Annotated in this window: 47 protein-coding genes and 1 tRNA gene (1 of these 48 running past the window's edge); 23 read left to right on the top strand and 25 right to left on the bottom strand. The window is 59.8% G+C overall.

All coding sequences use genetic code 11. The features are described from left to right. The 4 genes from ACILSL_RS13185 to ACILSL_RS13170 all read right to left on the bottom strand — a co-directional run. On the bottom strand, positions 1-497 hold the start of the coding sequence (locus tag ACILSL_RS13185) for a hypothetical protein (protein WP_395732504.1). Its footprint begins 616 nt before the window's first position; the window shows 497 of its 1,113 coding nt (coding positions 1-497); the start codon lies at positions 495-497; its stop codon lies off the left edge, out of view. A 223-nt stretch (positions 498-720) separates the two neighbouring features. Continuing rightward, positions 721-2,178: an APC family permease gene (locus ACILSL_RS13180; protein ID WP_395732503.1), complete on the bottom strand. Its 1,458-nt coding sequence runs from the start codon at positions 2,176-2,178 to the stop codon at positions 721-723. 146 nt (positions 2,179-2,324) lie between these two features. Beyond that, complete coding sequence (locus ACILSL_RS13175) at positions 2,325-3,659, bottom strand: MFS transporter (RefSeq protein WP_395732502.1); 1,335 nt, start codon at positions 3,657-3,659, stop codon at positions 2,325-2,327. A gap of 169 nt (positions 3,660-3,828) precedes the next feature. Then, a complete protein-coding gene (locus tag ACILSL_RS13170) occupies positions 3,829-4,053 on the bottom strand; it encodes a hypothetical protein (RefSeq protein WP_395732501.1) in 225 nt (74 codons plus the stop codon). A gap of 116 nt (positions 4,054-4,169) precedes the next feature. Here ACILSL_RS13170 and ACILSL_RS13165 point away from each other — a divergent pair, with 116 nt between their 5' ends. The 3 genes from ACILSL_RS13165 (at position 4,170) to ACILSL_RS13155 (ending at position 6,513) form a co-directional block, all read left to right on the top strand. Beyond that, positions 4,170-4,697 carry a hypothetical protein gene (locus ACILSL_RS13165; protein WP_395732500.1) on the top strand — a complete coding sequence of 176 codons (528 nt, stop codon included), beginning with the start codon at positions 4,170-4,172 and terminating at the stop codon, positions 4,695-4,697. Between the two features lie 2 nt (positions 4,698-4,699). Further along, the gene (panB, locus tag ACILSL_RS13160; RefSeq protein WP_395732499.1) at positions 4,700-5,458 is read left to right on the top strand and encodes a 3-methyl-2-oxobutanoate hydroxymethyltransferase; all 759 of its coding nucleotides are present in this window, start codon (positions 4,700-4,702) and stop codon (positions 5,456-5,458) included. Between the two features lie 65 nt (positions 5,459-5,523). Next, positions 5,524-6,513, top strand: a complete 990-nt coding sequence (locus ACILSL_RS13155) for a DUF3500 domain-containing protein (RefSeq protein WP_395732498.1) — start codon at positions 5,524-5,526, stop codon at positions 6,511-6,513. 321 nt (positions 6,514-6,834) lie between these two features. Here ACILSL_RS13155 and ACILSL_RS13150 read toward each other — a convergent pair whose 3' ends face one another. From ACILSL_RS13150 to ACILSL_RS13110, 9 genes are all read right to left on the bottom strand, one after another. Next, positions 6,835-7,623 carry a hypothetical protein gene (locus tag ACILSL_RS13150; protein ID WP_395732497.1) on the bottom strand — a complete coding sequence of 263 codons (789 nt, stop codon included), beginning with the start codon at positions 7,621-7,623 and terminating at the stop codon, positions 6,835-6,837. After that, entirely contained in the window at positions 7,620-11,030 is a 3,411-nt protein-coding gene (locus ACILSL_RS13145) for a hypothetical protein (protein ID WP_395732496.1), read from the bottom strand. Before ACILSL_RS13145 ends, ACILSL_RS13150 begins: the two co-directional genes overlap by 4 nt. Positions 11,031-11,087: 57 nt before the next feature. Then, entirely contained in the window at positions 11,088-13,751 is a 2,664-nt protein-coding gene (locus tag ACILSL_RS13140; protein ID WP_395732495.1) for a hypothetical protein, read from the bottom strand. A 365-nt stretch (positions 13,752-14,116) separates the two neighbouring features. Next, positions 14,117-14,671, bottom strand: coding sequence for a GNAT family N-acyltransferase (locus ACILSL_RS13135; protein WP_395732494.1), 555 nt, complete (start codon positions 14,669-14,671; stop codon positions 14,117-14,119). A 103-nt stretch (positions 14,672-14,774) separates the two neighbouring features. Then, positions 14,775-15,947, bottom strand: coding sequence for a hypothetical protein (locus ACILSL_RS13130; protein WP_395732493.1), 1,173 nt, complete (start codon positions 15,945-15,947; stop codon positions 14,775-14,777). Next, positions 15,944-17,182: a hypothetical protein gene (locus ACILSL_RS13125; protein WP_395732492.1), complete on the bottom strand. Its 1,239-nt coding sequence runs from the start codon at positions 17,180-17,182 to the stop codon at positions 15,944-15,946. Before ACILSL_RS13125 ends, ACILSL_RS13130 begins: the two co-directional genes overlap by 4 nt. A gap of 13 nt (positions 17,183-17,195) precedes the next feature. Continuing rightward, complete coding sequence (locus ACILSL_RS13120; protein ID WP_395732491.1) at positions 17,196-18,239, bottom strand: zinc-binding dehydrogenase; 1,044 nt, start codon at positions 18,237-18,239, stop codon at positions 17,196-17,198. A gap of 70 nt (positions 18,240-18,309) precedes the next feature. Beyond that, complete coding sequence (locus ACILSL_RS13115) at positions 18,310-19,713, bottom strand: hypothetical protein (protein ID WP_395732490.1); 1,404 nt, start codon at positions 19,711-19,713, stop codon at positions 18,310-18,312. Positions 19,714-19,876: 163 nt separating this feature from the next. Then, positions 19,877-20,755, bottom strand: coding sequence for a hypothetical protein (locus ACILSL_RS13110; RefSeq protein WP_395732489.1), 879 nt, complete (start codon positions 20,753-20,755; stop codon positions 19,877-19,879). Positions 20,756-20,945: 190 nt separating this feature from the next. Here ACILSL_RS13110 and ACILSL_RS13105 point away from each other — a divergent pair, with 190 nt between their 5' ends. The 3 genes from ACILSL_RS13105 to ACILSL_RS13095 all read left to right on the top strand — a co-directional run bounded on the left by ACILSL_RS13105 (position 20,946) and on the right by ACILSL_RS13095 (position 22,914). After that, positions 20,946-21,845, top strand: coding sequence for a sterol desaturase family protein (locus ACILSL_RS13105; RefSeq protein WP_395732488.1), 900 nt, complete (start codon positions 20,946-20,948; stop codon positions 21,843-21,845). A gap of 76 nt (positions 21,846-21,921) precedes the next feature. Then, positions 21,922-21,996: transfer RNA gene (locus tag ACILSL_RS13100), tRNA-Arg, on the top strand. 117 nt (positions 21,997-22,113) lie between these two features. After that, positions 22,114-22,914, top strand: a complete 801-nt coding sequence (locus ACILSL_RS13095; RefSeq protein WP_395732487.1) for an SOS response-associated peptidase — start codon at positions 22,114-22,116, stop codon at positions 22,912-22,914. 53 nt (positions 22,915-22,967) lie between these two features. On the opposite strand, the gene ACILSL_RS13090 is transcribed toward ACILSL_RS13095, so the two are convergent. After that, the gene (locus ACILSL_RS13090; protein WP_395732486.1) at positions 22,968-23,483 is read right to left on the bottom strand and encodes a hypothetical protein; all 516 of its coding nucleotides are present in this window, start codon (positions 23,481-23,483) and stop codon (positions 22,968-22,970) included. 134 nt (positions 23,484-23,617) lie between these two features. Between ACILSL_RS13090 and ACILSL_RS13085 the strand changes: the two genes are divergently transcribed. The 3 genes from ACILSL_RS13085 to ACILSL_RS13075 all read left to right on the top strand — a co-directional run bounded on the left by ACILSL_RS13085 (position 23,618) and on the right by ACILSL_RS13075 (position 29,121). Continuing rightward, positions 23,618-26,731: a PVC-type heme-binding CxxCH protein gene (locus ACILSL_RS13085; RefSeq protein WP_395732485.1), complete on the top strand. Its 3,114-nt coding sequence runs from the start codon at positions 23,618-23,620 to the stop codon at positions 26,729-26,731. Positions 26,732-26,850: 119 nt separating this feature from the next. Next, a complete protein-coding gene (locus tag ACILSL_RS13080) occupies positions 26,851-28,323 on the top strand; it encodes a hypothetical protein (RefSeq protein ID WP_395732484.1) in 1,473 nt (490 codons plus the stop codon). Positions 28,324-28,497: 174 nt separating this feature from the next. Continuing rightward, positions 28,498-29,121 carry an LON peptidase substrate-binding domain-containing protein gene (locus ACILSL_RS13075; protein WP_395732483.1) on the top strand — a complete coding sequence of 208 codons (624 nt, stop codon included), beginning with the start codon at positions 28,498-28,500 and terminating at the stop codon, positions 29,119-29,121. 187 nt (positions 29,122-29,308) lie between these two features. Here the strand turns inward: ACILSL_RS13075 and ACILSL_RS13070 are convergent, their stop codons facing one another. Both ACILSL_RS13070 and hisA read right to left on the bottom strand, forming a co-directional pair. Continuing rightward, entirely contained in the window at positions 29,309-30,112 is an 804-nt protein-coding gene (locus ACILSL_RS13070; protein WP_395732482.1) for a fumarylacetoacetate hydrolase family protein, read from the bottom strand. 157 nt (positions 30,113-30,269) lie between these two features. Then, a complete protein-coding gene (hisA, locus tag ACILSL_RS13065) occupies positions 30,270-31,040 on the bottom strand; it encodes a phosphoribosylformimino-5-aminoimidazole carboxamide ribotide isomerase (protein ID WP_395732481.1) in 771 nt (256 codons plus the stop codon). A 322-nt stretch (positions 31,041-31,362) separates the two neighbouring features. Between hisA and leuA the strand changes: the two genes are divergently transcribed. Further along, a complete protein-coding gene (gene leuA, locus ACILSL_RS13060) occupies positions 31,363-33,027 on the top strand; it encodes a 2-isopropylmalate synthase (RefSeq protein ID WP_395732480.1) in 1,665 nt (554 codons plus the stop codon). A 125-nt stretch (positions 33,028-33,152) separates the two neighbouring features. Beyond that, a complete protein-coding gene (locus ACILSL_RS13055; RefSeq protein ID WP_395732479.1) occupies positions 33,153-33,746 on the top strand; it encodes an HAD family hydrolase in 594 nt (197 codons plus the stop codon). 59 nt (positions 33,747-33,805) lie between these two features. Here the strand turns inward: ACILSL_RS13055 and rsmA are convergent, their stop codons facing one another. Beyond that, positions 33,806-35,152 carry a 16S rRNA (adenine(1518)-N(6)/adenine(1519)-N(6))-dimethyltransferase RsmA gene (gene rsmA / locus ACILSL_RS13050; RefSeq protein ID WP_395732478.1) on the bottom strand — a complete coding sequence of 449 codons (1,347 nt, stop codon included), beginning with the start codon at positions 35,150-35,152 and terminating at the stop codon, positions 33,806-33,808. 71 nt (positions 35,153-35,223) lie between these two features. Between rsmA and ACILSL_RS13045 the strand changes: the two genes are divergently transcribed. The 5 genes from ACILSL_RS13045 to ACILSL_RS13025 all read left to right on the top strand — a co-directional run bounded on the left by ACILSL_RS13045 (position 35,224) and on the right by ACILSL_RS13025 (position 41,659). Then, complete coding sequence (locus ACILSL_RS13045) at positions 35,224-35,595, top strand: aspartate 1-decarboxylase (protein WP_395732477.1); 372 nt, start codon at positions 35,224-35,226, stop codon at positions 35,593-35,595. 89 nt (positions 35,596-35,684) lie between these two features. Next, positions 35,685-38,738, top strand: a complete 3,054-nt coding sequence (locus ACILSL_RS13040; protein WP_395732476.1) for a PVC-type heme-binding CxxCH protein — start codon at positions 35,685-35,687, stop codon at positions 38,736-38,738. A 67-nt stretch (positions 38,739-38,805) separates the two neighbouring features. Continuing rightward, positions 38,806-39,720, top strand: a complete 915-nt coding sequence (locus ACILSL_RS13035) for a dihydrodipicolinate synthase family protein (protein ID WP_395732475.1) — start codon at positions 38,806-38,808, stop codon at positions 39,718-39,720. 135 nt (positions 39,721-39,855) lie between these two features. After that, the gene (locus tag ACILSL_RS13030) at positions 39,856-40,752 is read left to right on the top strand and encodes a sugar phosphate isomerase/epimerase family protein (RefSeq protein ID WP_395732474.1); all 897 of its coding nucleotides are present in this window, start codon (positions 39,856-39,858) and stop codon (positions 40,750-40,752) included. Positions 40,753-40,861: 109 nt separating this feature from the next. Continuing rightward, complete coding sequence (locus tag ACILSL_RS13025; RefSeq protein WP_395732473.1) at positions 40,862-41,659, top strand: PIG-L deacetylase family protein; 798 nt, start codon at positions 40,862-40,864, stop codon at positions 41,657-41,659. 175 nt (positions 41,660-41,834) lie between these two features. Here the strand turns inward: ACILSL_RS13025 and ACILSL_RS13020 are convergent, their stop codons facing one another. Continuing rightward, positions 41,835-42,587, bottom strand: coding sequence for an SDR family NAD(P)-dependent oxidoreductase (locus tag ACILSL_RS13020; RefSeq protein ID WP_395732472.1), 753 nt, complete (start codon positions 42,585-42,587; stop codon positions 41,835-41,837). Positions 42,588-42,604: 17 nt separating this feature from the next. Continuing rightward, positions 42,605-43,009, bottom strand: coding sequence for an FKBP-type peptidyl-prolyl cis-trans isomerase (locus ACILSL_RS13015; protein ID WP_395732471.1), 405 nt, complete (start codon positions 43,007-43,009; stop codon positions 42,605-42,607). A 133-nt stretch (positions 43,010-43,142) separates the two neighbouring features. Here ACILSL_RS13015 and ACILSL_RS13010 point away from each other — a divergent pair, with 133 nt between their 5' ends. The 6 genes from ACILSL_RS13010 to ACILSL_RS12985 all read left to right on the top strand — a co-directional run bounded on the left by ACILSL_RS13010 (position 43,143) and on the right by ACILSL_RS12985 (position 50,169). Further along, positions 43,143-45,845, top strand: a complete 2,703-nt coding sequence (locus tag ACILSL_RS13010; RefSeq protein ID WP_395732470.1) for a DUF1592 domain-containing protein — start codon at positions 43,143-43,145, stop codon at positions 45,843-45,845. A gap of 58 nt (positions 45,846-45,903) precedes the next feature. Then, on the top strand, positions 45,904-46,554 hold the full coding sequence (locus ACILSL_RS13005) for a hypothetical protein (RefSeq protein ID WP_395732469.1): 651 nt from the start codon (positions 45,904-45,906) through the stop codon (positions 46,552-46,554). Positions 46,555-46,632: 78 nt separating this feature from the next. Beyond that, positions 46,633-47,622: a Gfo/Idh/MocA family protein gene (locus ACILSL_RS13000; protein ID WP_395732468.1), complete on the top strand. Its 990-nt coding sequence runs from the start codon at positions 46,633-46,635 to the stop codon at positions 47,620-47,622. After that, complete coding sequence (locus tag ACILSL_RS12995; RefSeq protein WP_395732467.1) at positions 47,619-48,581, top strand: Gfo/Idh/MocA family protein; 963 nt, start codon at positions 47,619-47,621, stop codon at positions 48,579-48,581. Before ACILSL_RS13000 ends, ACILSL_RS12995 begins: the two co-directional genes overlap by 4 nt. Continuing rightward, entirely contained in the window at positions 48,578-49,387 is an 810-nt protein-coding gene (locus ACILSL_RS12990) for an HpcH/HpaI aldolase/citrate lyase family protein (RefSeq protein ID WP_395732466.1), read from the top strand. Before ACILSL_RS12995 ends, ACILSL_RS12990 begins: the two co-directional genes overlap by 4 nt. A gap of 5 nt (positions 49,388-49,392) precedes the next feature. After that, positions 49,393-50,169 carry an SDR family oxidoreductase gene (locus tag ACILSL_RS12985; protein ID WP_395732465.1) on the top strand — a complete coding sequence of 259 codons (777 nt, stop codon included), beginning with the start codon at positions 49,393-49,395 and terminating at the stop codon, positions 50,167-50,169. Here ACILSL_RS12985 and ACILSL_RS12980 read toward each other — a convergent pair whose 3' ends face one another. The 3 genes from ACILSL_RS12980 to ACILSL_RS12970 are packed head-to-tail and all read right to left on the bottom strand — an operon-like array spanning position 50,170 to position 52,197. Beyond that, complete coding sequence (locus ACILSL_RS12980; protein ID WP_395732464.1) at positions 50,170-51,150, bottom strand: Kelch repeat-containing protein; 981 nt, start codon at positions 51,148-51,150, stop codon at positions 50,170-50,172. Then, on the bottom strand, positions 51,110-51,661 hold the full coding sequence (locus ACILSL_RS12975) for a hypothetical protein (RefSeq protein ID WP_395732463.1): 552 nt from the start codon (positions 51,659-51,661) through the stop codon (positions 51,110-51,112). Before ACILSL_RS12975 ends, ACILSL_RS12980 begins: the two co-directional genes overlap by 41 nt. Next, positions 51,658-52,197, bottom strand: a complete 540-nt coding sequence (locus ACILSL_RS12970; protein ID WP_395732462.1) for a hypothetical protein — start codon at positions 52,195-52,197, stop codon at positions 51,658-51,660. Before ACILSL_RS12970 ends, ACILSL_RS12975 begins: the two co-directional genes overlap by 4 nt. Before the next feature lie 102 nt (positions 52,198-52,299). Here ACILSL_RS12970 and ACILSL_RS12965 point away from each other — a divergent pair, with 102 nt between their 5' ends. Beyond that, on the top strand, positions 52,300-53,796 hold the full coding sequence (locus ACILSL_RS12965; RefSeq protein WP_395732461.1) for a sodium:solute symporter family transporter: 1,497 nt from the start codon (positions 52,300-52,302) through the stop codon (positions 53,794-53,796). On the opposite strand, the gene ACILSL_RS12960 is transcribed toward ACILSL_RS12965, so the two are convergent. From ACILSL_RS12960 to ACILSL_RS12950, 3 genes are read right to left on the bottom strand one after another with little or no spacing between them, the layout of a single operon-like run. Next, complete coding sequence (locus tag ACILSL_RS12960) at positions 53,753-54,511, bottom strand: SDR family NAD(P)-dependent oxidoreductase (RefSeq protein WP_395732541.1); 759 nt, start codon at positions 54,509-54,511, stop codon at positions 53,753-53,755. The genes ACILSL_RS12965 and ACILSL_RS12960 overlap by 44 nt on opposite strands. Next, the gene (locus ACILSL_RS12955; protein ID WP_395732460.1) at positions 54,492-55,466 is read right to left on the bottom strand and encodes an amidohydrolase family protein; all 975 of its coding nucleotides are present in this window, start codon (positions 55,464-55,466) and stop codon (positions 54,492-54,494) included. The genes ACILSL_RS12960 and ACILSL_RS12955 overlap by 20 nt, the downstream gene beginning before the upstream one ends. Positions 55,467-55,512: 46 nt before the next feature. Continuing rightward, a complete protein-coding gene (locus ACILSL_RS12950; protein WP_395732459.1) occupies positions 55,513-57,399 on the bottom strand; it encodes a hypothetical protein in 1,887 nt (628 codons plus the stop codon). Positions 57,400-57,671: the final 272 nt, after the last annotated feature.

Here is a 57,671-nt window from a genome sequence, read left to right as displayed (position 1 = left end):
AGTCCCACTCCGGAACCAATACCTCCGGCTGCACCCGCCAGGCCAAAGCCTCCACTGACCGCCCCACCGCCACCCATGGGTTTGGACGTCAGCGAAAAATCAAGCATGTCCGGAAGGTCTGTCAGCACCATCACATTCTTGAGGCTGTTGGCCACCGCCAGTTTGCGATTGGGCATCGCCTGTTTCAGCCATGGGTTTTTCTTCTGCTGAATCTTGTGTTGCAGCGCATCTTCCGCCTGTCCCCCCTGAACGGAACCGCCTCCAGGAATGAAATCCAACTGCCTGTCGGTGACATGCCGCACCACGATCAGTGCTCCAGCGCTCAGGATCAGCACATGAACAACGATGCTTAAAGCCAGCGAGCGCCCACCCCACTTGTCCCATCGCACCCGCCAGGTGTCTGCTGGTGGAGCATGCACATCCGGCAGGACACTGCGCTGAATTTTCGGCAGTGCCTTCACAGGAGGCAGTGAAGGAGCCTTGGCCCTCTCCGGCATTTTCGCCGAAACACCCCGGGAGCTCTCTGAAAGTGGCACCCTCTGCGTTGCCGGCTTCCTCCCAATTCCTTCATCATCTGCCTTGGGGCGATGTTTGAAGTCATCAGGAGTGGGGGCCATGACAGTGAACCAGTAAACCCTGCCAAGCTTCCCGAGTTTTCAGCCAACTGCGAGACCGCATTGTAAAATCTGCCCTCTAGGCAAACAGCCTAACCCGTCGGATTCACGGCTCCTTTCGCAGCCTGCTGTGCTTGATTCCATAGAAGAAGTAGATCACCAATCCGATGGCCATCCACACAAAAAGCCGGATCCAAGTATCGGCAGGCAGAGAGCAGGCCTGAAGAGCGCATATCCCTGCCCCTAGCAGTGGCACCACAGGCACCCATGGTGTGCGGTAAGGCCGCGGCATGTCAGGCTTGGTTTTGCGCAGCACAATGATGCCGATGCACACCACGCTGAACGCCATCAGCGTGCCGATGGACACAAGTTCTCCCAGCAAATTCAGCGGCAGAAAACCCGCCAGCAGAGAGCAGGCGAACCCCGTGGCGATGGTCGTGATGTGCGGCGTGCCGTACTTGGGGTGCACCTTGGCAAACATCGGCGGCAGCAGTCCATCCTTGGCCATGCTGAAAAACACACGCGGCTGGCCCATGAGCAGCACCAGAATCACCGAACTCAGACCTGCGAGCACCGCAATCTCCACCGCCATGCGCAGCCATTTCAAGCTGTCGCCCGCCACCTTCTCCAGCGCATAAACAACCGGGGCGTCCACATGCAGCTCCTTGTAGCTCACCATGCCGCAAAGCACGATGGACACCGCGACAAACAGCACCGCGCAGATCGCCAGCGAGCCGATCATCCCCCAGAACATGTCCTTCTGCGGATTCTTCGTCTCCTGGGCCGCTGTCGAGACCGCATCAAACCCGATGTAGGCAAAGAAGATCACCGCAGAGCCTTTGAGAACCCCGCTCCAGCCGAATTCGCCAAACTCTCCGGTGTTTTCAGGAATGAACGGCGTCAGGTTCGCCGAGTTGATGTAGCCCCAGCCAAGACCGATGATCATCAGAATGATCACCACCTTGATCGCGACCATCACATTGTTAAAGCTGGCGGACTCCTTGATGCCCACCACCAGCAATGCCGTGATGATCCAGATCAAAAGAATCGCGGGAATATTCACATAGTTGGCCGTGTGCGTGATGTGCCCGTCGATGTAATCCAGCGGCGCACGGCACCACTGCTCAGGCAGCTCCACGTTGAAGAAATCCTTCATGAAAGGCGTGAAGTGCTTGGACCAGCCCACCCCAACCGTGGCGGCGGCGAAGAGATATTCGAGAATCAAATCCCAGCCAATGAGCCACGCCACCAGTTCTCCCAGCGTCGCATACGAATAAGTGTAGGCGCTGCCAGCGATGGGGATGGCCGCCGCATATTCCGCATAGCACAGTCCGGCGAACAAGCAGCCAAGCCCAGAGAGGACATAGGACAAGGCCACGGCAGGTCCGGCAAAGTCCGCCGCCGCATGTCCGGTCAGCACAAAGATACCCGTTCCGATCACCGCCCCGATGCCGAGTGAAACAAGCGCCCAGCGCGAAAGCACACGCTTCAGACCATGGGATTCATCTTGGGACTCAGCGATGAGTTGAGCCGTGGATTTGGTGCTGAAGAGGCCTTTTTTCATAAATGCGGAAAAGCGGCGCGAGTATGTGAAGAGGCGCAGCATGCCGCAATCATTAAAAGTGCCGGGACCCGGACCACATCGCGCCCAGTCTCATTCAAGCCGTCGCCGTCCGGGCCATCACGGACTTCACGGCAGCTTTGATCACATCACTTGGGCACCTCTTTTTTCCCCAGCCCAAAGCTGAAGATGATCGTCGCCGCCACCAGCATGGAGCAGCACAGATAGTACAACCCGCCCACAAACGAACCGGTCATTTTCTCCACCGTGCCCAGCACATTCGGCCCCAGGAAGCCACCGAGATTCCCAATCGAATTGATCAGGCCGATGCTGCCTGCGGCGGCAGACTCGGTGAGAAACATGCTCGGCAGTGCCCAGAAGGCCGGCATGTAGCTCTTGAATCCGGCAAACGCCGTCATCAGGCAGACCATCGTCAGCACCAGATTCCCCTGCGTGTGTGGCATGAGGCCCAGCGCGGTGCTGCCCATGACGATGGGCAGCACCGCGTGCCAGCGGCGCTCCTTGAAATGATCCGAACTCCAGCCCATGAAAAGCTGCCCGCACATCGCCACCGCAGGCGGCAGCATGATGAGCCATGTGAGCTGGTTCATGTCCATGGCGTACCACGATTTCAAAATGCTGGGCATGAAAAACTCGATGCCATAGCTGCCGGTGACGGTGCAAAAGTAGACCAGCGCGAGCAGCAGCACCTTGGGATGGCGCAGGGCTTCGAGCACGGTCATGCGCTTGCCTTTGCGAGTCTCCATACGTTCGCGCTCCAGTTCGGCTTCGAGCGCCGTGCTTTCTTCCTCCGTGAGCCATTTCGCCTGCTTGGGCCGGTCCACCAGCCAGAAAAACACGAAGACACCCAGCACCACCGCTGGCAGCGCCCAGAAGACATACACCCACTGCCAGCCCACCATGCCCAGCACCGGCGGATGCGCCGCGTCCGCACCGATCTGCAGCAGTGCATTCGAGATCTTCGGACTCACAATCTGCGCCATCGGTGTCGCCACGAGAAACGTGGCCAGCGCACGTGCCCGGTCACGGCTGGGAAACCAATGCGTGAGATAAACGACCACGCCCGGAAAAAAGCCCGCCTCCGCCAGCCCAAGCAAAAAGCGCACCGTGTAAAACTGCCACGGCGTCGTCACCGCCGCCGTCAGTCCCGCCATCACACCCCAGGTGATCATGATCCGGCAGATCCACTTGCGCGCGCTCCAGCGCTCCACCATCAGCGTGCCCGGAATCTCCAGCAGGAAGTACCCCAGGAAGAAAATCCCCGCGCCAAAGCCGATCACCGCATTGTCAAAGCCGGGCAGATCCCGCGTCATCGTCAGCTTCGCCACGGCCACATTCTGCCGGTCCACATAGGCGATCATGTAGCTGACAAACAGCAGCGGCAGCAGATGCCAGTAAGCTTTGCGGCGTGCACGGTCGAGTGCCGTCGTGTGTGGGGTGGAGTCCGGGAGGCTGGAAGGCATGAGAGGAATGTTCAGTGTATCCGTGGGGCAATCCACCGCTCAAGCACGGAATGAGGAATCATACCCTCCCGTGATCGAAAGCGGCAGTGGGCATCCACACATCCAGCGCATGATACTTGAGTGCCCTCTGGCTCACCGCCAGAAAGTTTGCCTCACTCCACTTGCTCGCTCAGGACTTCGGCTTCACCTGATACTTGCCCGGTGTCTTGTCGAATTTCTCCTTGCACTCCGCCGTCGCGAAAATGACGCGCTTGCCATCCTTCGTCGTGCTGCGGAAAATCAGACGCGCATCCTTGTGGCACACCGGACATTCCGTGTTCACGGGTGGATCAGCGGCGATGCTGTTCAGCGTCAAAGAGGCCGTGAAGGCGAGGAGAGTCAGCAGTGTTTTCATGGTGGTCAGGTTGGTTGAAAGCAGACTGGATGCTATTCAATGATAAGACCGATGATCTGTCACGCATGATTTTCAGCGTGACATCACCTGCCCCGCCTGCCCTAGTGCGGTCCCCCATGGAATCCCCCCCGCCCTCCCAGTCCACCACCCTCTTTCAGGTCATTGGCGGCTTGTACATCCTTTTTGGCAGCTTCACCCTCGTCAGCATGGTTCAGAATTCCAGCGTGTGCTTTGCCCCTCTCGAAGGCCAGACGGGGCTCATGGCGGACATGATGCGAGGAAATCCAGCCTATGCTTCCTACATGCGGATGCTCTTTTTCCCCGGCCTTCTTTACGCCTTGGTGCAGTTCGGCTCCGGTGTCGGCCTCCTTCGCCTCAGTGCACTTGCTCGCAAAGCCGCTCTCGCCTGCGCCCTGTATGGCATCGTGGCGGCGCTCTTCACCGCCTGGCTCACCCTCACCTACACCCTGCCCTTCACCCTTGCTTACACCCTGCAGCAGGTGAAAAATCCCGCCATGCTTGAGACCACGCGAAACGTCACCCTCGCCTCCGGGTACATCGGCATCGCGCTCGGTTTGCTGTATCCGCTGGCCGCCTTCATCCTGCTCAAACGAAACAAGATCCCCCGCTACGTCATCGCCTAGTCATGCTGACCTCCCTTTCCCAGCTCCCCCAGCGCAAAGCCAGCGGCCCCAAGCTCGCCGTCCTCACCGCCTACGACTACCCCACCGCACGCATGCTCGATGACGCGGGCGTGGATCTCCTCCTCGTCGGCGACTCCCTCGGCATGGTCGTGCTCGGCATGCCTGACACCACCGGCGTCACCATGGACATGATGGCACACCACACCACCGCCGTCTGCCGTGGCGTCACGCGTGCGCCTGTCATCGCCGATCTTCCCTATGCCAGCTACCTTACGCCGGAAATGGCCGTGGCGAATGCGAAGCGCCTCATGGACTGCGGGGCAGCCTGCGTGAAGCTCGAAGGTGGCGTCAGCATGCTCCCGCAGATTCGCGCCATCATCGACACGGGCATTCCCTTCGTCGGCCACATTGGCATGCTGCCGCAAAGTGTGAAGGTGGAGGGCGGCTACAAAAAGAAGGGCAAGACCGCCGAATCCATCGACCACCTCCTAGCCGACGCCCAGGCCATCGATCAAGCCGGAGCCGCCGCCATGGTGCTGGAAAGCATCGTCCCCGCCGTGGCCACGCAGATCACCCGTCTGGTCAAATCCAGCACCATCGGCATCGGCGCTGGCCCAGACACAGACGGCCAGGTCCTCGTCACCCCGGATCTCCTCGGCAGCTACCCCTGGTTCCGCCCCCCCTTCGCCAAAGCCCGCGCTGACATCGCAGCCGAGACCCTCCGCGCCGTCCACGAATACATCGCCGACGTGCAGGCCTGAGACCCCTGTCCTGAGCCCCACAATTCCCGCTGGTCTTTTTCAGCCCTTTCTGAAAAGATGCCCGCATGAATACCATCCTCGCCGCCTTCGACCGGAAAAATCTCAGCCGCCGCGAGATCCTCCGCACCCTCGGTGCCACCGCCGCGTTCACCGCCTTCCCCTCGCTCCGGGCCGCCACCCCGCCCGCAGCCGCCAAAGACTCCCTCCCCACCCAGTTCTACAAAAGCCTCACCGAAGAGCAGCGTGCGAAGATCGTGCTGCCGCGCGACCACCCGCAGCGCGGCTACGTCAGCAACTGGTGGTACATCTGCCCCGAGCAGCGCCTCCACACCTTCTACACCCCAGACCAGCAGGATCTCGTCCGGCAGATCTTTGAGTCCCTTCATCATCCGGATCATCGCGAAAAAATGAACTGGCAGGTGCAGAAGGACCTCATGGGGAAGATCAAAAACACACCCTCCGTCGGCTTCTTTGGCACCCCCGCCGATCCCGACTTCGAGTTCATCTACACCGGCCACCACGTCACCCGCCGCTGCCACGCCCACACCGATCAGGGACTCGGCTTCGGCGGCCGCCCCATCTTCTACGGCAACTTCGCCAAAGCCTTCAACGAAACCAAAGACCACGAAGGCAACCCCTTCTGGTATCAGGGTCTGGTATTCAACGAATTCGTCCAGGCCCTCGATGGCAAACAGCAGGAAAAAATCCTCGTCGGCCGCGAGCCCCGCCCCGAAAGCCCCGCCAAAGTCATCGAAAAACGCAAGACCGACCTCCCCGGCCTCAGCGCCGCAGATCTCAGCAAAGACCAGCAGGCCAAGCTCCTCGAAACCATGCGCCGCATGCTCGTCTGCTTCCGCCCCGACGACGTCGCCGCCACCCTCAAGACCATCCAGGACAAAAACCTCCTCCCCAGCCTCTTCATCTCCTGCTACGGCGGCAAATACGACATCGGCGCCGACAAAGTCTGGGACACCTGGCAGATCGAAAGCCCCGACTTCGTCTGGTACTTCCGCGGCCATCCCCATATTCATGGGTACTTCCATCTGCCTGTTTAACAGGTTGTGACAGTCTCGGAGCGCCACAGCTGTCAGTCAGCTTCTTTTTGCAGCCAAACAATCTCTGCATCTAGGCACGACTTTGCCGACTGTAGAAAGAAGGGATAGAGATAGCTCATTCAGCACTCAAGCATGCACTCGCCCGCATCGTCGCACGAAAACAACATTTTCCAAAAAACGACCTTTCCCGGCAATTTTAGGACGTCCTCAAAATCCACGCAACCCCACCTTAACCGAGTGCCATTCAGGCCTGGCATCATTTTTTTACAAAACATCGAAGCGGGGCTGTGCTCGCATCTTCCTTTCACCGTTTTAGGCTGATCACTTGCGCTTCTTCACCAACAACCACATCAGGACGGTTGCCGCAATGATCAATAAAATGATGATGTTCTGCGGCATTGATGAAGCTGGTTCTTCGTGCGATAATGATGCCTGCGATACGGTTGCCTTAGACTCTACTTTCTTCGCTCCTGGCATCACAACAATAGCGGGCATGGTTGAAACAGGCTTTTCAGCCGCACCCTTGCCCTGTGGCTGTTTTGGCATTTCGCCTTTCAAGATCGCAATCAATCGCTCGCCTCGCTGTCGTTGCTCGGGAGTGAGATTGGTTTTCAACAAAGTCGCAAGATTTTCTTCCGGAGCATGATTGTCGGATTGATAGCGAAGCAAGACGAAGCCCACAACGGATTCGGGCAGTTTGCCATCAAGCGTGCGTTGGATGATCTGAGGCATCAAATCAGGGTGTAACGATGCCTCTGCTGCTACTGGGTAGTTTTTGCTCCAGTTGCTCTCAAAATCTGTGACACCGAGCGGCATGTAGATTGCGAGAGCTGGGAACGCAGCCACTTTCTGTTCCAACGTTTCTGCTCTTTGAATTATGAGCCTAGCACTTGCGGAACGGAGGCCAGGTGAAGCACCCTCATCATTAACAATGGCCTGCAGTTCCTCCAATGACTTGGCTTGAACTGCGGATGTCGCTTCAGCCATCAGTTCGTCGCCTCCCAGTAGCATTTTTCGACGAGCTTCGCTCAGAGACTGCTGACACAATGACTGTTGCACCATGGACAACAGCGCCAACCAGATCAGAATATATGATTTTATATTTTTCATGGGTGAGTACCAAGAGGCACATGGCCTCCTTGAAGTTCGTTGGAGCCACCTAGCGAAAGGCTCCACACGCCGTTAGTTTTTGTGATATCGCCACGCATTCGCCAGTTTTGGAAGTTTGCACAGCGGGAGCCTTCAAGTACGCCGTTTAGGTTCTTGAAAGCCTTACCATCAAACCTCACTCGTATGAACTCACGGAAGTTTGCCCTTTTCACAACCCTGATAGCAGGGACCGGGTAGAACTGATTCCTAGGATTGTCTATGGAGTATATGTGATCGTTTTTTGGCGTGTTATCTTCATCATCATTATTTCCATCGTCTGTAGGCTCATCAGGCACGGTCGGGAAGACAGTCGGCCTGTTTGGGAAAGGTGGTGCGAGTGCGTCAAACCAGCCATTTGTGTCCAATATCCAGAGGAAATCCTCCCGCTGCCGAGATACATCAAACTTGATGTCTGGTTCTTTTCCGATGCCTGCTGGCTTAACTTTGAATTCAAAGCCAATCGAGTATGAGAACTGGGCTTTGCCTGGGCTGGCGTTGAAGATACCGAATTTCGAGTCGTGCAGAGCTTGGAAAGTCAAAAAGGCTGTGCCATCATCAAGATCCTGAGGAACCTGATTTCCGGTAGTAATGATTCCATTAGCACCAGGATCAACCCAAATGGCCGTTGCCTTCACCTTGTCGAGTCCATCCAGCAAATTACCCTGTGCATCCTGATAGCCTTGCCAAATCTCGATGTCACGCACAGCACTGCTTGCGGCGGTGGCTTCGATCCAAAGAGTCTTGCCGAGGCCGCCCGCTGGAATGTTAAAAAACACTGCACCCTCCGCATCGAGCACAATCGGCGTCACCTTCTCCTTGGTCTCCCAGAACTTTATTTGATCCTTCCCGCTCTTCACGGTCAGCTTCACTTTTCCGGGCATGCCCGAGTATCCGGCCGTCCAGAGTTGCATCAGGTCCTTCTCACCAGCCACCTCGTTGTCGTCTTTGTCCAATGTGTTATTTGCTCCGCCATCACCGTCGGTGTCGTTGAGGTTTGCAACGGTAAACGCGCCGACGGTGTATTTGTTGTTTTCGGACACTGGTGCAGCTGCATCCTGGCCGTTCCAAATCTTTATGTCAATGGACACGAGACGAATCCACACTCGCTCCTCCGCCTTGGTGGCCAGCGGAGGCTCGAAGGCGACAGACTCATTGCCATTCTTCTTGATGAACACCTCAGGAATGCCAGACGTCAGGGTGATTTTGCGCGCTCCCTTATCGTCGTATTGAAATGTGAGCACACCTGTGTACTTGGGTGGGCCGGAGGTGTCTGCCCCGACATCCTCCGCTTGATACACCAGCGCCAGATAGCGGCGTGCTCCCGGGGGAACCACGGGTTTCTTGGAAGGTGGCGGTGGTGGCAGCGCCTCAAACTCCAGCCGCGTGTAATTGGCCCAGGAATGTGGTTCAAGCTTATCATGCCAGCCCACCCACGCCGCAGGACTCAGCCCACTGGGAGGCAGATACTCAAGTGAGGAAGCATCTGCGGGATAGCTGGACTGCGAGTTGGACTTCCTTTTGACCCTGATCCGGTAGCCATCCGTGCTGACTGCGGCGATGCTGGCGGCGCTCATCGCTGTGCTGCGGGGTGGCGTCGGCACGCGAGTCGGGTTGCTGGATGCCCCACCGCTACCGCCAACCGTGCTGCCGCTCCCTCCGATGCTGCCATAGGCTGCCGGGATCTCCACGATGCTGACGGTGAAGTTCTGTGACGCTGATGCGCCAGCGATGCCTGCGCTGATACTGGCGGTGCCCTCCGGCTCGGCCGCCGCGGACTCATAGGTCACCGCCGCGATACCGTTGGACGAAGTCGTCTGGCTCAGGCTGCTGCCTGGTGTGCCGAGGGTGCTGCTGGCAGGTTTCAGGCGGCCGCCTCCCTCATTGAGCTGAAAGGCCACGGTGACTCCCGCCACGGGCAGTCCGCCCTGAGTCACCTTTACAGCTAGCGCCGGTGTGGTTTGTCCGGTGTAGATGGCCTGATAGCTCGAATCCACGACCTGCAGCACCAGTGGCGGTGTGCTTGACTGCTGCACAGGATCTCCGCCCTGCCAAAGCTCCATAGCATCATTAAAGCCGTCGCCATCGCTGTCTGCCAGCTGTGGGTTGGTGCCATGCTCATACTCCTGCCAGTTGGGCAGTTGATCCCCGTCCGGGTCGCTATTGCCGTCCTGCCCGTTGCGCAATTTGAGAGAGTAGCGATATTCCCAGAGGTCTGGCAGGTTGTCGTTGTCGCGGTCAAAATCAGCCACGCCATTGCCATCCAGATCCACGGGCTCCCAGTTTGGGTCATGGGCTAGGGGCGGACTCTCGATGAGCCACACGCCCGGGTTCCACGGCTGCCAGGCCCAGGTGGCCACATCAGCGCGGAAGGAGGTCAGCCCGGCGGGCACGCCATCAATAAGGGTTTCAAGCAGCCAGTACAGGTAGTAACTGCCGACCTCGCGGTCGATCCAGTCCGCATCGATGACTTCCCACAGCGCCCGAACGGCATCCGAGTTCGGCATCAATGTCGTGCTGGCAGCCAGACTCCAAGCCAGCACCTCAGCATCACCCAAGCCATCAGCCCGGCCACTGGTCGTGACAGCGGCAAGATGGAGCCCTAGCAGCAGCTCTTCATAATTCATGACTCCATCGCCATCGGAGTCCTCCACCGCATCGGCAAAGCGCAGCTTGCTCAGCACACCAGGGTGGGCGTCTTCGATGCTGTCGAGCATGCGGTCTCCGTCGATGTCGAGGGGGGCAAACAGCGGCCTGCCCATGAGGTACTCTTGCAGGTTGGGGATGCCATCGCCATCGAAATCATCCGTGCTGGAGCCTGCAGGCTTCACCGGCAGCGCCTGCCACTGGGCCAGTGCGGCTGCTAATGTTGCGGTGGGGATCTGGGTGGTCGTACCAGGGCTGCTGAACTTCAGCTCAAAGGCAAACACATGCTTCAACTGGCCGAGATTCACTGCTTGGTAGTCATCCCTTGCGGCGGAACTGCCCGCCCAGGGATAGGGCTGCCCGATGCGGTCATAAAAAAGAGATGCCACCACTTTGAGCTGGCCTTGATTCACGGCCAGGTAGTCGTCCCGAGTCACGCCAAAGGCTGCAGGGCTGCTCCAGCTGGCGACAAGCGCATTGATGGTCGTGCCTGCACCACCGGGAAACTCCGCCTCCAGAGCGGCGGCGGCCTTGGTGGCCATGTATTTGAGCTGCCCGACATTGGCCAAAGCAAAGTCGTCCGGGAACGCGTCGGGATCGGCTACGCTCTGCGTGCCCCACCATGCCGGACCGGGAGCCACGGCGGTGGCGGATTGCAGCATCAGAGTGACGAGCAGGAAGAAGGCGGTGATTTCACGAAAGAGCGGCAGGCGCAGGGCGGTCATCGTTTCGAAAGGCGGGAATCAGGAGTTCAGGTGTCATGCTTGAGTCGGCCTGCCTGCTCAGGGCGGGTCGCCTTCCTGATAGATGCCCATGGGGATGTCGCCGCTCTGTGGCACCCGCACCGGACCTCTGAATGAACTTGTGCCTGCCGGGTCCAGCACGATGGCGGGGGTGGCGTAGTCACCTCCTTGGAAGAGCTTCAGACGGTGGTCCGAATCGAGCCACATGACCTTGCGAAGAGAGTCTGAATCCACACCTTCAGCCTTCCACCAGGCCCACTGCGCCATCGGGCGGCTCAGAATGCTGTGCAGGCTGGCCGTGGTCGAGTCGTCGGCAAAATTGAACAGCGCACCCGCCCGGCTCGCATCCCCGTTCAGGATGCCAAAGGAGAGGTTGTTGCCCACGATGTCGAGATCGGCGGCGATGGTTTGCAGCTTGTAATTATCCTCATGCGGCACCACCGCCTGCTGCCCTTGATCCGTACCGGAGAGCACCAGGGTGCCATCACGCAGCAGCACACTGCGGCGTTCACTGTTCAAGCTGCCCTGAGTGGCGGTCTGGCTGCCTTGATTGTAAATGGGGTCCATCAGTGTCACCAAACGCTCACCGCTGGCATCGGCGGCTCCCAGCGCCATCTGCTGGCCAGTGTAAAAGCCTTGGTAGGTGGCTGTGTCATTGGATGTATCATATCCAGAAAGCCGCCACGGCTGCCCCCGAACCATGAAAGTTTCCGGCAGCCCCCCCTCCGGCTGCGTAAGCCCCCAAAGCGCAAAGTTGGCATTGGGGTCCACTCCATACATCGGCACTGGAAAGCCGCTGCTCAGAGAGGCGGTCTGGAACAGATGCGTCTGCCCACTATAGCTGCCCGTGCTGCTGGTGGCCGTGCTATAATCGGTATAAGTAACCGTGTAAGGCGTCGTGCTGCTGCCATCCGTGCGCAGCTTCACCAGCCAGTCGCTTTGATCTGAAGCCGTCGCGCTGCCGTAATAGGCGGCGGTAGCAGCAGGGCTCGTATCATCCGCCGCCATGCCAATATAGACGAGATTGTGCAGATTCCCCCTCACCGCCGGTGGCATGCCCGTGGGCGCGGCCTCCCAGGAAAGATGTAGTGAACCATCCGCATTGGCCGGAATCACCGGCACCAAGGCTCCTGCGATGGGCTGGCCAGACTCATCCAATGCCTGCACCAGAAAGACTCCCACGGGATCGTGATCGCATGCACCGCTGAAAGCCACGCTGGCGTCCGCTCCCGCCAGCGTCCAACTGCTGCTGCCGCTCAAGGTAAGACTGTGGCCTGCGGCGGAGGCGTAGCTGGTCGGCGTGGTCGCATTTTGCAGATACAGCTCCCCGCGCACCCAGAAGGCGGGCGGGCCATAGGTGGAGGGCTGGGAGTACGGCTTTGTCACCGGAATTCCATAGGCCATGGTAAAAACGCCGCTGCTGTAGCTACCAGTGTAGTAGCCACCGTCCAAGGAGAGCTTTACAGTTCCGTGGTAGGGATCAGGGGTGGCTCCTGAGATGGTCAGGGTCCCAGAACTGGGATTCAGATAGACATCTGTCCGATTGCCCAGGCTGTCTTGAAAGCCGCCAGAGAAGGCAAAATTGTTGTAATTGACGAGTAACACCGTGGCGGAGCCGGTGAACAGCGGCGCGCTGTGATTGGGGCTGGCATTCTGCAGTGAATGACCGGTGAGGCTGAAGGTGCCGTCGCGCCCCAGAATCCCCGTGCCCCCTCCCGTGCTGGTGATGGTCACCACCGCATTGCCCCCATCAGTGAAATAGTCATTCGCCAAAGCGCTGACCGTCAACGCAACACCTGCTCCGCTGTAGGAGTCCGTGACCAGCCCCGCTGTCGTGATCGTGCCCGACTGCCAGTTCAGCAGCTTGCCATCGAGCCACAACTGCGACTTGGCAAAAGTCGGAGCCGAGCGTACGTGCCAGGTGATGCCCGTCAGGCTGCTGTTGGGCACAGCGGTGACGTAATTGGAACGGATACTTCCCAGATGGGGATCCCATATCTGGAGATAGTAGCTGGAGGAGTTGCTGGCTATGACCTCCAGGATTCCGCCATCCAGACTGGTGTATTTATCGGTCCAGCCGCCATCCTGACCATCATAATAGTGATTCGTATAACTGGAGGACTCAGGTGAGTTGTAAAGCGTGCCAAAGACAGTGAACTCTGTCTGACCACTGAAGGGCGTCTTGCCCCCGGAAAAAACGGAATGCGTCTCGGTGCCTTCGCCTGCCTGATCAATCCACCAAGTCTGGAGGTTCCCGTCCAAGCCGCTGTAGTCATCAAAGCCCGACGTGAGCAACTCCCCGTAGGTCAGGTCCACGGTGTAGTTGTCCTGCCTGTTGCGGTGGGTGTAGGTCACACCATTGATCTGCCAGGAACCATCGCCGGTGAAAGTCGTCTGGCTGTCGCCATACACACCTGCGCTCAGGTGCCCGTCCACCGTGCCGGTGGAACTGCTGCCACTCACCGTGGCCAGATTGGGGAAGCCGATCATTCCGGTCACCGTGACCGTCTGGCTGGTGGTGTTCGTGTACGTATCAATGTGCCAGGTGGCATCCTCGGTGGCGCTGGTCCAGGTGTAGGTCTCACTCTGAATCGTCAGAGTCGTCCCTGGATTGTCGGCAAACATGGGCGCGGTGGTGCTGGCATGGATGGCAGCGGGCAGGAGAAACAAGAACAATGGCAAGGAACGCAGGAGAGAATTCATGGGCACGAGGAGCAGATCAGGTATCATCACCAAGTCGCATCTCACGACTGCCTGATTTCCTAATCTTTTGCCGCATCTTTCCTGTGACAATTTTGTTAAATTGTCGACGATTCACTTAATCAGTATTTAGGCAGGTATCATTGGCATTTTTTCGGAGGGCGTTTTGTTGCCCGCGGATCTCGTCATCCAAGGTAGCCGCAGGTTTTGGATGCTGGCGATTGCCCCCAGCAGTTCGGCCTGCCGCTGAGTTGGTTCCTCTCTGGCGTGGCGCTGCGGCATCACGCGTATTTTGTGCCAGCCTTGCGCCATGGTACGATAAGACCTCAGTGCCAGCACTGCCGGTGCCATAACCGCACTCGGCAATTTTACCAAACCAGCACTTCTTCCTCGATCTGAGGTTCGGCCAAGACGGCTGGGGTGGGTTTGACGAAATCGTAGATGATCGGGATGCTCAGCAGACCGGTTTTGCGGTCATCGAACCAGTCGGAGTAGAAGGGCTTGCCGAAGACACGAAAGCCCATGGCCTGGTATAGGGGCAGCAGGCGGTTGCCGGATTTGGTGACGACATGCGCGGCCTTCTGCTTCCGGGCATAATCCTGCATGGCCGAGGCAAGCTTCATCATCGGCATGCCACTGAAGCTTTTCCGGGCACAGCCGCGTGAGACTTCCATGATGAGCCCATCCTGGGGGAACACCAGGTCCTGCGCATCAGATTCACTTTGTAGTTCCAGTTTCGGCACTTCATCACTGCGCAAAATGCGGATGACTCCGGTGATGTCTCCGGCGGCACTGAAGAGGGCAAAATGATGGGCCAATTCATCAAATTCATCGATCTCATGCAGCAGGCCTGTCGTGTAAACTTCACGCCGGATCTGCGCGATGATGGATCGATGTTCGTGAAAAGGAATCTCCTGGACCATGGCTTGATAAGCTGCCCACTCTCTATGCTCAAGAGGGTGCCTGAAGCAAAATTAAATGCGTCTGAATAAAGGTTAAATTTGGGTTGGCTGGGGAGGGGCGGGTTTAACCGAGATCTTGGATGCCAGCGGCCCCGGCCTTATCCGCTGCCGCCAGTTCGATCAAACGCACCTCCGACGGGCACTCAAAGCCGGGCGGTGCCTTGTCCGGCAGCAGGATGCGGAAACGGTATAGCTCTTTCAATTTCAATGCCTCGTACTGCTTTCGCAGGTTTTCGGCACTGAGGGGCAGATGACTCGGAAATGCCCAAAGTGCAGAATAGCCGGCCTGCTCGTGGTGAATGAGACCTGCGCTGCTCAAAAACTCCACCACGGGCCCAGCCAGCCGGTTCCACCGCAGCAGCAGGACATGGTTGGCGGTGATGTGTCCATCATCCTGATTGAAGCCGTCCATCCACTTGCCCTTGTAGCGCGTCAGGCCATCCTGCAAAAAAGCCCTGCTGCTGCCGAGAAGGATGCGGGTGCAGCCCAGCTGCCGGGCATGGTCCAGTGAATGAACGTAAAGGGCTGCCAGCGCACCTTGACGCAGGAGGTCCTGCCTCCCATCGCGCACCCCTGTCACCACCAGATTGTAGTTCCTGCCCTGCTTCATCACCAGGTCTGCGGCCACCCTTTCGCCATTCAGTGTCAGCCACTGGATGGCGCCGAAGCGAAAGGCCAGCCGCAGCATCCAGCGGGGTGTCAGGCGTGCGTTCGTCGTGTGCCTGCCCAAAATGTACGGCTTGAAAAAGTGATCGTAAAACAAATCAAAATCATCGGCTGTCTTGGAAAGCTGGCTCGCAAAGTCGTGTTTTTTAACGCGCCGGACATCGGAGGCCACACTGCTGCGCTGACGGAAGTATCCCGTCAGATTCTCGGGGACTGACTGCCAGGTGGAGATCAAGGGCGGCATCGCCAGATAGCCCTTCCCCAAAAACAGCCGGGCTGAAATGCGGTCGATCCCCACAAGGGTCAGGTCCGCAGCGGCCTTCCGCTCATCTAAATGTCGCCGCAGGGACCACACTGGCACCATGGTGGTATTTTCCACCACCGGCTCTCCGGCGAAGAAATAGGGGCCGACCTGCGCGGCCCAGCGTGGCAGGCCTGCTGCGAGCAGGCGGACTTCCTGACCAGACACACGCGAGGCGCCGCAAAGCTCCTGCACGGAGACACGCCAGCTGGTGAATGGCAGGCGCAGCCCCACCCACCAGCGCAGCAACGCATGTAGAAAGGCAATCATGAGGACAGGGAGTGGCTTTGGCGTGGTAACTTCACAGCGGGCAGGATGGTTTCACGGGGCAAATCAGGCGCTGCAAGTTCGCAAAGCTTCAACTGTTCCGGCCCTCCCTCATGCACCGCAGTCAGGGGGATGAGCCTCACATTGGCTGGGCAGACGAATCCCGCAGGGGGCTCTCCTGGCAGCAGGATGGCAAACCGGCGAAGGCCGGCAGTATCGAGCCTGTCATAGTGCTGCTGCAGAGTCTCTGCCGTCAGGGGATGGTCATGGGGAAAGACCCAGAGGGCCGAGTAGCCGTCGTGATCATGATGAATGAGGGAGGTCTGGCTCAGAAACTCAGCCACCGGACCCGCCAGGCGATTCCAGTCCAGCAGCGTGACGCAGTTGGAGGAGAGGAATCCCTCATGGGTGCGGAGACCTGTGGCCCATTTGCTTTTGTAGCGAAAGACTCCGTCATGCAGCGAAGGCATGCTGCCACCCATGTTGAGCTCGGTGCAGCCAAGCTGTCTGGCGACCTGCATCGCGTGGACATAGAGCGCACTCAGCCCCCCCTCTTTGAGCAGATCCGCCCGTCCATCCAGCACGCCGTTGACACGCTTGGTCAGCACCTTGCCTTTGATGGTGAGAATCCCGCCGGCCAGCTTCTCTCCCTTGCGGGTCACCCACTGGATCATTCCCTGGAGAAACACATACCGTAGCATCCAGCGGGGAGACACCTTCGTCATGTCACCATGCCGTGTCGTGACATGAGGGCGGTGAAACTTGTCACAAAAGAGCTCAAAGTCCTTCATCTCCCGGCTGAGGCAGCACTCAAAGTTTTTCGTGCGGATGCGGCGAAGGTCAGTCTGGGCGTTGCGGTGCGTGCGCCCAAATTCTCGCAGATCCTCCGGCACATTCATCCAACTGGTGATCCACCGCGGCAGCGCGAGGTACGTCGCGTTTAGAAACAGGCGGGCGGATGTGCGGTCGATCTCAACGTCCACCAGGTCTGCGGCGCTGCGCCATTCATTCAGCAGACGCTGCAGCCGCCAGACTGGCACCCGTGTGCGGCGCACCACGATGGGCTTCTGCGCAAAGAAGTGTCCGGTGATGAAGGAGGATGGGGGGCCGGCGCTGAGCAGCACCACTTCACGGCCAGAAGCCCGCGCAGGCCCGCGCAGCAGCGCCACCGGCACACGCCAGCGGACGAACGGCAGAACGATTCGCATGCACCAGCGCAGCAAGGTTTGCAGCTTCATGTGAAGAGCCGCCTCATGCGTATTCCAGCAGCGCCTTGATGACCTTGCGCTCGGCCACGGCCTTGAATGCGGCGGTGATCTCATCCAGCGGGAAGCGGTGTGTGATGAAATCCGCCGAGCTGAGCCTGCCCTCCCGAATCCACTGGCAGAGAGCGGCCTGGGACTCCTTCTCATAGCGGCGCGTGGGCCACTGATGGACGAAGAGGTTGAAGTTGAAGTCGGCCTTCGCTTTGTCGATGTGCAGCACGCCATGCGTAAGCACGCCGTAGATGCAGTGGGAGCCGCCTCGGCGCAGCAGCGGCAGCCCCTGCTGCACGATGTCTGGATGCCCCACGGCGTCGATGACGGCATCGAGCTTTTTGCCGCGAATTTTAGAAAGCTCCCCGATCTCCAGGTCGCCCGGCGCAAAGGCTGCATCCGCACCCAAAGCCAGCGCCTTGGCCTGCTTGTCCGCATGCCGGTCCACGATGCCGATCCAGCCGAGGCCAAACAAGCGGCCGAGCTTCACAAAGCTGAGGCCCACAGGCCCTGCGCCATAAATCAGCACATCATCCCCAGGCTGGAGATGGAAATCGCGAAAGGCCCCCAGCACCTCGCGCCAGGTGCACAGCAGCACGGCTTCTTCAGGCGGGATGTCGGCATCCACACGTGTCTGAATTTCAAACACCTCCACCCAGCCATGGGCCTCATCGGCCACGCCGTCTGCCACCATGGCGTCATGGTCATTCGCCAGCGTGAACTCCCCAAAGCCACCCCAGCCGGAATCAACGCCCTCCTTTTGCAGATCGAAAACAAGCCCGCCAACCGCACGATCTCCCACCTTGAAATTTTTCACCTTGTCTCCCACCGCGACCACAATGCCCACACTCTCATGGCCGAGGGCAAAGGGGAACTTGTCCTCCATGCCGGGAAACTTGCCGGCCAGCAGTTCGGAATCCGTGCGATTGCACAGGCAGGCGCATTCCGTGCGCACCAGCGCCTGATACGGTCCGGGCTTAGGCTGCGGCGTGTCGAGGATGGTGAGTTCTCCCGGGGCGATGGCGATGACGGACTTCATGAGGCACTGAGAGTAAAAAGGGATGAAGACGTGAAAAGTGGAATCCCCGAGTCAGGCCCTTTTCACTTCTTCAAGCCGTCTCATCCGGCAGCGGCACGTTTTGCTCCACCTTGCCAGTACGCGAGTCCGGGCTGAGCTGCGCGACCCTGCGTGCCGAACATTTCACACTCGTGCAGCCGCCGTCATCCAGGCTGCGGCGCATCAGGGCTTCTAGTTGCTGCTGCAGCGCCGGGACATCGACACCCGGCTGCGGGACAAACAGAAACTCCACGGCATCCGGCCCCGTCTGGCGAAATTGGTAGATGGCCACATCGTGCTGCTCATCCATGAAGAACAGAAAGTTGGTGCCGATGAACACGCGCCGCTCCGGAGTCTTGAACACATAGCACATGGTGCTGCGGCCAATGATCTGCTCGATGCGCTTGAACGGCCAATGGGCGTCCACCGGGCCGAGTTTGACACGGTCATGGACGCGGTAGCGCAGCAGCGGCAGCGCCTTGTTGATGAGCGGCGTCACCAGCGCGTGGTCGGAGAGAACGCCATCGGGCACCGGCTGGTCGGCAGCGTCCACCGCCTCAAACACCAGCATGTCATCATGGCAGTGCAGGTGCTCCATGCCCCGCCACTGCCGGGCGATGCCGAGCGTCTCGCCGCAGCCATACATGTTGAAAGGCTCGATGCCGAAAGCCCTGCGGCAGAGGTCGCGGATGCCGGGCGTCACGGCATCTCCTCCGGCCCAGATGTAGCCCTTGTCCTTGGGCATGCGGAGATTCAGTTCGCCATTGAGCTGGGCCTGCGCCAGGCGGCCAAACAAGGAGGCATAGCCCATCATCGCGTCCGGTTGAATGCGCTGCACCTCGGCCAGGATTTCATTCCACGGCGCGGTGATGTTGATGCTGTGGTAGGTGCAAAACAGGGAGCCAACCCAGGGCCGCGTCGCATAGAGGGCCGCAGACACGGAAGGAGCCGTGGCCGTGACAAAGGCCAGGACCTTGAGACGCCGGCGAAACAACGGCAGCGGCGGCTGGCTGGCGCTGTGCGGAGAGGTGGAATTGCGCAGGTTCTGGCAGGCATGGCCCCAGTCCACGGAAGCGATGTCATGCGGAACCGCAAAGCCCGGGCCGGTGGTGCCGGAAGTGGTGCTGACCATCCAGCGGCCATGCAGCAGCGTTCCCCAGTTTTTTGGATTCTGAAGAAACTTCTCCAACTCGGCGAGCCGCAAGCGCTTGTCTGGGACGATCTCATCCCAGTTCTCCACCATCAGCTCCTTCGTCATGGGCGGGATGTCCGTGATCTGGCAGCGCTCCACATCGATGCCCGCGAGGTGCCTCCGGTAGAAGGGGCTCACCTCCAGCGCATAGCGCGCCATGGCACGCCAGCGGCGCTCCTGCAGCTTCAGCAGGTCCGCACGGCTCATGAAGTGGGCTTCCTTCACGGCCCGGCGTGCGCGGAGAATGTTGAACAATCGACTCATGGGCTTTTCCTGTCATGGCGTGTGAGGAGAGTCAAGGTAAGGCACATCGTGAATGCAGGAACACGAGGACGACAGGACACCCCGGTCGGCTCCGGCCTACGACAGCCCTTCTTTTCACGCCGGTAGATCACACTCAAGACCCCGGGGCCTCCATGAAAGGTCTTCACTCCACCGCGATCATGCTACGTCGTGGGACCTCGCGCCACTGGCCGTCATTGATGGACCACTCCAGCGGGCCAAACACCCATTCGTTTGCAGCGATGGAGTCGCCCAGCCGCAGGCGCAGTTTGTCTGATCCCGGCTGGGGTGTGACGACAACATAGCTGTGGCGGTTGCTGCCTTCCGTTTGGAATTCGCACAGCTTCCCGTCCACTGTGAATTTCAGGCGCTCGCTGCCGCTGGCCTTGGCGGAGCGGAGCTTCACACTGCGCACTTTTCCGGTCAGCAGCAGGACACCTTCCAAGGTGACGGCGGTTTGCTTGGATGGCAGGGTGATGGATTTGTTGTCCCACACGGAGCGCTTGCCCCCTAAAGTTAGAAGAAGGCCGTTTTCGATCTTGCCGGTAATCTTTCCATCGGCCACTTCGCTTTCCAAGGTCTTGCGCACAGCGTCGATGGCGTTTGCCTCCGGGAGGTCTCCCGCCTTGGTGGTCTCCCGAAGCGCCGGCTCCAGATCGCGGAAGTACTGGCCCTTGGCTGCCACGAGGGCGTCTCGGTACATGTTTCGTGCGGTGATGAGGTTTTGCCGTTTGAAATCGACCGTGATGGCAGCGCCAGTGGCCGCCTGTTTTTTTGCTTCATTGATCTGGTTGGCCTCTTCCAGCGCGCCTGCCTTCACCGCATAAGTCAGGGTGCGATCCAGTTCATCCACCAAACGCTTTGAGGCGGCAGCGGTACTCTGCTGGTAGCGGATCTGGGCTCTGGCGGCGGTGGGAGATTTGAACGCAGGCTCTTCTGCGCTGGTAGTGTGGCCCATGAATAGAGTCAGGATGGACAAGGCCCAGAAAACTGACAGTGACTGAAGGGCGAGGGGTGATTTCATGGTGATGTCCAAGCTTGATGTTTAGGACTCCATCCTAGTGCCATGGGGTAAGCCAAAGCAAATCGAATGTGGGGCCAGTTCACCCGCTCTTTCCCTTCCCCTTTCTCCCCACGTCCCCGCAATCCCCGCGCATCATCTCCCCACATCCGCACTGGAAATCCGCACAATTCCTGCTTTGTAAAACAACCCCATGCTCCGCAAGATATTCGAATACCTGCTCTGGCCCCTGATCCTCATCGCAGCACTGATCCCCACCGGGATCGGCATCGCGCACAAGCAAGGGCCGCTGGCCTTCAACATCACCTACTTCAGCCTCGCCGCCCTGCTCTACGTGCTGGAGCGCGTGTATCCGCATGAGAAGGCCTGGCTGCAGTCGGACGGGCAGGAGTTTCCAGATCTGGCGCACACGGCTTTCACCAAATCCTTCGTGCAGCTCCTCATCATTTCAGCCACCTGGCTCGGCCTTGCCTCCGTGGTGGGCGGGGATCTCGGCACAGGATACTGGCCGAATCACTGGCCCATGTTCTTCCAGGTGGTGCTGGGGTTGGTGATCGCGGAGTTTGGCCTGTACTGGGCGCACCGCATTGCCCATGAATGGATGCCGCTGTGGTGGTTTCACGCGGTGCATCACAGCTCCAAAAAGCTGTGGTTCTTCAACACCGGACGCTTTCACATCATCGACACCCTCAAGAGCGCCCTCTTCTCCGCACCGCTGCTGGCGCTGGCTGGTGCGCCGCAGAGCGTGGTGCTGTGGTTCGGGGCCATCACGGCCTACATCGGATTTCTCACGCATGCCAACATCCAGATGCGCTTCGGCTGGCTGAACTACATCTTCAACACCCCTGCCCTGCACCGCTGGCACCACTCCATGGACCTGCGTGAAGGCAATAAAAATTACGGCGAAAACCTCATGCTGTGGGACATCATCTTCGGCACGTTTTACGACGACACCAACCGCCGCCCCCCGGTGGAGATCGGCATCAAGTCCGCCATGCCCCGCAGCTTCTGGGGCCAGGTGGTGGAGCCCTTCCGCTGGCACAAATTTCAGTCCTCCGCCAAAGCAGGCACCCACAAGCACGAGTTGTTGTAAAAAAAGGTGGCCCCTCCACCTTGAAAACGACTTGCCGCACTCCGGTGCCCATGCGAAGCATCGCTCCCCGAACAACGCGCCCGTAGTTCAACGGATAGAATGGTGGTCTCCGAAGCCGCATATCCAGGTTCGATTCCTGGCGGGCGCACCAGCTTGATCAATGGCTGGAACTTGGTTTCGTAGGGGGTGTCTGACGGACATCCTTGAGCGGCTTGCCACACGAGTTCTGATTTGCCTCTGCGCATGAGTGCGCTTTCCTGCCCGCTCCATGTGCAGCCGTCTGAACCAGTTCGCGAAGATCCCCGCGCTTTCGCTCGCGGGGAAGAAACTGCGGATTGAACGACGACCCCGGAAAAAGGACGAGGACCTGAAGTCCGAGGTGCCGGTGATCCACAACATCTGCCCCACGGACTACGCGGACGTGCTGACCATGCAGGCTGACGAGATCGGCATCGAGCGCATGCGCTTTGGACTGGTTCCATCATGGGCCAAAGGCGGCAAAAGGGAGGTCGCAAAGAAGTTCGGACTCACCTTCAATGCGCGGTGCGAGAGCATCTTTGACCTGGCCTCCTACCGCGGCCCCATCCTACGCCAGCGCTGCCTCATCCCCGTGCAGGGCTGGCTTGAGTGGCCTGACCGCACCACGCCCTACTTCATCCACCGCACGGACGATGCGCCTGTCTTGCTGGCCGGCATCTGGGATGTATGGCAAAGCCGCAGCCCGGAGGATTTCGAAAGCGGGGCTGCCATCACTTCCATGAGCGTTGTCACCACGCCGCCGGGACGCTACATGGCGAAGTTCCACGACCGCAGCCCTCTCATTCTTGAGGGCGAATCCGCCCTTGCGTGGATGCAGCCGGGTATGAAGGCGGACGGATTGCGCGCCCTTTTCCGCCCCTATGAGAGCGATTTGCTGGAAGCCTACCGCGTCTCCACCACCGCTAATCTTGCCCGCAACAAAAGTGAACAGGCCCTGCGTGCGATAGCGCCGCCCGTGGCTCAGGCAGGAGACGACCCCGTCCAAATGGTAGAGGATCCCGATCCGCAACTGATGCTCTTCGAGCGCTGAACGCTTTCGTTCCACGCGAACGACCTGCTGAGGATTCAATTCAGCGCCCTAGATCAAAAACTTCTGCCACCAAACCCCGTCCCATACCCAGAATATCCGGACTGCGGCGTCGCCTGCATGAGTGCCGAATTCTGCCGATACGACGAGCTCTGGCTGTTGATCATCGCTGATTCATTGAGAACGTCCGTAGCGGCCTGCCGCTCGGCGAGCTGGGCTTCGGCCAGCCGCTCCTCCTGCCCGCGCAGCACATTCACCAAGATCACCCTCTCCTTCTCGCTAATCTTCCCCGTGCTTGCCGCCTTGTTGATCTCCATCAGGCGCGGATGTTCCGCCGCATACTGGTTCAGAAAGTTGTCGATCTTTTGCGGGCTCCATTTGCCCTCAGGCGGCCTGCCCACGGACTTCTCCGCGGCCAGCGCCGCCTCGCCCCCTGCGTGAATGTAGCCCACCTCCACCGCTCTCCGCGCAAACGCTTTCGCCTCGGCCACGCTCCCCACGTGATACTCCTCGGTGGTGGTCTGGCAGGAAGAAAGCAGTGCAGCCGTCAGAAAAAGCAGGAAGGACTTCATGCGCCGAATGTGGAGAATGTTTTCCACGCCACAAGCCAAACTAGTTGAGAGCTGGGACTCTCTCTGGAAAGGTCTTATCCCTCCCACGCTCCGCCCTGGGATAAGGCTTCGATTCCTTCCCAGTCCTTCCATCCATGACGTCCCGCCATCTGACTCTCCTCGCGCTGCTCGCCTCCGCCTCCTGCGCCGTCGCTGCCGCCCCAGTTTTCGAAAGCCCCAAGCTCACTACCGCCGCGAACTCGCCGCGGCTGGTCAAGGTGGACGTGCCGCTGAAAGGAGCCAAGGAACTCTACCTCGTCGTCTCGGATGAAGACGGCATCAGTTGTGACTGGGCGGACTGGCTGGAGCCGAAGCTCGTCATGCAGGATGGCTCCATCAAAGACCTGACCAAGCTGCCATGGAAAGCCGCCAGCCAGGGCTCCGGTGGCACACGCGTCGGCAAATCCGCCATGGGCGATGCGCTGCTCGTGAAAGGCCAGAAGTTTGAAAACGGCATCGGCACGCATGCGCGCTCGGTGATCGTCTATGATCTGCCAAAGGGCGTGGCGGGCTTCACCGCCCAGGCGGCCATTGATGACGGCGGCATGGAGCGCGGCGGCAAGACCAGCAATGCATCCGTGAAATTTCAGGTCTATACGGAAACACCGCCGAATGCCCCCAAGCCCGCGCCTCCCATCGTGGATGACGGCAAGACCACCGTGCCTGCGGATCTCTTCACCGTGCCCGAAGGTCTGGAAGTGACCGTGTGGGCCACCTCGCCCGCCTTGTTCAATCCTACCAACATCGACTTCGATGCCCAGGGCCGCCTCTGGGTGGCGGAAGGCGTGAACTACCGCAGCAAAGGCAGCCGCAGGCCGGAGGGTGATCGCATCGTCGTGCTCGAAGACACCACCGGTTCAGGCCGTGCCGACAAGAGCACCGTCTTCGTGCAGGAGTCCGCACTCGCCGCGCCACTCGGCGTCGCCGCCCTTGGCAACAAGATCATCGTCTCCCAGCCGCCGGACCTGCTCGTGTACACCGACGTGAATGGCGATGGCAAATTCGACCCCGCCGTGGACAAGCGCGATGTGCTGCTCACCGGCTTCGGCGGACGTCAGCACGATCACAGCCTGCACAGCGTCACAGCCGGGCCTGACGGCCAGTGGTACTGGAATCAGGGCAACACCGGCGCAAAATTCACCGATCACTCCGGCAAGACCTTCCGCATGGGCAGCCCGTACATGATGCAGGACATCGCCGGGCAGAAGAGCGACGACGGCCATGTGTGGATCGGCGGCTTCACCGCTCGCATGAACCCCGATGGCACAAACGTCACCATCATCGGTCACAACTATCGCAACAGCTACGAGCAGACCATCACCTCCTTTGGCGATGTCTTTCAAAGCGACAACGACGACCCGCCTGCCTGTCGCGTGTCCCCCGTGATGGAAGGCGGCAACGCGGGCTTTGCGTCCGCCGACGGTCTGCGCTCATGGGGTGCGGACAAACGCCCCGGCCAGGACACCCCCACCGCCGAATGGCGTCAGGAAGATCCCGGCACCATGCCCGCTGGCGATGTCTATGGCGGCGGCTCTCCCACCGGCGTGGGCTTTTATGAAAACGGCGCGCTCGACAAGAAGTGGAACGGCCTGCTGCTGGCCTGTGAAGCGGGCAAGAACGTGGTCTTTGGCTACCTCCCTAAGCTCGATGGCGCTGGCTGGAAAATGGAGCGCTTTGATTTCATGACTTCCAACAAGGAGAAGGAATTTGCCGGCTCCGACTTCCTCGGCGGCAAGCCAACGGGCGAACTCAAAACCCGCTTCCGCCCCAGCGATGTGACGGTGGGCCCCGATGGCGCGATCTACGTCGCCGACTGGTTCGACGCCCGCGTGGGCGGCCACGGCACGCTGGACGAGCGCTACACCGGCACCATCTACCGCATCGCGCCGAAGGGCTTTGTTTCCAAGGTGCCTGAGCTGAAGCTGGACACCATGGAAGGTCAGATCGCCGCACTGAAAAGCCCTGCGCCGAATGTGCGCTACAGCGGCTTCACCGCGCTGAAGGCCCAAGGTGCGAAAGCCGTTCCTGCCGTCGCCGCCTTGCTCAAGGATGACAACGCCTTCATCGCCGCACGCGCCGCATGGCTGCTCGCGCAGATGGGCTCCGAAGGCGTGGCTCAGGTCACCCCATGGCTTGAATCCAAATCCGAAGATCAGCGCCTCGTCGCCTACCGTGCCCTGCGCCGTGCAGGTGTGGACGTGCTGGCCATGGCCGCCAAGATGGTCACCGATTCCTCCGCTGCGGTGCGCCGTGAAGTCGCTCTTACTTTGCGTGAAGTGCCCGCCGCACAGAGCCTGCCACTGCTGGTGAAGCTCGCGCAGCAGTTTGACGGCAAGGACCGCGCCTATCTCGAAGCGCTCGGCCTTGGTGCTGAAGGCAAGGAAGCCGAACTCTACGCCGCCATCTGCAAGGACAAGCCCGCTGCCTGGACTGATGCCCAGGCCTGGATCGCCTGGCGTTTGCACCCCCCTGCTGCAGTGGAAGCTTTCAAGACCCGCGCTCTTGATACCAAGCTCAGCGAAGACCAGCGCGAGCTCATGCTCACCGGCCTCGCCTTTGTGAAAAGCCGCGAAGCCGCAGGCGCGATGATCGAACTCGCCAACACCAAGGACTTCCCCTTGAAGGACCTTGCCAAGTGGTGGCTGCTCAATCGCAAAGGCAACGACTGGCAGTCCTATGATGTGGAAAGCGGCATGAAGGCCCTGGGCCTGTATGATCCTGCCAAGGTCAAGCTCGTCGCTGTCGAGATGCCGCCTGAAATGAAAGACGCACCCAAGCTCCCCACCGGTGCCGAGATCGCCCAGCTCCCTGGCGATGCCAAGCGCGGCCAGGCCGCCATCGCCGTCTGCTTCACCTGCCACAAGGTCGGCAAGATGGGCGTCGAGTTCGGCCCCGATCTCAGCACCTTCGGTAAACAACAGCCGAGCGAGGTCATCGCGCAGGCCATCGCCCATCCCTCCGCCGACATCTCCCACGGCTACGAAGGCAGCGAGATCAAAACGAAGGACGGCCTCACCATCAGCGGTATGATTCTCTCCAGCGGAGATCCCGTCATGATCAAATGCATGGGCGGCCTCGTGCAGACCGTGCCAAAGGCACGCATCGCCAGCGTGAAAAAGATGGATCGCTCCCTCATGTATCAGCCCCAGCAACTCGGACTCACCCCGCAGTCCATCAGCGACATCGTGGCCTATTTGAAGAGTCTTTAAAGTAGTCCCAAACTTTAGTTCGTTCTGGAAAGCTCCGCGATCTTCCAGAACGAGCTGCTGCGAAGCGAACCTCATGACTGCTTTGCAACATCCCAGCCCCGCCGCCTGTATGAGAGAGCATGCGCCGCTCTCTCCTGCCCTTCCTCCTCTGCACCGGTCTCGCCTCGGCTGAAGTCACCAACATCGGCTCACGTCGTGAGCTCTTCGTGGACAAGCTCCTCATCGACCAAATGCAGGGCACCACGCTGCGACTGCACCATCCCGAAGAGGCGGGCGTTGCAGTGAAATTTGACCAGCCCTGGGAGGGCCGCTTCAGCGCCTACATCACCGTCATTCACAATGACGAGGCGCAGAAATTCCAGATGTACTACCGGGGCAATGCGGGCTTCAAAGACGGCACCAGCGGTGAGGTGACCTGCTACGCCGAATCTGCCGACGGCAAAACATGGGTGAAGCCCAAACTCGGCCTGCATGAGATCAATGGCAGCAAGGACAACAACGTCATGCTGGCCAATCTGGCACCCTACACGCACAACTTCGCGCCGTTCATCGACCGCCGCCCCGGCGTGCCGAAAGAGCAGCGCTACAAGGCGCTCGCAGGCCTCGGCGGCAAGTCCGGCGGCCTCAGCGCCTTTGTCTCCGCCGATGGTCTGCACTGGCAGAAAATGCAGGAGGCGGCCGTCATCACCAAAGGTGCGTTTGATTCCCAGAACGTGTCGTTCTGGTCTGAAGTGGAGCAGTGCTACGTGGCCTATTTCCGCGTCTTCACCGCAGGCGTGATCGATGAAAAAACTTGGAAACCCAAGGGCGTTCGTTGGGTCAGCCGCGCCACCAGCAAGGACTTCCTCACCTGGACCGATGCCGTGCAGATGACCTCAGACCAGCCGCTGGCGGACCACATCTACGTGAGCCAGACGAACCCCTATTTCAATGCGCCCCATCTCTACATCTCCACCGCTGCACGCTTCATGCCCGGCAAAGATGTGCTCGATGAGCAGGCCAAAAAATATCTCGTCGAAGACACGAAAGCCTACCCTGCCCTGATCAAAGATTGCTCCGAAGCCGTGCTCATGACCAGCCGCGCAGGCTCCACCGCCTACAACCGCAGCTTCATGGATGGCTTCGTCCGTCCCGGCCTGCACTTCCGCAACTGGACCAGCCGCAGCAACTACCCCGCCTGTGGTGTCGTGCAGACCGGCAAATCAGAGATGTCCCTCTACGTGGAGCGCCACTACGGGCAAAGCACCGCGCTGCTGCAGCGCTGCACCCTGCGCCTCGATGGTTTTGCCTCGCTGCACGCCGATTACGCAGGCGGTGAGATGACCACCAAGCCCTTCATCTTCGCCGGCAAAGCGCTGCATCTGAATCTCTCCACCGGCGCGGCGGGTTCCGTGGCGGTCGAAATCCAGGATGCCGACCATAAACCCCTCCCCGGTTTTGCTTTGGAAGACTGCAAGCCGATCTCTTACGACGACATCGACCGGGTCATCGCCTGGAAGGCTGGCAGCGATGTCTCAGCACTTGCCGGAAAGCCCATACGCCTGCGCTGGGTGCTCAAAGACGCCGACGTCTACTCCTTCCGCTTTGAATGACTGGAACAAGCACGCAGGAGCTTCGCCTCTGGTGGAAAGATTCGTCGCACCCGGACCTCGAAAGCCTGCGTATCCTGTGCTTTCCCGCCCCTTTCAAATGATTCACTGGCGTTTGCAAACGAAACAAGGAACCATCGCAGCCATGCACGCGTATCCCCGCGTGTAACCTCATTCATGGATATCTCGTCAAAAACATTCTCTGCCAAAGGCTTCGTGCTTCCGCACAGTCTTCCGGTGATTGTGCTGGACGACTGCTACCACTTCCCCGGCTGTCATCTGCCGCTGTTCATCTTTGAAGACCGCTACCGCCGCATGCTGGACCATGCGCTGCAAACCGACCGCATGTTCTGCGTCGGTGTCTCAGACGGTGCCAATGACGTCCTCCCTGTCACCACTGCGGGCTTGATCCGCTGCTCGGTCAAAAACCCCGACGGCACCTCGCAGGTCATGCTCTACGGCGTCTGCCGCGTACGCATCACCGGCTGGGATCAGATGAAGCCCTTCCGCATCGCCCGTGTGGAGCCCGTGCTCACCCAGCACGCTCCCACCAAAATCTTGCGCCAGCTGAAATCACGCGCGCTGGATCTCCTGCCACCGCCCACGGATGACAGCTGTGAAAGCATGCAGCAGATGCGCCACGAACTGGAAGAAATGGACGAAGCCGAAGCCGTCTGCGACATCATCGCCTTCCACTTCGTGCGAAAGAAAGCCGCCCTGCGCGCCCTGCTCGAAGAATGCTGCCCCCAGCGCCGCTACGAAAAGCTCATCAGCGAGCTCGAAAAAGCGCAGGAATGCTGAGGAGTGACTGGTGTTTTTGGAGCGCGGAATTTATTCCGCAGCAATTCGCTCATGCAAGACGTGGGTATCCTACAACGAATGCCGCAATCAGAAGAGGCGGTTGCTTCGAAAACGTCGCGGGAAGACTTTGGAACCGGGTGTGCAAGCGGAGTGCTGCGGAATAAATTCCGCGCTCCAGTGGCGCTGCTCACACCTCATCCTTCACCGGATTCGTCAGCGTCCCGATCTGCGCGATCTCCACGCTCACCACATCCCCATCTCTCATAAAAACAGGCGGAGTGCGCGCCGCCCCCACGCCATGAGGCGTGCCGGTGAGGATCACCGTGCCCGGCATCAGTGTCGTGCTGCCGCTGAGAAACTCGATCAGCGTCGGCACATCAAAGATCATGTCGCTCGTGTTCCAGTCCTGCATCGTCTCGCCATTGAGCACCGTCTTGATCGCGAGGCTGTTCGGATTGGGAATCTCATCCGCCGTCACCAGCACCGGCCCCAGCGGGCAAAACGTATCAAACGACTTGCCACGGCACCACTGCCCGCCGCCGCCATGCTTCTGCCAGTCGCGCGCGCTCACATCATTCCCACAGGTGTAGCCCAGCACATAATTCAGTGCATCGGCCCGGCTCACGTTCTTCGCCTTCTTGCCAATGACCACCGCCAGCTCCGCCTCGTAATCGACCTTGTCGCTCTTCAGCTTCGTCGGCAGCAGGATCGGCTCTCCCGGATGCTGCACCACATTCGGCAGTTTCATGAACACCACCGGATGCTTCGGAAGCTCCGCCTTCGTCTCCTCCGCATGCTTCTTGTAATTGAGCCCGATGCACACAATGGCAAACGGCTGCACCGGCGCGAGCAGCTTCGCCACCTCCGCCTTGCGCTCCGTCACGTGGTGCTCTCCAAAGATGTCACCTTCAATGACCAGCGCCGAGCCATCGGCCTGCTGCGCGGCGTATGCGGTGTTTCCCTGCAAGTCGGAGTAGCGGATGATTTTCATGAGCTTGAAGTGAAGCGGGCACTCCTGCCCGCCACAACCGTTTTCTTGGCAGGCAGAAACGCACGCCTAACCTCTGCCATCGGCCATTCCATGCTTGAGGTAGTGCGGGCAATCCTGCCCGCGAACAGAGCTTTCTCAACGGGCAAGATTGCCCGTGCTACCCCTGCCTGCGATTCCACGCCACCAGCTCCTCATACCTCGCCCCGGTGCCACCGAACAAATCCAGCGCGCTGCCCACTGTGCCATCCACGCGCCCTTGGCTCAGCGCATCAATGCGCTTCAGGTCATCCAGGTGCCGGATGCCGCCCGCGTACGTCATCGGGATGGGCGAATGCTCACCCAGGAAACTCACCAGAGCTTCATCAATCCCCTCACACTTGCCTTCCACATCCACGGCATGGATCAAAAATTCGGCGCAATGCCCCGCCAAAAATCGCAGCGACTCCGGCGTCACCTCCAGCGTCGTCAGCGTCTGCCAGCGGTTCATCGCCACCGTCCAGCCCTTCGCCGTCGCCTTGCAGCTCAGATCAATCACCAGCCGCTCCTTGCCAGCCGCAGCCGCCATCTTGTCCAGCCGCGTCTGATTGAAGGTGCCATCCGTCTCAAACAGGTAGCTCGTCACGATCACATGGCTCGCTCCCGCTTCCAGATACTCCGCCGCATTGCACGGGCGAATCCCTCCGCCCACCTGCAAGCCGCCCGGAAACGCGCCCGTGGCCGCTTTCGCCGCCTCCTCATTGCCCTTCCCCAGCAGGATCACATGCCCGCCCGTCAGCCCGTCGCGCTTGTAAAGCTCGCCATACCACGCCGCATCGCGATCGCTCACAAAGTTCGTCTTCAGCCCCGTCCCATCATCCCGCAGCGACGAGCCCACAATCTGCTTTACGCGGCCATCGTGAAGGTCAATGCAGGGGCGGAATCGGGTCATAAAAAGTCGGTGAAATCTTCCTCTTCCTCCTACTCCGACTCTTCCTCCCTTCAAGGCAGGATCTTGCCATTCACGACAGACAGGTCTTGCCGTCTTCTTTTGACTCTCTTGACTACTCTCCCTTCCCTGCTTTGATACTCATACCATGACCACGCCCGCCAAGGCACTTCTTCTTCTCTCCCTGCGACTTACGCTAGGGTAGGCGGCCCGTGTTTCCTCGTCATGCCCTTTGCCGTCACGTCGCGGCTGTTTCTCTCAGGTCAGGAAAATCCATCCTGCGCACGCCTGAAATCTCGCTAATCCTTTCCATTCTGTTTTTGTCATGTTGAAAAATCCGTCCTCCAAGTATCAGCCCTTTCCGCTGGTCTCCATCCCCAACCGTCAATGGCCCTCCCGCCATCTGACCCACGCGCCCATCTGGTGCAGCGTCGATCTGCGCGATGGCAACCAGGCGCTCGCCGTGCCGATGAATGTCTCCCAAAAGCTGGAGATGTTTGATGCGCTGGTGAAATGCGGCTTCAAGGAAATCGAAGTCGGCTTCCCCTCCGCCTCCAACACCGAGTTCCAGTTCAACCGCCGCCTCATCGAGGAAAAGCGCATCCCCGATGATGTCACCATCCAGTGCCTGGTGCAGGCGCGCGAGGACTTGATCGAGAAAACCGTAGAGTCCCTCATCGGTGCCAGGAAAGTCGTCATCCACATGTACAACAGCACGTCTCCCGCGCAGCGGAAGTACGTGTTTGGCAAGACCAAGGAGGAGATCGTCACCGTGGCCATCAAAGGCGCGCAGATGATCAAGGACCGCCTGCATCGCCTCACCGCAGGCGGCACTCAGGTCACCTTGCAGTACTCGCCCGAAAGCTTCAGCGCCACGGAAGTCGAATTTGCCAAGGAGATCAGCGAAGCCGTCATGGACGTCTGGCAACCGACCCCCGAGCACAAAATGATCCTCAATCTGCCCGACACCGTCGAGGTGGCCATGCCCAATGTGTATGCCGACCAGATCGAATGGATCTGCACGAACATCAAAAACCGCGAAAGCCTCATCATCAGCCTGCACACGCACAACGATCGCGGCACCGGCACCGCCGCCACGGAGCTCGGCCTGCTGGCAGGTGCCGACCGCGTGGAAGGCACCCTGTTTGGCAATGGCGAGCGCACCGGCAATCTGGACATCGTTCAGGTGGCCATGAACCTCTACATGCATGGCATCTCTCCCGGCTTGGACTTCAGCGACATGAGCGGCCTCATCCACATGTATGAGCGCACCACCGGCATGACCGTGCCACCGCGCCAGCCCTACGCAGGCGAGCTCGTCTTCACCGCCTTCAGCGGCAGCCATCAGGATGCCATCAAGAAGGGGCTTTCTGGCTACGAGGAACACAAATCCATCTGGGACGTGCCCTACCTCACCATCGATCCGAACGACATCGGCCGCGAGTACCGCGAGGTCATTCGCGTGAATTCGCAGAGCGGCAAGGGCGGTGTCGCCTACCTGCTGGAGAGCGAATTCGGCATCGAACTGCCCAAGGACATGCAGCGCGAGTTCGGCCCGCTGGCCAACGACATCGTGGACAAGCTGGGCCGCGAAGTCACCGCTGCCGAATTGAAGGACATGTTCTGGAAGGAATACATCGAGCGCGAAACACCCTACGCCCTGCACCACTTCCATGCCGACGGTGTGGACGGCGTTTTCACCTGCCGCAGCAGCCTCGTCATCAACGGCCAGGAGCGCGGCATCACCGGCAAGGGCAACGGCCCCATCGCCGCCTTTGCCGAGGCGTTGATCGAGGACGCTGGCGCACCCGCCTTTGAAGTGGCCACCTACCGCGAACAAAGCCTCAGCTCCGGCACTGAAGCCAGCGCCCTCGCCTTCATCCAGATCAAAACCGCCAGCGGCAAAACCATCTGGGGCGCAGGTGTGGACACGAACATCGAGCTGGCATCCATCAAGGCGGTGCTCAGCGCGGTGAATCGTGCGGCGTGAAGTAGTCGAGAGCTTTAGCTCGGTCTGGATTCTGGGGGACTAGCGGAGCCTCCCCAGAACGAGCTGAAGCTCAGTACGACTTTTGGTTGCCCCCTGCAGGCCCGTGAGGTTTATGACAGCCTCACATGCCCCTCGAAATTCCCGACTACCCCTTTCAAGCCTACATCTTCGACTGCGACGGCACCCTCGTCGATTCCATGCCGCTGCACTACGTCGCCTGGGTGGAGGCCCTGAGGCAGCACGATGCGCCCTACGAGTTCACCGAAGAGGAGTTTTATGCGCACGCAGGCATGAAGGAGCAGGATGTGGTGAAGCTGCTCAATGCAAAGCACGGAGCCTATGTCGACCCCGTCAGCGTGGACGAACTGAAGATGGAGATCTTCGCCCAACGCATCCCTGAAGTGCAGGCCGTCGGCCCCGTGGCCGAGTTCGCCCGATCGCTCTTTGGTCGTTTCCCCATCGCCGTGGCCTCCGGCAGCGAAGAGTCCACCGTGCGCGGCTGCCTGACCGCCACCGGCTTGATCGACCTCTTCCCCATCATCATCACTCCCAAGAGGGTCAAACACGGCAAGCCCGCCCCCGACATGTTCCTCCTCGCCGCCGAGCAGATGGGCATCGCCCCCAGTGAATGCCTCGTCCTCGAAGACGGCAACAGCGGCATCCAGGCCGCGAACGCAGCGGGGATGCAGTCGCTGTTTATTCCGCGGACAATGCGGTAAGTAGTGCGGGCAATCTTGCCCGCCTCAGACGTGCTCGCATTGGGTAAAATTGCCCTCAGCTACTTCTGCATCCACGCCTTCCAGCACGTCACAAACCCTTTCGCAAAATCCTGCGGCCTGGCCTCCACCCATGCGCTGATATCCTCAGGCTTGAACCAATCCCCCGTGGCGATCTCCTCCGGCAGGCAGCGCATCGGCCCGTCATGCCGCGCGATGCGTAGCTCCACGAATTCGTGGTCCGTATTGTCTCCCGCTGGAATCTGCGCCGCCAGCTCCGTGGCTTCCACGTGAATGCCCACTTCCTCTCCCAGTTCCCGCACCGCAGCGCTGGCGTAGCCTTCCCCGGCATCCAGATGCCCTGCGGCACTGCTGTCCCACTTGAGCGGTGACACATCCTTGAGATGTGACCGCTGCTGCAGGTAGATGAATCCGCGTTTGTTGATCACAAAGACATGCACCGCACGGTGCAGCAGGCCGCGCTTGTGCACCTCCCCGCGCGTGAGCTGCTCGATGACCTCATTGCGCTCATTGACCACATCAAACATCTCGCTCGCCTTCTGGCCCGCATCGGCCTCGTGGCGCTGTTCATAATAACGGGCGATCTGAATCCACTGTGCCAAAGACAACGCCTCCGCACGCACCATCGCAGTCACCCCCAGCGCCTCGATCAATGCCTCCCAGCCACCGGGGGCCTCAGGCAGCAGGTTCTTCAACTGCTTGCGGCGTTGCGAGAAACCCATGCGCACCAACCGGTCAAACAGCATGTGATCAAACACCGGCAGCGTGGCGGGATCTCGCGGCGTGAGGCGGATGATGGCGGAGTCCACCCTCGGCTTCGGCACAAAAACCTCCGGCGGCACCACCCGCAGCATCTCCACATTCCAGTCCTTCTGCACCAGCAGGCTCAGCGCACCGTAGGCATCGTCTTCGCAGGTGGCGGCGAGGCGGTCGCACACCTCTTTTTGCAACATGAACACCGCACACCCGACTGGCGACGGCGGCGTGAGCCAGTGTTTCAAAATCTCGCCGCCGACCGAATACGGCAGATTCCCCACGATGCGCAGCGGACCATGCTTGAACCAGGAACGCAGATTGATGCGCGTGGCGTCATTGTGGATGACCTCCACATCACTGCGCCCTTCAAACTGGCTCTGCAGCTCCGGCGCGAGCTGGGAATCTTTCTCAATCAAAATAAGTTTCTTCGGCCTGCCCACCAAATGCTTCGTCAAAGCACCCATGCCGGGTCCGATTTCCACCACAATATCAGCGCCATCCGGCTGCACCTGATCGCCAATCCACCGGGCAATCTCCTCGTCCTGCAGGAAGTTCTGCCCCATGCTCTTGCGGGGGGTGAAGTGCGGGCGGGGCGGCGGGGCTTCGGAGCGGCGTTGATCGCGGTATCTCATTACCGCATCTTCCACCGTTCTGCGCTTCCATCAAACCAATCCATTCAGGCAGCCAATACTTGACCCCCGGCATGAATGAAGCACTCTGGAGGGTGCTTAGAACCTGCCTCAAATCCAAACTCCACCGTGCCGCCATTACCGATGCCAACATCGCCTATGAAGGCAGCATCACCATTCCGACCGATCTCATGGAAAAAGCCGACCTCTGGGTGGGCGAAAAAGTACTGGTGACCTCGATCACCAACGGTGCGCGCTTGGAAACCTACGTCATCCCCGCCCCTGCCGGCTCCGGGCAGATCATCGTCAACGGTGCCGCCGCCCACCTCATCAACACCGGCCACCGCGTCACCATCATGGCCTGGGGCCAGAGCGAGCACCCCATCGTTCCCAAGCGTCTGCTGCTCAACGAGCGCAACGAAGTGGTGAATGACTCCGTGCTGTGAGACAGCCGCCCTAGGGTATCAGCACAAGAATACCACCTTGAGCGACTTTCGGCTGTTCATGCTGCCGCAGGATTCCGTATGATCTTGCCATGACTTCGACCGCCGCCTGCTCCCTCCTGTTGCTGCTCGCCTTAAACACCACGCTTCTCGCGCAAGCGGATGGCATCAAGTCGAAGACAACTTACGCCAAGGCCTACGGCGAAACGAAGAATCCCGTCGCCGTGGATCCCGCCAAGGACCTGCCACGTTATCCCGCTGTAGCGCCGAAAGACGCCATCGCCACCTGGCAGGTGAAAAAAGGCTTCAAGCTCCAACTCACCGCCAATGAACCGCAGGTGCGTTCGCCCATCGCGGTCAGCTTCGATGAAAATGGCCGCATGTTTGCCTGCGAGATGATCGACTACAGCGAGATGCGCGATGTCACACCGCACCTGGGCCGTGTCTCGATGCTGGAGGACAAAGATGGCGATGGCCACTTTGAGACGAGCCAGGTCTTCGCTGATGACCTCGCCTGGCCCACCGGTCTGATCTGCGCCAACGGCGGCGTGTTCGTCATCGCCACGCCCGACCTGTGGTTTTTCAAAGACACCGATGGGGATGGCAAGGCCGACGTGCGCGAAAAAGTCTTCACCGGCTTCGGCACCGGCTTGAAACTCCTCAATGTGCAGGGCCTCGCCAACAGCCCCATGTGGGGCCAGGACAATCGCATCCACATCCTCGCAGGCGGCGGCAATCGCGGCGTGATGACCTGCCTAAAACGTCCGGAACTGCCCGGCATCGAACTCGGCGGCAAGGACTTCTGGTTTGATCCGCGCACGCTGGAGTTCGGACTCGAAGGCGGCGGCGCGCAGTATGGCATGAGCTTTGATAACTACGGCCGTAAATTCGGCTGCTCAAACTCCGACCACCTGCAGTACTGGGTTTACGACGACAAATACGCCAGCCGCAATCCTTACTACCCCATGCCACCTGCACGGCAAAGCATCGCGGTAGATGGCGGTGCAGCGGAGGTCTTTCGCCTCAGCCCCGACGAGCCCTGGCGCATCATCCGTACGCGCTGGCGCATCGCCGGTGTGGTGAAAGGTGCGGTGGAAGGCGGCGGACGCGTCAGCGGCTACTTCACCGGCGCCACCGGCACCACCATCTATCGCGGAGATGCCTACGGCTCCGACTTCGTGAACAACAGCTTCACCGGAGATGCGGGCGGCCAGCTCGTGCATCGTAAGATCATCAAACCCAGCGCCGACGGCATCAGCCTCATCGGCGAACGCCCCGCCGACGAACACGGCTTTGAATTCGCCGCCAGCAAGGACACCTGGGTGCGCGTGGTGAACTTCGCCAACGCCCCCGACGGCTGCCTGCACATCTGCGACATGTACCGTGAGGTCATCGAGCACCCCTGGAGCATCCCCGACGAGATCAAAAAGCACATCGACCTCAACAGCGGCAACGACCGCGGACGCATCTACCGCATCGTCCCGGAGAAAGGCGCCCAGCGCATCGGCCAGAAGGTGGCCCTTGGCAAAGCCAGCACCGAAGAACTCGTGCAAACCCTCGGCCATCCCAACGGCTGGCATCGCGACACGGCCCAGCGATTGCTGTATGAGCGACAGGACAAGTCGGCGGTGCCGCTGCTGGAGAAGGTGCTCGGTGGAAACAATGCGCTGGCCAAGCTGCATGCGCTGGGGGCACTGGAGGGCTTTGCCACAATCTCAGAAGAAATCCTCCTCCGGAGCCTGAATGATCAAGATGCTCATGTCAGAGAACGCGCAATTGTAGCGCTTGAACGCTCTCACAAGCGGACTCCGCAGCTGACGGATAAACTGCTGACCATGCTGGGGGATGAATCAGAAAGACTGCGCTTTCAGGCCACTCTGTCGCTGCCTGCACTGTTCCCGCCCAAACTCACCGCAGGAGAAGGAATGGGCAGCCCGTGGGAGATGCGCATTGGAGACATCTGGGCAGGCTTGAAGAAGAACCTGTCCAGCCCTCGGGAGATCAGCGCCATCGTCTCTGCGCCGGACAAATGCGATGCTCTGCTTTTGTTTCACATCATGAAATCCGAGACTGACAGGTCACCTGAGCTGCTCAAATTCGTGGGGCAGCTTCTGGAGACCGTTGCCAAAGATCCCGCAAACCGCAGCGACAATCAATGGGTGAAGCATTTGACCACCGACTGGCAGGAAACCAGCCTCATTCAGTCTTATCTGGCAGGTGTTCGCCGGGCCGGCCTCAAAATCTCCGATGTCGATCCCAAAGACCAATTTGCTGCGGTATTCAACAAAGCGGCTGCCGCCGCGCTCAATGGCAAAGCATCTTCCGCCTCCCGCCTTGAAGCCATCGAACTCCTTGGTCTCACCTCCTCCAAAGAAGCCACCGATGCCCTGACTCAATGCCTCGCGCAAGGTCAGCCCGATGCCATACAAACTGCAGCCATCCGCACACTCGCGCAGGGCAGCTCTCCTGTGGTGACAAAGTCCCTGCTCGCCACCTGGCCCGCCTATGGCCCCAAAGCCAAAGAGGCCGCCCTGGACGCTCTTCTCTCCCGCGAAGACCGCGCCCTGGCCCTGCTGGAATCCGGCATGGTGAAGCCCACCGAGTTCTCCGCCTCCCAAGTGCAGGCGCTTCTCAAGCACAAGTCCCCCAAGGTCGCTGCTGCTGCCAAAACAGCCCTCGCTTCCGTCATTCCGCCATCACGCGAGGAAGTGACGGCGAAGTTCAAACCCGCCATCACCGCCCAAGGCGATGCCAAAAAAGGCCAGATGCAATACATGGCGCGTTGCATGGCCTGCCATCGCGCCGGAACGCTGGGATTGCAGGTGGGGCCGGACTTTGTCACAGTAAAGACTAAGGGGCGTGAGACCCTGCTTACGGCCATTTTGGAGCCCCACAAGGAGATTGCCTCTCAGTTCATTGCTTATACGGTCAATACGAAGGACGGCCAGACACTGGCGGGTATTATTACGAATGATACCGCATCAAGCATGACGCTCAAGATGATGGGCGGCATCGAAAAGACCCTGCAGCGTTCGGAGATTAAAGGCAGCAGCTCCACCGGCCAGAGTCTGATGCCGGAAGGACTGGAGACCGGCATGAGCGTTGCAGACATGGCTGATCTTCTTAGCTTCATCGAGGGACAGTAAACCTCCCCCAAAACTGAACCGGTTTTTCTTTGCAGCCGCCGCTGTCCGCGCTCCTGTGAGTGCATCCATGAAGACCACCCCCGTTACCTTTGAAGATCTGCAATCCTCCGTCATCGCCGTGCCGCCGCTGTGCCGGAACAAGGATCTGTCTCTGGCCAAGTCGCAGAACAGCCGCCTGATCAAGCACATGCACAAAGGCGGCATCCGCACGCTGCTTTACGGAGGCAATGCCAATCTCTACAACATCGCCCCCAGTGAGTACCATTCCCTGCTGAAGATGCTGGTGGACATTTCTCCGGATGACATGTGGGTCGTCCCCTCTGTCGGACCCATGTACGGCACCGCCATGGATCAGGCCAAAATTTTGAGCGAGTTCGCCTTCCCCACGGCGATGCTTCTTCCTACACTGTTCCCTTCCAAGCCCGCCGGTGTGGCCACGGCCATCCGTCATTTCGTGGAGAAGTCCGGCATCAAGGCCGTGCTTTACATCAAGGACGGTTCCTACATCACTCCCGAACTCGCCGCCGAACTCGTCAATGACGGCCTGATCTCCTGGATCAAATACGCCATCGTCGAGCCCGATCCAAAGAAGGACCCTTATCTCAAGAAGCTCATCAAGCTGGTGGACACCAAGCTCATCGTCAGCGGCATCGGCGAGCAGCCATCCATCATCCATCTGCGTGACTTCGGCGTCACCGGTTTCACCGCAGGCTGCGTCTGCATCGCCCCTTCCCGCTCCACCGCCCTGCTTCAGGCCATCTTGAAGAAAGACTGGGACACCGCTGAAAAGATCCGCGAGGAATTCGTCGCCCTCGAAGACCTGCGCAATGCCCACAGCCCTATCCTCGTGCTGCATCACGCCGTCGAACTCGCGGGCGTGGCTCAGACCGGCCCCGTGCTTCCTCTGCTCACCGAACTTCCAGCGAATCTGCTGCCGAAGATCGAAAAAGCGGCCAAGGCGCTGCTCGCGAAGAATGGCTGAGCCAGGTGCCGGCCATGGCTGCCAGTTCCTCCAAAAAAAGCTCTCTCATCTCAGGCATTAGGCATCGCCTAATGCCTGAACTTTGTATTGACGGTTTGTGACAACTCACGCCATGGATGTGCGTATTCTCACACCATGACTTCACGCCGTCACTTCATCCAGTCTCTCTCCACCACCGCTCTCCTCGCCGCCTCTGGTGGCATCACCGCTCAGGAAGCCGCCAAACCCGCCCGCAAACTGCGCAAGGCCATCATGGGCGGCACGCTGCGCCTCAAGGGGGCCACACTGATGGAGAATTACAAAGCCGCCAAAGAGGCAGGCTACGAAGGTGTCGAGCCTGCAGGCGGCATGAATCAGCAGGAAGTCATCGACGCCCTCGGCCAGTCCGGCCTGCAGGCCGCGAGCGTGTGCTGCCACACGCATTGGAAGCAGACTCTCACCCATGACGATCCCAAAATCCGCGAGGAAGGTTTGCAGGGCGTGCTCACCACTCTGCGCGATGCCAAGGCCTACGGCGCTGATTCCATCCTAGTCGTGCCCGGCGTGGTGAGCGAGACGGTGCCCTATGACGTGGCCTGGACGCGCTCCATCGCCGAAATCAAAAAGGCCGTGCCGCTGGCCAAGGAACTCGGCGTGAAGATCTCCATCGAAAACGTCTGGAACAACTTCATCCTCAGCCCCCTCGAAGCCGTGCGCTATCTCGATGAAGTCGGCGATCCCATCGTCGGCTGGCATTTTGACATCGGCAACGTGCTCCGCTTCGGCTGGCCGGAGCAGTGGATCAAGGTACTGGGCAAGCGCATCAACCGCATTCACGTCAAAGAATACAGCACCAAGAAGATGAAGGAGGAAGGCATCTACAAAGGCTTCGACTGCGACCTCACCGAAGGCGACAACAACTGGCCAGCCATCATGAAAGCCCTCGATGACGTCGGCTACACCGGCTGGGCCATCAGCGAACAGCGCGGCGGCATCAACCCCAACGGCCTCAAGATGCTCACCGAACGCATGGACAAAATCTTCGCGATGTAAATCCGTCATTCGACATTCGTCATTAATTTCGCTTCGCTCCCCCCTTCGAGGGGCTCCTTTTAGTCGTCTATCTCACTTCGTTCGGTTCTGATTTCGTCATTTCCCCCAAATGCCCTCCGCCCTCGCCATCTTCGCCCATCCTGACGACATCGAATTCGTCGCCGCCGGAACCCTGCTGCTGCTCAAAGAGCGCGGCTGGGACATCCATTACATCAACCTTTGCACCGGAAACGGCGGCTCCGTGCAGATGGACGGACCCACCACGACCCTGAAACGTCTTGAAGAAGGAAAAGAGGCCGCACGCATCCTCGGCGCCACTTTCTATCCACCCATCTGTGATGACCTGGAGCTGACCTACTCCGTGCCCAACCTGCGCAAAGTCGCCGCCGTTGTGCGCATGGCCCAGCCCAGCATCGTCCTCACGCATGGACCCGCGGACTACATGGAGGACCACATGCAGGCATGCCGCCTCGCTGTCACGGCTGCGTTCTCACACTGCATTCCCAACTTCCAGACCGATCCCCACCTGCCTTCCTACTCGCATGACGTGACCGTCTATCACGCCATGCCGCACGGCCAGTGCGATCCCCTGCGCCAGAAACTCCAGGCCGGGCAGTATGTGGACACCACCAGCGTTCACGAACTCAAGCGCGAATCCCTGGCCGCCCACGAAAGCCAGAAGCACTGGCTCGATGTCAGCCAGGGCATGGACTCCTACCTCATCAGCATGGACGAGTCCTCCCGCGCCATCGGCAGGCTCTCCGGCCGGTTCGAATACGCCGAAGGCTGGCGCAGGCACCTCCACCTCGGCTTCAGTGCCAAAGAAATTGATCCCCTCAAAGACGCCCTTGGTGACCTCTGCCTCATCAATGAGGAATACGAACGAGCCAGAGCCATTCCGGTCTGAGGTCATGGTGGCGGATTGTGATGGGGGCAATCGCCCCGTCACCCGGGCTTGGACCACTCATCAGCTGTTCAAACACAGCCTGGTGCCCCTGATGCAATCAGGATCACCAGGCACGAGTCAAATGGGCTCTTCGAGAGATTGATTCAGAGAGAGTCTCCAGTCGATCGCGAAGCGGTCAGTAGGTCGCGCGTCCGCCGGAGAGATCGAAGACGGCTCCGGTGGTGAAGGAGCAGTCTTCGGAGGAGAGCCAGGCGACGAGGGCGGCGGCTTCTTCTTTTTTACCGAAACGGTTCATCGGGATCTTGGACAGCATGTAGTCGATGTGCTGCTGCGTGAGCTGCTTGAGGATGTCCGTCTCGATCACCGCAGGGGTGACGGCATTGACAATGATGTTGCTGGTGGCGAGCTCCTTGCCGAGGGATTTGGTCAACGCAACGACACCGGCCTTGGAGGCGCTGTAGTGGGCGGCGTTGGGATTGCCTTCTTTACCGGCGATGGAGGCGATGTTCACGATGCGGCCGTAGCCGTTTTTGAGCATGTGCGGAACGACGGCGTGGCAGCAGTGGAAGGGGCCGTTCAGATTGATGGCCATGACGCGCTGCCATTCGGCGGGGTCGGTTTCCCAGGTCTTGGCGTTCGTTCCGGCGATGCCTGCGTTGTTCACGAGGATGTCGATCTTGCCGAAGGCGCCGATGGTGGATGCGGCGGCAGCTTCCACGGAGGTGATGCTGGTGAGATCCACGGTGGCGGTGTGCACTTTGCCGAGGGCGGAGAGTTCCGCTTTGGCCGCTTCGAGCGCCGCTGCGTCAATATCCCAGAGGCAGACGCCTGCACCTGAGCGCAGCATGCGCTCTGCAATGGCGTGGCCGATTCCGCGTGCGCCACCGGTGACGATGGCAACTCTATCCTTGAGGTCGATTTGATTCATGGGCAGAGCAATCGCACTCAGTCCTCCCAGACTTTCAGCAGTTCCACTTCAAAGATCAGAGTTTCATTCGGTCCGATGTCGATTCCGGCCCCGCGTTTGCCATAAGCGAGCTCGGAGGGGATGAAGAAGCGGAACTTGGCCCCCTCCTGCATGAGCTGCAGGCCTTCCGTCCAGCCTTTGATCACGCGCTTGAGCGGGAACTCCGCCGGCTCGCGTCCAGCGAGGTAGGAACTGTCGAACTCCACGCCATTGAGCAGCGTGCCGCGGTAGTTCACCACGACGGTGTCTTTGGCCCTGGGGCTTTTGCCGGTGCCGGGGGTGAGCACCTCATACTGCAGGCCACTGGCGGTGGTGGTGATGCCTTCCTTCGTGGCGTTTGCGGCGAGGAAGGCTTTGCCGGTTTCGAGAGCAGATTGAGACATGGGAAAATGGGCGAGCTTCATCACCGCAAGCCAGGGCGCATGCAACCGCAAATGATGCGTAATGTGGCGTTGGTTTTGGCGAAATCCCTGCCACCTTGCCTCCGTATCTTAGATACCCCATTCCCCCTTTTTCATGCTTCGTCGCATCATCTTCGTCTCCTTCGCGATTCCCTCCCTGCTGTCCGCCGCTGAACGCGGTCAGGATGCCTACAATCAGCGCATCCTGCCTCTGCTGCAAAAATTTTGCTACGACTGCCATGGCGACGGCACGGACAAGGGCGACTTCGCGCTGGATGAGTACCCGGAGTATTCCAAGCTCATCGGCGACAAGGTGCTGTGGGATCATGCGAGGCAGCAGCTGGTCACGCATGTGATGCCGCCGGAAAAGAAGGACAAGCCATCGCTGCCAGAGCGGGATGAGATCGTGGCGTGGATCGACAACACGGTGTTTTGGTTTGATCCGCAGAAGATTGACCCCGGCCACATCACCTACCGCCGCCTGAACCGCACGGAATACAACAACACCATCCGCGATTTGCTGCTGGTGGACATGAAGCCCGCGAACGACTTCCCGCCGGATGACACGGGCTACGGCTTCGACAACATCGGCGACGTGCTGAGCATCTCGCCGATGCTGATGGAAAAGTACATCCGTGCCGCCAATGCGGTGGCGGTGAAGGCGCTGGACACCTCGGATGTGCCGCGGCTGGACATGGAACTGGGTGCGAAGAAATTCTGGAACCAGAAGGGTGAAACGAAGGAGTGGGAGGGCGTGCGGTGGTTTCACAGCAACGCCGATGCGGCCACGAAATTCACCGCGCCTGCGTATGGCAACTACCTGCTGAAATTCCACCTTTCCGCCACTCAGGCGGGACCGGATGCCGCGAAGGTGGCGCTGCGCGTGGATGACAAGGAACTGGGCACCTTTGATGTGACGGCTCCCTATCACGGCGACAAAGGCCCGTGGCAGACGATCAAGCTGATGGTCCCGCTGAAAAGCGGCGAGCATAAGATCGTGGTGCGGTTCTTGAATGATTTTTCGGACCCGCAGAATCCTGATCCTGACAAGCGTGACCGGAACCTCGCGCTGGACAAGGTCGAGGTGGAAGGGCCGGACGGGCTGCTGCCGCCGCGCGGCAGCCGCTTGGTGCAATGGCTGCTGGATGGCAAGCCTGCGGGGCTGCCTGCCATCAACCTCAGTGGTGAAGATTTTGAAAATGGCCAGGGCACTGCGTCTCGGGACACAGGCACCATCGAGCTGCCATCGAACGGCTATGTGAAGCACCATCTGGATCTCACCGTGGCTGGAAAGTACCGCCTCGTCATCAAGGCAGGTGCGCAGCAGGCGGGTGGCGAGCCGGCGAAATTTGATGTGCGCATCGGTGGCAAGAATGCGGGGTCCTTCTCCATCACGGCCAAGGACCAGACGCCGCAGTGGTTCAAGACGGAAGTCGAACTCCCTGCGGGCAAGCATGAGATCCAGGTGTGGTTCCTCAATGATTACTACGACGAGAAAAAGCATGAAGACCGCAACTTCTGGCTGCATCAGCTCACGGTGGAAGGCCCGCTCGGTCAGCCGGGTGGCATTGCGGCCGCAGACGTGCACGGCCTGGTGGACAAGCTGGGGCAGTGCCTCTTCCGCCGCCCGCTGCGTGATGCTGAAAAGGCCAAGTGGCATGGCATCGCGGATCTGGGCCTGAAAGAAAACCTGCCGCCGCTGGAGGCCATGAGCTATGTACTGCGCGGCATGCTGATGTCTCCGGGGTTTCTGTATCGTGGCTCTCCCACACCGACCGGAGCGGTGCAAAACGGCGTGGCTTTGATCGATGAATACAGCCTTGCTTCACGCCTTTCGTATTTCCTGTGGTCCGCGCCGCCGGATGACAAGCTGCTGCAACTGGCGGCCAAGGGTGAACTGCGCAAAAACCTGGCCGCCGAAGTGAAGCGGATGATTGCCGACTACCGCGCGTGGAGTCTTACGGAGGACTTTGCGGGTCAGTGGCTGCAACTGCGTGACATGGACATCGTGAATGTGGACGAGAAACGCTTTCCGGAATGGAAGGGTGGCATTGCCTACGGATTGAAAAAGGAATCGCAGACCTTCTTTGACAACATTCTGCGAAACAACCTCAGCGTGATCGAATTCCTGAACGCTGATTATACATTCATCAATGAGAAGCTGGCGCAATACTACGGCATCCAGGGGATCAAAGGAGACAAGTACCAAAAGGTGTCCCTGCAGGGCACGCCGCGTGGCGGCATCCTCACGCAGGGCAGCATCCTCACGCTGACCTCCACGCCGACGCGCACCTCTCCTGTGAAGCGTGGCAAGTATCTGCTGGAAAATATTCTGGGAACTCCTCCTCCGCCCGCCCCCGGAGGTGTGGCGCCGCTGGATGAGAGGAAGCAGCAGTTTGGCAAGCTGACGCTGCGGCAGCAGTTCTCCGAGCACCGCAGCAATGCCGCCTGCGCCGGATGCCACGCCTTCCTGGACCCGATGGGATTTGCCTTTGAAAACTACGACGCCATCGGTCGCTGGCGCGACGAGGAGAAGAAGCAACCGATCGATGCCTCCGGTTCACTGGTGCGCGGGCAGACCTTTGCGAACCTGGCCGAACTGCGCAGCATCCTGGTGCGGGACATGAGCGACCAGTTTGTGAAAAACGTGGCGGACAATCTTCTCATCTACGCGCTGGGGCGTGGACTGGAATACTCCGACAAGCCCACGACGGAGGAGATCCTGCGCAAAGCCAAGGCGTCCGGCAACAAGATGCAGGACCTGATCCTGGCGGTGTGCGAGAGCGTGCCGTTTCAGAAGATGCGGGCGACGCCCTGAAGGCTCTTCCCTTCCGCTCCAAGCCATGGCAGAATGAGAAAATACCTGCCGCCCCTTCATGGCCCCCTCCACTGCAGCCAAAAAACCTTCCGACGAAAGCTGGCGCGAAGAACCCATCCAGCCGAAGCAGAAGGCCGTGCTGGAATTCCTGAAGATGCCGGTGCCGCCGACCCGGGGTGGCGCGAGCAACTTGATCAAGGCGGTCTTTGAAAGCCCCGCTGGCAATGCCCATCAGAATTTGTGGAATGCGTCCAAGTACGAACTGCATCCGGACCTGTACCCGCCCAAACCTGAAAAGGAAGCTCCGCGCCCACAGTCTCCCTCCCTGCTTGGCCGTGTGATCAAAGCAGTGATCGTGGTGGCCGTGATCTATTATGCCGTGGGCAAGTATCATGAGCACAAGAACAGCGCCGCTTCTGGCGAAGTGGCCCCAGGCCATGCGCCTGCCACTGTGCCCCCCGCCGTCGCAGTCAAACAGGAAGCCCAGCCACCACAGCCTGAGCGAACGGCGGCCGGCGATCTGATTCCACTGGAGAGTACCGACGGCCGAACCGTCCAGGCCCGGGTGCTGGCGCTCACGAAGACGACGGTGCTGATTCGCCGGGAGGACGGCCAGACCTTTGATCTGCCATTGGAGAAACTCACCGGCGACTCCCAACGACGCATCGAAGAATACCGTGCGGCAAAACGAAGCGGCGCGGTGAAATAACCCCGGAGCACACTGGTCCAATGATCGGACCAGATCATTTTTCTATGAGCAGCCTCACGGCGACGTTTACTTAAAGACATGCATTCCATCCTCATCATCGGCTGCGGCAGCATCGGCGAACGCCACCTGCGCTGTTTTCAAAAGACAGGCCGCTGCGAGGTCAGTGTCTGTGATGCGAATGCGAAGCTGCTGGGCGAGGTGAGCCAGCGCTATGGAGTGCCGGCGTTTGGCAGCCTGGCGGAAGCGGTGCAGGTGCGGCGCTTTGATGCCTGGGTGATCTGCACGCCTGCGCATACGCATCTGGCGATTGCGCGTGAAGGATCGGCCCAGGGTGCGGCACTGCTGATCGAGAAGCCGCTGTCCGTGACGCTGGACGGACTGGAGGAAACGCGTGAGGCCATTTCCCACAGCGGGCGGTTTGTGGCGGTGGCGTATGTGTACCACTGCTTCCCGTGGGTGGTGGCGGCGCGTGAATTTTTGCAGAGCGGCGCGCTGGGCAGGCCGCTGCATGCGAGCGTGGTGGCGGGGCAGCATTTCCCCACATTCCGCCCGGCATATCGCGACATTTATTATGCACGCCACGAGACAGGAGGCGGCGCGATCCAGGATGCGCTGACGCACATCGTGAACGCCATGGAGTGGATGATCGGACCGATGACACGCGTCTTTTGTGATGCTGCGCATCAGCACCTGGAAGGCGTGAGCGTCGAGGATACGGTGAACGTGACGGCGCGACATGGCGATGTGCTGGCCAGCTATGCGATGACGCAGTTTCAGGCGTCGAATGAGACGGTGTTTGAGATCCACTGCGAACAGGGCAGCCTCAAGATCGAATCTCACGCTCAGCGCTGGGGCAGCATAAAGCGCGGAGAGACGGCATGGAACTGGAACACCACTGCGCCGCTTGAGCGCGATGATCTTTTTATTGCGCAGGCAAACGCTTTCCTGAATGGCCTAGAGGGCGGGGCCTGCGCGCTGAGCACCTTTGAAGAAGCGGTGCAGACGCTGCGCTTTAACCGGGCCGCTCTGGACTCTGCCGCCACCGGCCTGCCCATCACCATTTCATGAACGACGGACGCAAAGAACTCCGCCTGGCGATGCTGGGCATGATCGAAGGAAACGGTCACCCCTATTCGTGGAGCGCGATCGTGAATGGGTTTGATCCTGCGGCGATGGCGCAGTGCCCCTACCCCGCCATTCTGAGCTATCTGGGCAAGCAACGCGTGGAGGAGGTGCGCATTCCCGGAGCGCGGGTGACGCATCTGTGGACGGATGATCCTGCGGATGCGCCCAAGGTTGCGGCGGCGAGCCTGATCCCGAATGTGGTCGCGAAGCCGGAGGATGTGATCGGCCAGGTGGATGCGGTGATCATTTCGACGGATGACGGGGATGATCACATCCGCCGCGTGAAGCCTTTCATTGAGGCAGGACTCCCGGTGTTTGTGGACAAGCCGATGGCGACGAACATCGCTGACCTGCGGCAGTTTGTGCAGTGGCACAAGGCGGGCTCTGTGATTCTTTCCACGAGCGGCATGCGCTATGCGCCGGAGATGCGGCTGAGCGATGAGCAGCGCACGCAGCTGGGCGATCTGCGCTGGATCACGAGCTTCACCTGCAAGACGTGGGAACGCTATGGCATCCATGCGCTGGAGGCGGTGGAGCCGCTGCTGGGGCCGGGTTTCCTGACGGTGCAGGCACTGAGTGATGCGGGAGGTGATGTGATGCACCTGACTCACCGCAGCGGTGTGCGTGTGACCATTGGTGCGCTGCATGATGCGTATGGCAGCTTTGGTGCGGTGCATCTCTACGGCACACAGGGGCAGCTGCCGCTGCGGCTCACGGATACTTATAACGCTTTTCGCGGGCAGCTGGTGGCCTTCATCGACATGCTGCAAACGGGCGCGCGTCCCCTGCCCTTTGACGAAACCGTGGAACTGATGGCGGTCATCATCGCCGGTCGTCGCAGCCGCGAACAAAACGGTGCGCTTATTCAAATCTCAGACATTCTTGCCGAATCCGACACATGAAACTCCGCCCCTCCCGCATCCTCCGCGAAATTCGCGCCGGTCAAAACAGCACGGTCATCAAACTGAACATGGGTGATCCCCGCATCGTGGAGCTGGCCGGACTTGCCGGAGCCAGTGCGGTGTGGCTGTGCAACGAGCATGTGCCGAATGACTGGCTCAATCTGGAGCATCAGGTGCGCGCCGCAAAGCTGCATGACATGGACACCATCGTGCGTGTGAACAAAGGCGGCTACAGCGAGTACGTGAAGCCTTTTGAGTGCGATGCCACGGGCATCATGGTGCCGCATGTGACGAGCGCGGACGAGGCGCGCAACGTTGTGGACATGGTGCGCTGCCGCCCGCTGGGCAGCAAGGCGCTGGATGCCGGCAACATGGACGGTCTTTTCTGCCAGGTGCCGCTGGCCGAGTATGCGCAGCACTGCAACACGGAGAAGTTTGTCATCCTGCAAATCGAAAGCCCCGAGGCACTGGAGGTGGTGGAGGAAATCGCGGCGGTGCCGGGCTTTGACATGCTGCTGTTTGGCGCAGGAGATTTCAGCCACCGCATCGGCAAGCTTGGGCAGGCCACGCATCCGGAAGTGGTGGCTGCGCGCAAGCGGGTGGCAGCTGCAGCGCTGAAATACGGGAAATATCCTGCGGTGGCTTCGCTGTATGGGCAGAAGGAGGAGGTGATCGCGGAAGGAACGCGGGTCTTCACCCTGGGTGCGGATGTGCTGGAGCTGGGCAATGCCTTCAAAAAACTGGTCGGTGATTTTGGCGGGGCGGGCTCCGCGACGGGCAGTGATTCCATTTACCAATCCAAGTAAGCGCCATGTCCTCCGATCTCTTTTCTCTTCAAGGCAAAACGATTCTTCTCACCGGCGGCGCCGGTCTTTATGGCCGTGGTCTGGCGGCCATGCTGGCGGAGACGGGTGCGACGCTGATCCTGGCCTCGCGTGATGTTTCCAAGCTGCAGGTGGTGGCGGAGGAGGAGACGGCGAAGGGGCACCGCGTGTTTGCGGAGTCGCTGGACCAGGGGGATGAGGCGTCCGTCATTGCGCTGCACAAGCGCGTGACCGCGCAGCATGGTGCGCTGCATGGTCTGGTGAACAACGCGGTGCTGCGGCCGATGAAGGGGGCGAATGGCGCGGCGGAGCAGTTTGCGGAATCCATGCGCGTGAATGCCACGGGCGTGATGCTGATGCACCGCCACTTTGGCAAGACGATGGCGGAGGCCGGGCGCGGCAGCATCGTGAACATCGGGAGCATTCAGGGGATGATCGGCCCGAGCTACGAGCTCTACACCGGCACCAACATGGGCGACATGCCGCCGGATTATTTCTTCCACAAGGGAGGAATGGAGAATCTGACACGCTTCTATGCAGCGCTTTATGGTCCGCAGAGTGTGCGCGTGAACAACCTCGCGCCGGGCGGCTTTTTCAACAATCAGCCTGAGCCGTTTTTGCAGCGCTACTGCGAGCACACGATGCTCGGGCGTATGGCGGATGAGACGGATCTGGGTGGCGCGGTGATCTTTCTGCTGAGCGATGCGTCAAGGTACATCACCGGGGTGAACCTGCCGGTGGATGGCGGGTATACAGCGAAGTAGTTACTTCAAGAGTTCTACCACCGGAATGCGGAAGAATTTGTCCGTACGGGACTGTTTCTTGTCTTCTCCGCCGAGGCAGTAGACGAAGCCGTCCAGCTTCACCAGACTGACCATGGCGGCGTAGGGCAGCGCTTTGGACTTGCTGTAGGTGTTGGACTTGACGTCGTAGATGAATGCATCGGCGGTGAAGTCGTCGGTGTAACCACCGGCGAGGTAGATGTGCTGATCATCAAGCGCGATGGCGGTCAGTCCGCGATTGGGCACGGCGAGGGGCTGCAGTTTTCGCCAGGAGTTTTTTGCGGGTGAGAATGCATAAGCTTCCGTGGAGTTTAGTGGAGCTTTGGTGGCAGCGTCGTAGTTCATGCCGCCGAAGATGAAGAGTTCCTCTCCCACCACAGCGGAGGCGGCGACGGCGAAGGGTTTGCCGGGGTAGTCGGCCAACTTGGCGACCTGCCAGCTGCCATTGCTCCATTCCACGGCATGCACAGAGCGCTGAACACCCGCAATATTCGCCGCGTCATCGGTGCCACCGACAAGAACATGTTTGCCATTCACAGTGCCCCCTGCAGCAAGGATCACCGAAGAGGGCAGCGCAGACAGCTGCACGCTGGTCTTTTCACCTGCAATGACGGAAAGCGCTTTCAGTGATTGCCTGCCGTCCGTTCCACCGAGATATGCGAATGCAGTGTCACTTTGAAAGCTGGTTCCATAGGCCACGGGACTGCTCAATTCACGGAGCTTTGTCCACTTTCCTGCGGACGGGTCAAATTCATGAATGGCGCTCAGCCAGTTCTTCTTGCCGCCTTCCCAGTGGGTGCCGCCGATGATCACGATCCTGTCATTTTTCACGCCGGACAGGAAGCCACCGTTGGGCTCAGGCAAAGGGGGCAGCGGCTGCCAGTCGGCGGCGCAGGCATTGCATGCCAGCAAGGCCACCACGCTAAACAGTCGTTTTGTCATCGGGATCGGTTGAGCGTTCATAGTGGTCGGTGTGGGGTGATTTCCAGTCGGGACGCATGCGCACATCGCCTTTGCCGGCGAGTTCACCGGGCAGGCTTGTGGGCGTGGCGTCTGCTGCTCTGCGCATCTCCCACCAGCACTGGCCGCAGTGGTTGTGCTCGTGGTCGATGACGAAACCGGCCTTCTGCATCAGGGGTCCGATCCAGCCCATGCAGTGGTCGCAGTAGTCGGTGTACTGGTTCAGACCGTTGCGCAGCAGAAAGCCCTTGGAGGGGCATTCGTGCATGTCGATGCGAAAGACGTCATCGGTGACGGTGCGCTCGTAAACCGCGCCTTCGTCCGCGAGCGTGGGGCCCCAGTACTCCTTCATGCCTTCGAATCCTTTTGCCCCGATGAGCTTTGAGGCGTGGAGCTGGGAGTCCTGATGAATGGCCTCGTCCCAGTAGGCACGCACCAGATCATGACCGCCCTGCGCGCGCAGCCATTCAAAGGTCCACTCGTAGTGCCCGCAGAAATCGTAACAACCGATCATGATGCTGTGGCGATGTCCTCCAGGTTTTGCGGGGCGGCATCTGCGGTTCGTTGGATGAAGCGCTGGGTGCAGGTGCCGTTGCCGCCGCAAATACGAACGGTCAGTCCGGCAGGCGCTGCGATGGCCTCGTTTACATAAAAGCAATGCTGGCAGAAACTGGGGGCGATGGCGCGGCCATGATCGCGCAGATGATGGATGGCGGGGCAGCGTTTGACTTCGAGCCGGACTTCATCGGCGGATTCGATCACCTCGACATCTGCCCCCGGCTCTGCCTGAAAGAAGGCGCGCCAGTAGTCTGCCACGCCGCGCATCCCCTGCTCCGCCCATTTCAACGCCACGGGACGATAGTAGCTGGTGCCGATATCGCGCCAGTATTTTCTCAAAGCCTCTTCACCATGGTGCCGCTGAATGAAGCGGAAGGTGGCATTGGTGGCAAAGTAGAAATCTGCATGTCCCACCGGCTTGGTGTCGGTGTAGGGCAGCGGTGAAGGCGTCTCGGCGTCTGACATGAGGGTAGACTGGCAGGCTTCATTCATACGATGGGAGTGGTCCAGTTTCTTGTTGAATCGGCTGGTTCACAAAACAAACCAGCAAACAATGACCTCGCAAATCGTTGATTGCACGATCATCGCTTTCTCATGACGCATTTCTCCTGGCTCGATTACACCATCTTTGGCGGCTACCTCGCGGCATCGGTCGGCGTAGGCCTGTTCTCGGCCCGCGGGTCCAAATCCCTCGGAGACTACTTTCTGGCCGGACGCGGGATGAACAGCATCCTGGTGGCGATGTCGATTCTGGCGGCGTTGTTTTCAGGCATCAGCTATCTGGCGGGTCCGGCGGATGTGTACAAGAACGGCTTTGCCTTTGCCTACATCGTGCTGGCGTTCTTCATCGCCACGCCCTTCACGGCCATTTATATGCTGCCGAAGTTTTATCAGTCGCGGTTCTTCACCGCGTATCAGTTTCTTGAAGAGCGTTTTTCGTTGTCCGTGCGGCTGCTTGCTTCCGGACTGTTCATCTTCCGCGTTGCGCTCTGGCTGGCTGCGGCCACGTATGCGCCAGCACTGGCGCTGGAAAAAGTCACCGGCATGCCGCTGTGGATCACGATTCTAGCGACGGGCACGCTGACCACGCTCTACACCGCGCTGGGCGGCATGCGCGCGGTCATCTGGACGGATGTGATGCAGTTGATCGTGCTCTTCGGCGGGCAGATGATCATTGTGTTCGTGGCGGCTGGCAAAATCCCCGGAGGCCTCGGGGGTGTATGGGACACCGCGATGGCGGATGGCCGCATGGATCTGAGCCTCTCCTTCAGCCTGTCAGAGCGCGTGAATATCTGGGCGGTGCTGGTGGCCGGGGCCTTCCTGCATCTGGTGCAAATGGCCACGGACCAGGTCTCTGTGCAGCGCTATCTCACCGCAGGAAGTTTGCAGGAGGCGAAGCGCTCGCTGTGGATCAAGCTCTGGCTCATTCTCCCGGTGCTGGTGCTCTTTTACGGCACCGGGCTGGTGCTCTACGCGTTTTACAAAACGCATGGAGATCCCATGGCTGCAGGCTTGATCGCCAAGGAGGATCAAATCCTGCCGTATTTCGTGGTCACGCAGCTTCCTGCCGGACTGCCCGGACTGCTCATTGCGGCGATCTACGCGGCCAGCATGTCCACGATTTCAGCGGGACTCAATTCTCTGGCCTCTGCGACGGTGGTCGATTTCAAGCAGCGCCTCTCCACGGCACCGGCCGGCACCCAGGCGCAGCAGGTCGGCAACGCGCGCTGGATCACTTTGACTTACGGCCTCATCGTCATGGGGCTCGCCTTTGGGGTGTCATTCATGCCGGGAAATCTGGTGGAGTCGGTGAACACCGTGATCGGACTGATCGGCGGACCGTTGCTGGGGCTGTTCTTCCTGGGCATGTTCACACAGCATGCCACCACGCGTGGCGCGCTGCTGGGCTGCCTGGCGGGATTCGTCACCCTGCTGGGCATCTTCATGTATCAAAACGGTGCCTTCACCGCTGTGAAACCACCGATGCTCGTGTCCTTTATCTGGTTCAGCCTGCTCGGCACGATCATCACGATGACCGTGGGGCTGCTCACCTCCGGCCGATCTGCCCCGTCGTCAGACCGCCATCAATGATGATGGTCTCGCCGGTGATGTAGCTGGCGGCGCTGGAGCAGAGAAAGACGGCTGCGCCCGCCACATCTTCCGGTGTGCCCAGGCGCTGGAGAAGGATCTTCTTCTCATAGTGCTGCACCATGCCGCCATCGCTGGAATGGTGGAGGCCCGCCGTGAGCGGCGTCTTGATCAAACCGGGAGCCACGCCGTTCACACGGATGCCATGATCCGCGAGGGACACGGCGAGAGATTTTGTCAGCATCACCAGTGCGCCTTTGCTGGCATCATACGCAGCGGAATCCAGCTCGGCCTGAAAGCCGTTGGTGGAGGAAGTAATGACGATGCATCCGCCGCGTTTCTCTGCCACAAGGCGTCTGGCAAAAGCCTGCGCGGCGAAAAACGCGGACGCCATGTTGAGATTCACGGTTTTGTCCCAGCGCTCGCGTGTCATCTCCAGAAAGGGCACATCGAAAAAACTGCCCGCATTGCAGAGGAGAGTGTCCAGACCGGGCTCAGCTTCAAAGGCCCGCTGCACCAGTTGCTCAGGAGCCTCCGGGGGAGATAGATCGCATGAAAGGTAGGAGGCCCAGGCTGGAAAATCCGCCGGACGTGCGGTGAGCCCATGACACACCACTCTCGCGCCAGCCTCATGGAGGCCGTTTGCCATCGCGTATCCAATGCCCTGGGATGACCCTGTCACCAATGCGGCCCGACCTTCAAGAGAGAATGCTTTCATCATGCAGCTTCAAATAATCGCGGATATTGGTGTGCGCAATGCGCTCCACCATTTCTGTGCCACCTGCGGTCAGGGCCTCCACCTCGGCCTTGTAGGTGCTGATGAGGCGGACGATCTGGCCATTGATCTCGGCGGCGTAGCTGTAAAAGGGGGAATCGCTGCCCCACATGAACTTTTTCGGGTAGGCCGCCGCGAGATCGGCGATGACCCGCGCCGGATTGGTGTAATCGGAGTCAAAACGCCGGGCCTTGGGCGCGATGTACGGCAGATCCTGCACCGCGCCCACGCAGTGGATGCAGTGGGCGGAGTTGTCGAACCAGGTGTTGGGCAGCGCCTGCACGCGGTCCAGGCACTCTTTGTCATAGCGGCAGGAGTGCGCGAGGCAGAAGCGCACGCCGGGGTTTTCCTCCGCGATGTCGAGGATGTCATGGGCCTGGGCCCAGAGGTCGCTCTCGGCCACGCTGGAGTGAATCAAAAACGGCACGTCCCATTCCTCGGCGAGATCCACAAAGACCTTGCCACGATCCCGCAGGTGCTTGATGTCGGCCTGGAGAATCGTGGTCTGCATCTTGATGCCGTAGAAGCGGTACTCGCCACGCAGCTTGCGCAGTTCCACGGCTTGCGCGGCGGTGTTGCGCATGGGATCGGCCATGACAAAGGGCAGCATGCGCTTCCCTTCTTCGGGAAAGAGCTCGTAGCATTCCCTCATGAGGCGGCGGTTCTCGAAGGCATAGGGGATGTCCTGCAGGCGGCCCTTTTCGTCTTTGATCTCGTTGTCCATGAAGGCAGTGACATCCAGCGCGAGATGGCTGACAAAGGGGAACACGATCCAGCGATCCACGCCAAGAGCGCGCCCCTCATCGTGCATGGCCACGAGGTGCTGGGCGTAGGGGAAATCGCCATGGAGGTAGAAGAGAAGGTCTGAGCCGACGTGGTTGTGGCAGTCAATGATCATGGGTGTTAGGCTTTGAGTTGGGGATACACATGCAGAGAATGCCATTTCATGGATTCACCTGCATCCACTTCACAGACTCCATACCCGAAGCAAGCTCGCGCACATGCACTTCCCAGGTTCCAGGAGTTTCGTTTCTGGCAAGATCCAGCCGCAGGATCAGTTCACCATTTTCCACGACGTGATAACCGTCAAACTCGGCAGGCACTCCATCCGCATCACGAATACTGACAGCCACCGGAACCGCCGCAGGCATGGGCTTGCCACCGGAAGTCGTGAGCATGACGCGCACCTCGGCCACATTCCCACAAGTCGCGGTCTCTGGCACCTCGAGCTGCATTTCGAGCAGGGGCGAAGGCGTGAGCAGCAGCACACGCCCCTCGGAGGGGCCCAGTTTCAATGGGATGATGAGCCCGTTGTCTTCACGTTTCGGCAGCAGGAAAGTGGCACGCGTGAGGTCATAGACGTTCACTTTATCCTGTCCCAGATTCAAACTGGTTGTAACAGGCATCCCGGACTCCCGCACCAGACCATGCTGGCCGACGTAGGTACCGGACTGCCGGCGGTCATTGATGACAAACAGACAGGTCGCCTCGCCACTCAGGCTGGCGTGAAGAATGACATCGGGACTGTCACAACTCACCTTCGGCTGCCAGCCCAGGTCTTTGCACAGTTGCGTAATTCTCTCCGGCAAGGGCAAAGGACGAGCGGGCGGAGCGGACGGGTCCACGGGTGAAGCGTCTGCCACGGAACCAGGCGCTTCTGGAACACGCGTCACAACGTTGCTCGCCACTTGCTCCAACCATGACGCATTGGCTTTGAGCGCCGGACAAAGGTTCTCGTCAGCCACCACTTTCCCACCCATTTCCTGCCACTTTCTGATCTTTTCGACCACGCTGACCGGCAGCACATCGCAATCGGGCATGATCAAAATCTGCCGTCCATCCAGACCGCCCTCACCAAGACTTTCTTCATAGACAATGTCCGTTTGAATGTGGGCACGCTGCAACGCCTGCCACACCTCCAGCGTCCTTGATGAACCACCACGATACAATCCGCGGCCCGCCATCACCTGTGAAGTGAAGCTCTCCAGCAGAGCCACGGGTGAACGCCACGGATGACGCCTGGCGAGCATCGGTCCAAGTGGAAACAGGAGCCGGTTCGCGACATCACCAAAGGCCATGTAACTTTGCGGATGTGTGGTGCTGAACACGCTGCGTTGCTGCGCATTCGCAGCACGCAAAGCGAACCAGTCAGAAAGCACAAGCCCCTTCACAGGTCTCGACAGCATCATCCAGAGATTTTCTTTCAGAATGGCCGGAGCCATGGTGATCCGCTGCATCGGCGAGAGGCGATCCTGCTGCAGAATGAATTCCGATGTGCCTTCAGCACCGAAGGGAGCCACCAGTCCGCGCTCCCAGCTAAGCGGCAGAATGCCAAAGACACCCATTTCACGACCATGAGCGGCACTCATGGCGAACTGCTGGTCCATGCAAAGCCCTGCCATGAGCGGATCACGCGAGTCCATGCTCTGATCTCCGATGTTCATGACCTGGGTGTAGGCACCCGCCTTTGAAGGCTGATGCACCGACGGATGGTGCATGATCCAGGTGTCAGAGCGATCCTGCTTGCGCCTCTCGTAGGCTCGATGCCAGGCCTCATTCACAGATTTCCAGCCACTTCCCTCAGACCAGAACCACCGATAGTATTTGAGAACAGGATGGTCGTCCGGAATCATGCGGTCATTGGGAAATCCTGGCAGCTTTTGCCAGTTCACCGCATCGCCCTGAATCTCGGCGGGTATTTCCTGACCGCTGAATTTGCGGTAGGCCTCCGCCTCCGGCACGCTGAATCCAGGGCGAGCCTTGCTGATAGAGGACGCCCCCAGCAAGACCCCGGTCCAAGAATTGCAGTTTCTATAGTATAGTGTGAACATATTCCCACACGCCGCCATATAATTGGCCGCATCGGGATGGGCGGCATTGATCTCATTTGGAGAATACTCTTTTCCATCACGCCCCACTTTGCGGAATCCCCGGCTCAGCATTGACGGGGCATAATCAAGAGCTGCCACAGAACGAAGCCCCGAGAGAAGTCCTGTTTCGAGTTTTGGCCTTACCACCAGAGGCCGGGATTTGTTGGCAGTGCCCAAATAGGGGGCATCATCATTGCTGATGCCCGCCCAATGGGTGCAGGCGAGCGGCTTCA

This window comes from Prosthecobacter sp. (assembly GCF_044222345.1).
Classification (GTDB): Bacteria; Verrucomicrobiota; Verrucomicrobiia; order Verrucomicrobiales; family Verrucomicrobiaceae; genus Prosthecobacter.
This window is presented reverse-complemented; position numbering and strand designations above follow the sequence as displayed.

Coding starts and splice junctions, on each gene's coding strand:
- ACILSL_RS13180 (WP_395732503.1), bottom strand. CDS start 2,178: ATGAAAAAAGGCCTCTTCAGCACCAAATCCACGGCTCAACTCATCGCT.
- ACILSL_RS13175 (WP_395732502.1), bottom strand. CDS start 3,659: ATGCCTTCCAGCCTCCCGGACTCCACCCCACACACGACGGCACTCGAC.
- ACILSL_RS13170 (WP_395732501.1), bottom strand. CDS start 4,053: ATGAAAACACTGCTGACTCTCCTCGCCTTCACGGCCTCTTTGACGCTG.
- ACILSL_RS13165 (WP_395732500.1), top strand. CDS start 4,170: ATGGAATCCCCCCCGCCCTCCCAGTCCACCACCCTCTTTCAGGTCATT.
- panB (WP_395732499.1), top strand. CDS start 4,700: ATGCTGACCTCCCTTTCCCAGCTCCCCCAGCGCAAAGCCAGCGGCCCC.
- ACILSL_RS13155 (WP_395732498.1), top strand. CDS start 5,524: ATGAATACCATCCTCGCCGCCTTCGACCGGAAAAATCTCAGCCGCCGC.
- ACILSL_RS13150 (WP_395732497.1), bottom strand. CDS start 7,623: ATGAAAAATATAAAATCATATATTCTGATCTGGTTGGCGCTGTTGTCC.
- ACILSL_RS13145 (WP_395732496.1), bottom strand. CDS start 11,030: ATGACCGCCCTGCGCCTGCCGCTCTTTCGTGAAATCACCGCCTTCTTC.
- ACILSL_RS13140 (WP_395732495.1), bottom strand. CDS start 13,751: ATGAATTCTCTCCTGCGTTCCTTGCCATTGTTCTTGTTTCTCCTGCCC.
- ACILSL_RS13135 (WP_395732494.1), bottom strand. CDS start 14,671: ATGGTCCAGGAGATTCCTTTTCACGAACATCGATCCATCATCGCGCAG.
- ACILSL_RS13130 (WP_395732493.1), bottom strand. CDS start 15,947: ATGATTGCCTTTCTACATGCGTTGCTGCGCTGGTGGGTGGGGCTGCGC.
- ACILSL_RS13125 (WP_395732492.1), bottom strand. CDS start 17,182: ATGAAGCTGCAAACCTTGCTGCGCTGGTGCATGCGAATCGTTCTGCCG.
- ACILSL_RS13120 (WP_395732491.1), bottom strand. CDS start 18,239: ATGAAGTCCGTCATCGCCATCGCCCCGGGAGAACTCACCATCCTCGAC.
- ACILSL_RS13115 (WP_395732490.1), bottom strand. CDS start 19,713: ATGAGTCGATTGTTCAACATTCTCCGCGCACGCCGGGCCGTGAAGGAA.
- ACILSL_RS13110 (WP_395732489.1), bottom strand. CDS start 20,755: ATGAAATCACCCCTCGCCCTTCAGTCACTGTCAGTTTTCTGGGCCTTG.
- ACILSL_RS13105 (WP_395732488.1), top strand. CDS start 20,946: ATGCTCCGCAAGATATTCGAATACCTGCTCTGGCCCCTGATCCTCATC.
- ACILSL_RS13095 (WP_395732487.1), top strand. CDS start 22,114: ATGTGCAGCCGTCTGAACCAGTTCGCGAAGATCCCCGCGCTTTCGCTC.
- ACILSL_RS13090 (WP_395732486.1), bottom strand. CDS start 23,483: ATGAAGTCCTTCCTGCTTTTTCTGACGGCTGCACTGCTTTCTTCCTGC.
- ACILSL_RS13085 (WP_395732485.1), top strand. CDS start 23,618: ATGACGTCCCGCCATCTGACTCTCCTCGCGCTGCTCGCCTCCGCCTCC.
- ACILSL_RS13080 (WP_395732484.1), top strand. CDS start 26,851: ATGCGCCGCTCTCTCCTGCCCTTCCTCCTCTGCACCGGTCTCGCCTCG.
- ACILSL_RS13075 (WP_395732483.1), top strand. CDS start 28,498: ATGGATATCTCGTCAAAAACATTCTCTGCCAAAGGCTTCGTGCTTCCG.
- ACILSL_RS13070 (WP_395732482.1), bottom strand. CDS start 30,112: ATGAAAATCATCCGCTACTCCGACTTGCAGGGAAACACCGCATACGCC.
- hisA (WP_395732481.1), bottom strand. CDS start 31,040: ATGACCCGATTCCGCCCCTGCATTGACCTTCACGATGGCCGCGTAAAG.
- leuA (WP_395732480.1), top strand. CDS start 31,363: ATGTTGAAAAATCCGTCCTCCAAGTATCAGCCCTTTCCGCTGGTCTCC.
- ACILSL_RS13055 (WP_395732479.1), top strand. CDS start 33,153: ATGCCCCTCGAAATTCCCGACTACCCCTTTCAAGCCTACATCTTCGAC.
- rsmA (WP_395732478.1), bottom strand. CDS start 35,152: ATGAGATACCGCGATCAACGCCGCTCCGAAGCCCCGCCGCCCCGCCCG.
- ACILSL_RS13045 (WP_395732477.1), top strand. CDS start 35,224: ATGAATGAAGCACTCTGGAGGGTGCTTAGAACCTGCCTCAAATCCAAA.
- ACILSL_RS13040 (WP_395732476.1), top strand. CDS start 35,685: ATGACTTCGACCGCCGCCTGCTCCCTCCTGTTGCTGCTCGCCTTAAAC.
- ACILSL_RS13035 (WP_395732475.1), top strand. CDS start 38,806: ATGAAGACCACCCCCGTTACCTTTGAAGATCTGCAATCCTCCGTCATC.
- ACILSL_RS13030 (WP_395732474.1), top strand. CDS start 39,856: ATGACTTCACGCCGTCACTTCATCCAGTCTCTCTCCACCACCGCTCTC.
- ACILSL_RS13025 (WP_395732473.1), top strand. CDS start 40,862: ATGCCCTCCGCCCTCGCCATCTTCGCCCATCCTGACGACATCGAATTC.
- ACILSL_RS13020 (WP_395732472.1), bottom strand. CDS start 42,587: ATGAATCAAATCGACCTCAAGGATAGAGTTGCCATCGTCACCGGTGGC.
- ACILSL_RS13015 (WP_395732471.1), bottom strand. CDS start 43,009: ATGTCTCAATCTGCTCTCGAAACCGGCAAAGCCTTCCTCGCCGCAAAC.
- ACILSL_RS13010 (WP_395732470.1), top strand. CDS start 43,143: ATGCTTCGTCGCATCATCTTCGTCTCCTTCGCGATTCCCTCCCTGCTG.
- ACILSL_RS13005 (WP_395732469.1), top strand. CDS start 45,904: ATGGCCCCCTCCACTGCAGCCAAAAAACCTTCCGACGAAAGCTGGCGC.
- ACILSL_RS13000 (WP_395732468.1), top strand. CDS start 46,633: ATGCATTCCATCCTCATCATCGGCTGCGGCAGCATCGGCGAACGCCAC.
- ACILSL_RS12995 (WP_395732467.1), top strand. CDS start 47,619: ATGAACGACGGACGCAAAGAACTCCGCCTGGCGATGCTGGGCATGATC.
- ACILSL_RS12990 (WP_395732466.1), top strand. CDS start 48,578: ATGAAACTCCGCCCCTCCCGCATCCTCCGCGAAATTCGCGCCGGTCAA.
- ACILSL_RS12985 (WP_395732465.1), top strand. CDS start 49,393: ATGTCCTCCGATCTCTTTTCTCTTCAAGGCAAAACGATTCTTCTCACC.
- ACILSL_RS12980 (WP_395732464.1), bottom strand. CDS start 51,150: ATGAACGCTCAACCGATCCCGATGACAAAACGACTGTTTAGCGTGGTG.
- ACILSL_RS12975 (WP_395732463.1), bottom strand. CDS start 51,661: ATGATCGGTTGTTACGATTTCTGCGGGCACTACGAGTGGACCTTTGAA.
- ACILSL_RS12970 (WP_395732462.1), bottom strand. CDS start 52,197: ATGAATGAAGCCTGCCAGTCTACCCTCATGTCAGACGCCGAGACGCCT.
- ACILSL_RS12965 (WP_395732461.1), top strand. CDS start 52,300: ATGACGCATTTCTCCTGGCTCGATTACACCATCTTTGGCGGCTACCTC.
- ACILSL_RS12960 (WP_395732541.1), bottom strand. CDS start 54,511: ATGAAAGCATTCTCTCTTGAAGGTCGGGCCGCATTGGTGACAGGGTCA.
- ACILSL_RS12955 (WP_395732460.1), bottom strand. CDS start 55,466: ATGATCATTGACTGCCACAACCACGTCGGCTCAGACCTTCTCTTCTAC.
- ACILSL_RS12950 (WP_395732459.1), bottom strand. CDS start 57,399: ATGTTCACACTATACTATAGAAACTGCAATTCTTGGACCGGGGTCTTG.